The following is a 57,169-nucleotide window of genomic DNA, read 5'->3' as shown; positions in this document are numbered from 1 at the left end:
ATGCGCTCTCCGAAGCGGAGGAACTCGTCCTCCGAGAAGCGCTCCTTGTCCAAGTCTTGTCCCATCAGCTCTAACTGTCCCGCCCACCGGATTCCACACCTGTGACAGGGCAGGTGCTTGCGCAGGTCACGGCCGCTCACTCTAAGCTCATGAGATGCGAGCGGTTGCGTTTGACGTCTTCGGGGGCGAGCTCGACGTGCGCGAGCTGCCGGATCCGGCCCCCGCCCCGCACGGCGCGGTGATCAGGGTCCTGGCCACGGGGTTGTGCCGGTCCGACTGGCACGGCTGGCAGGGCCACGACCCCGACATCACGGCCCTGCCGCACGTTCCCGGTCACGAGTTCGCGGGCGTCGTCGAGGCCGTCGGCTCCGACGTACGGGGATGGCGGCCGGGCGCGCGCGTGACCGCGCCCTTCGTGTGCGCCTGCGGCACGTGCCCGTCCTGCGCGGCGGGCGAGCAGCAGGTGTGCGAGCGGCAGACGCAGCCGGGCTTCACCCACTGGGGCTCCTTCGCCGAGTACGTCGCGATCGACCACGCCGACGTCAACCTGGTCGCCGTCCCCGAGGACATGGCCTTCGTCACGGCGGCCGGGCTCGGCTGCCGTTTCGCCACCGCCTTCCGCGCCGTGGCCCAGGTGGGCGAGGTACGCCCGGGCGAGTGGGTCGCGGTGCACGGCTGCGGCGGCGTGGGGCTGTCCGCCGTCATGATCGCCACGGCCGCCGGCGCCCGCGTCGTGGCCGTGGACGTCAGCGGTGACGCGCTGCACCTGGCCGAGCTGGCCGGCGCCACGCACTTCGTCAACGCCTCGGCGGGCGACGCGGCGGCCCAGGTGCGCGAGCTGACCAGGGGCGGCGCGCACGTGTCGCTCGACGCGCTGGGCAGCCCGCAGACCTGCGCGGCCTCGGTCGAGAGCCTGCGCCGCCGCGGCCGGCACGTCCAGGTGGGCCTGCTGCCCGGCGGGCCGACCCCGGTGCCGATGGACCGCGTGATCGGCCAGGAGCTGCGGCTGCTCGGCAGCCACGGCATGGCCGCGCACGCCTACCCGCGGATGCTGGAGCTGATCAGGGCCGGGGTGCTCCACCCCGACCAGCTCGTCACCAGGACCATCGGGCTGGCCGACGCGGGCAAGGCCCTCGCCGCGATGGGCTCGGTGCCGGGCGTCACGGTGATCACTCCTCGATCGCCGCTCTGAACGTCGATCACTCCTCGATCGCCACTCTGAGCGTCCGCAGCACCAGCGCCAGCATCCGGTAGTGGGCGACCAGCATGATCAGCTCGATCCGGCCCTCCTCGTCGTAGCGGTCGCAGAGCGCGGCCCAGGTGGCGTCGGTCAGGTCGCCGCCGTAGTGCAGGTCGTCGGCCACCTGGAGGACGAGCCGGTCCTCGACCGGCCACAGCGCGTCGGGGTGGCGTACGGAGTCGATCTCCAGCTCCGTCAGGCCCGCCTCGCGGCCGAGGCGGGCGTGGTGGGCCCACTCGTAGGCGCTGCGGCTGTGGTAGGCCGTGCGCAGGATGGCCAGCTCGCGGTCGCGGGCCGGCAGCGTGCCGTCGAGCAGCGCGCCGCCGAAACCGAGCCAGGCCTGGTAGAGCTTCGGGTGGCGGGCGATGGTGGCGAAGACGTTGTAGGGATTGGCCCTGATGAAGCCGTCCCACTCCTCGGGAGGCAGGGGCCGCACGCGGGGTTCCATCCTCGCAGCATCCCCCGGATCGGGGAACAGGTCGACAGGGCGGAAACCCGTACGTTCCGCCCCCTAATGTGAGCGGTATGGATTACACGCGACTGGGTGACACGGGTTTGCAGGTCTCGCGGGTGTGCCTCGGCATGATGAGCTACGGCGACCCCGCCCGCCAGGACTGGGCGCTGCCGCAGGACGAGGCGGAGCCCATCATCCGCCGGGCGGCCGACGCCGGCGTCACGTTCTTCGACACGGCCGACGTCTACAGCCAGGGTGAGAGCGAGGTCGTGACCGGCAACGCGCTGCGCGCGATCTTCCCGCGCCGCGAGGACTACGTGCTGGCCACCAAGGTGTACTTCCCGATGAGCCGCAGGCCCAATGACGGCGGCCTGTCGCGCAAGCACATCATGGCCGGCATCGACGCCTCGCTGCGCCGGCTCGGCACCGACCACGTCGACCTCTACCAGATCCACCGCTGGGACCCCGAGACGCCCATCGAGGAGACGATGGAGGCGCTGCACGACGTGGTCAGGGCGGGTAAGGCGCGCTACCTCGGCGCGTCCAGCATGTGGGCGTGGCAGTTCGCCAAGGCCCAGCACGTGGCCGAGCTCAACGGGTGGACGAAGTTCGTCTCGATGCAGCCGCACTACAACCTGCTCTACAGGGAGGAGGAGCGGGAGATGCTGCCGCTCTGCCTCGACCAGGGCGTGGGCGTGATCCCGTGGAGCCCGCTCGCGCGCGGGGTGCTGGCCAGGGCGGGCGGGGCGGCCTCGACCGCCCGGGCCGGCTCCGACACCCGCATCGAGTCCCTGTACGACCCGGAGAACGACAAGGTCATCGTGGACCGCGTGGCGCGGGTGGCCGCCGACCGGGGGCTGCCGGCCGCGCAGGTCGCCCTGGCCTGGCTGCTGCACCAGCCCGCGGTCACCGCGCCGATCGTCGGGGCCACCAAGGACCGGCACGTGGACGACGCGGTGGCGGCGGTGGACGTACGGCTGTCGGAGGAGGAGCTGGCGTTCCTGGCGGAGCCGTACCGGCCGCGTGAGGTGCGGTTCTGACCTCCCCGGATTGTCGGTGCGGGCCTCTAGGGTTAGGGGCATGCGGGCAAATGAGGAGGCGGCGTCGGCGCTGCAGGAATACGCGGAGCTGTTCGCGCTCTGCGGCGGCGACGCCTTCCGGGTGCGGAGCTACCAGAAGGCGGCCAAGGCCATCGCCGGGTTCCCCGAGGACATCTCGGTGGTCGACGTGCGCTCGGTGCCCGGAGTGGGCGAGGCGATCGCCAAGAAGATGGAGGAGTTCCTCCAGCGGGGCAGCTTCCGGCAGCTCGACGACCTGCGGGGGCGGGTGCCCGAGGGCGTGCGGAGGCTGACGCGGGTGCCGAGCCTGGGCCCGAAGACGGCGATCATGCTGTTCGAGGACTACGGCATCGACTCGACCGACGCGCTGCGCGAGGCCATCGAGGGGGGCCGGCTCAAGGGCGTCAAGGGCCTCGGCCCGAAGACGCTGGCCAACCTGCTGAAGGGCGTCGAGCAGCTGGAGCAGTCCGGCAGGCGGGTGCACATCGGGGTCGCGATGTCGCTGGCCGAGCAGGTGATGGGGTCGCTGAGCGCCGAGCGCATCACCTACGCGGGGTCGCTGCGGCGGATGAAGGACACGATCGGCGACATCGACATCCTCGCGGTCGCGCCCGAGTCGATCATGGAGGAGTTCCGCGCGCAGCCCTACGTCGCGGAGGTCATCGCGGCCGGCGACAAGAAGACCTCGATCCGCACCACGTCCGGCGTCCAGGTCGACCTGCGGCGCATCCCGGCCGGCTCGTGGGGCGCGGCCCTCCAATACTTCACCGGCTCCAAGGAGCACAACGTGGCCATCAGGGAGATGGCGGTGAAGAAGGGGTGGAAGCTGTCGGAATACGGCCTGTTCGAGGGCGAGCGGGTGATCGCGGCCGAGTCGGAGGAGGAGATCTACCACGCGCTCGGCATGCAGTACGTCCCGCCGCCGATGCGCGAGGACGGCGGCGAGGTCAAGGCGGCGCTGCGGGGCGAGCTGCCGGCGCTGGTGGAGCTGGCCGACCTCAAGGGCGACCTGCACACGCACACCGACCTCACCGACGGCATCGCCTCGCTGGAGGACATGGTGGCCGCCGGGCACGCCCGCGGCTACGCCTACTACGCGGTGACCGACCACGCGCCCGACCTGTCGATGCAGCGGATGACGCTGGACAAGGCGCTGGAGCAGCGGGAGCGGCTGTCCCGGCTGCAGGAGAAATATCCGGACATGCGGCTGCTGCACGGCTCCGAGCTCAACATCGCCCCCGACGGGTCGGTCGACTGGCCGGGAGAGGTGCTGCGGGACTTCGACGTGTGCGTGGCGTCGGTCCACTCGCATTTCGGCATGTCACGGGACGAGATGACGCGCCGGTTCATCGCCGCCTGCGAGAACCCGTACGTCGACGTCATCGGCCACCCGACCACCCGCAAGATCGGCAAGCGCGAGCCGGTGGACGCCGACTGGGACGCCGTCTTCCGCGCGGCGGCGCGCACGGGCACCGCGATGGAGATCGACTCCTATCCCGACCGCTCCGACCTGCCGGCCGACCTGGTGCGGCTGGCCAAGCACCACGGGGTGAAGTTCTCGATCGACAGCGACTCGCACGCGATCCCGCACCTGGCGCACCAGCGCTTCGGCGTCGGGATCGCGCAACGGGCCTGGCTGACGCCGGACGACGTCATCAACACCTGGCCGCTCGAACGCCTCCTGGCTTTTCTGGGGCGTTCCCGGTGACAGGCGTGAAAGGGTAATAAGGGCCCGGGCGGGCGGGGAGCTCCCATGTGCGGTCCTCCTCTCCCCGCTTAGCCTGCTCCGGAAATTCGGACATAACACCATAAAGCTGGTGTCCATGACCCACTTTTGACCAGAATCGGACGGGCTCCACCCTCTCGGCCCCGCTTGGGAACGGCCGCAAAAGCGGATGAACAACGTCGGGGTCGGGTGAAAGGGTGGGCTCGTGAGCGAGACGCGAACCGTGGTCCTGGTCGAGGGCGCCAGCGACAAGGCGGCGTTCGAGGTGCTGGCCCGGCGCCATGAGCGGGATCTGGCGGCCGAGGGCATCTCCCTCGTGGCGATGGGCGGTGCCACGAACATCGGCACGTACGTCGCCCGATTCGGCCCCGCCGGGCTCGGCATGCGGCTGGCCGGCCTGTGCGACGCCGGGGAGGAGGACGACTACCGGCGCAGCCTCGAACGCGCCGGCCTCGGCTCCGGCCTCGACCGGGACGGCCTGGAGGCGCTGGGGTTCTTCACCTGCGTCGCCGACCTGGAGGACGAGCTGATCAGGGCGCTCGGCACCGACGCGGTCGAAGAGGTCATCGAGGCCGAGGGCGAGCTGGGGTCGTTCCGCACGCTCCAGCGGCAGCCGGCCTGGCGCGAGGGCTCCACGCACGACCAGTTGCGCCGATTCATGGGGGCGGGCAGCGGCCGGAAGATCCGCTACTCCGGCCTGCTCGTCGCGGCGCTCGAACTCGACCGCGTGCCACGGCCGCTGGACCTGCTGCTGGCCCACGTCCTGAGCGACAGGCCGAGCCCGCTCGCCGGGTGAGCCCCCGGCCGCGTCCGGGTAGGGCCAGAGCGTCACGGTAGAGCCGTCGCGCTCCCCCTGGGGAGTGCGACGCTGAGGGCTTGTTCCGGTAAAGGATCGCGACGGAAGCCGACGTGAGGAGATTAAATGGTTTACAGGTAGGGAATGCCGATTAACGAGGTGACAGCAGTCATGAGGAACGCCACGGCGAGCATCCTGAAGCCCCTGCCCGGCCACCTGTTCAGGGTGCGCGGCGAGAACGCCGAGATGCGGTGGGAGGCCATGTCGGGGCAGGGCTACCACACCCCGATCGACCGGTTCTTCGTCCGCAACCACACGGGCACGCCGCTCATCGACGCCGCGACCTGGCGGCTGCGCCTGCACGGCCCCGGCCTGCGATGTCCGCGCGCGTTCGGCTACGAGGAGCTGCGCGCCATGCCGTCGCGGACGTACGACGTGGCGATCGAGTGCGCCGGCAACGGACGCCGCTTCTACGGCCGCCAGCAGCACGACCCCGCGCCGGGCACCCAGTGGGGGCTGGGCGCGATCGGGGTGGCGCGCTGGCGCGGCGTGCCGCTGAAGCACCTGCTCAAGGAGGCCGGCGTGCGGCCCGAGGCGGTGGACGTGCTCCCGTCAGGACTGGACGAACCGTTCGAGGACTACGGGCACGTACGCCGCCCGCTGCCCATCGCCAAGGCCATGGACGACGTGCTCGTGGCGTACGAGATGAACGGCGAGCCCCTGCCCCCCGACCACGGATTCCCCGCCCGGCTGGTGGTGCCGGGATGGGTGGGAATCGCGTCCATCAAATGGCTCGGCGACATAGAGGTTTCCACGAGCACCCTGCTGAGTCCCTGGAACACCGTGTTCTACCCCGATGTCACCGTTCAGCCGGTGAAAAGCGCGTTCGAACTGCCGTGGAACGCGCGGCTGGCGATCAGCGGCGTCCCCCTGGTGCTGCACGGGCGGTCCTGGTCGGGGCAGGGCCGGATCACCCGGGTCGAGGTCAGCTTCGACGGCGGTGACACCTGGCGCGCGGCCGCGTTGCACGGAAGTCACCTGGTCAGCGCCTGGTCGCAGTGGCACGTCACCTGGGCGCCCCGGCGGCCGGGCCGCTATGTGCTCATGGCCAGGGCGACCGACGAGACGGGCGCCACGCAGCCGCTCGCCATCCCCCGGCACCCGTTCGGCTACCACTTCAATGCTGTGGTGCAACACCCTGTTGAGGTTGTTCTTGGCTAGATAAATGTCACGGATAGCTGCTGAGCTGGCCATTTTCTCACAGCTTGCGCGAAGCGGACCGATTCCTCTGAAACACTCTCCCGGAAACCTTGCGGAAATCCGCTCGTGTGATGCTGCTCGTACGACGGCAGAAAGGAGAGCAGATGCGCCAGCTCACCGCGCTCGACGCCCAGTTCCTCAACGTCGAGACCGCGACCACCGCCGCGCACGTGGCCGGACTGGCGATCCTGGACTCCGGCGAGGGCGCCGTCAACCGGGACGCGCTGGCGGACCTGCTGCTCGACCGCCTGCACCTGTCCCCCGCTCTGAGCCTCCGGCTGGCGGAGGTGCCTCTGGGGCTCGACCGCCCGTACTGGACGCGGGATCTCGACTTCGACATCGCCAACCATCTGTTCGAGCTGACGCTGCCGCAGCCGGGCAGCGACTGGCAGCTCGCCGAGGCGGTCGCGGAGCTGCACGCCCGCCGGTTGGACCGCTCCCATCCGCTGTGGGAGATGCACCTCATCCACGGGCTGCCGGAAGGGCGGGTGGCGGTCTACACGAAGGTGCACCACGCCGCCATCGACGGCGTCTCCGGCGCCGAGACCCTGGCCACCCTCCTCGACCTCACCCCCGACGGCCACCTCGTGAGGCGTCAGGAAGCCACACCCCCCACGAGCCCGTCCAAGTGCGGGGTGGGCCGCGAAGGCGGGGACGGGACGTCGCGGGAGGTCGCCGCGGGTCGCGGGCCCGGGGTGGTGGGCATGCTGGCGGGGGCGGCGGCGCGGTCGGTGACGCAGCCGGTGCGGACGGTGGGGTCGGCGGTCAGGATGGCCGGGGACATGGACGCCATCCCGCTGGCGTCGCGGCTGCCCGGCGCGAAGGCGATCGCGAGGGCCGCGCGGATCGTGTCCGGGCAGCGGCGGGACCGGCCCGAGCTGCCGAGCCTCGCGGCTCCGCGCACGCCGTTCAACGGGCCGATCAGCGCCCGGCGGCACGTCTCGTTCGGGTCGCTGTCGCTCAAGGACGTCAAGAACGTCGCCAAGGCCAACGCTCTCAGCGTCAACGACGTCGTCATGACCCTGTGCACGTCGGCCCTGCGCGCCTGGCTGTCCGAGCGCGGCGCGCTGCCGGAGGAGCCGCTGGTGGTGGCGGTGCCGGTCGCGGTGCGCAAGCACGGCGCCAAGGAAGCGGCGGGCAACCAGATCTCGGCCATGATCGCCCCGATGCCCACCGACGTGCCCGACGCGCGGGAGCGGCTGCGGCTGGTGGGGGCGACGATGCGGCGGGCGAAGCGCAGGTTCGCGCTGGCCCCGGCGACCTGGCTGCAGGAGCTGTGCTCGCTGCTGCCCGCCCCGGTGACGGCGCTGGCCACGCCGGCGGTGTTCCGGCTGACGGGCAGGCTGGCGGACATGGCGCTGCCGCCGGTCAACTTGATCATCAGCAATGTGCCGGGGCCGCAGTTCCCGTTGTACCTGTGCGGGGGCAGGGTGCTGTCCTACTACCCGATGTCCGTCCTGACGGACATGAGCGGCGGGCTGAGCATCACCTGCTTCTCCTACGACGGCATGCTGGACTTCGGCGTGGTCGCCTGCCCGGAGCGCGTGGACGACGTCTGGAGCCTGGTGCGGCACCTGCGCGAGGCGCTGGAGGAGCTGCTAGACGAGCGCGTGGGCGACGAGTTCCGCGACGGCGTCGGGGTCGATCTGGTGTCCTGTGAGCTGCCACAGGTTCTCCTGGTAGATGAGGACGGCGGCGAACATGGCCGCCGCGACCTCCAGCCGCGCAGCGTCACCGCGGGCCCCGGGTAGCGCCAGCTCCAGCGCGAACCGGGCACGCCGGACGAGCTCGCCGTTGAGGCGGCCGAGCCGCTCCTTGACCGAGCCGTGCGTGTCGGCCTCGCGGAACAGGATGCGCCGCATCGCCGGGGAGGCGCGCAGCGGCAGCGCGCGGGCGAGCCGGGCGAGGGTGCCCGCCGGGTCGCCCGGCACCGCGTCGACGTCGCGCCCCTCCTCGATGTGGGTGCGTTCGTCGATCAGCGCGACCAGTACGTCGATCTTGCGCGGGAAGTAGTCGGAGACGATCCCTCCGGGCACCTGGGCGAGCCTGGCGATGACAGCCGTCGGTGTGGCCTCGTAGCCGGATCCCGCGAACAGCTCCTCCGCCGCGTCAAGGATGCGCGTGCGCACGTCACCCGTCACCACAGCACGAAGATTAGCGGCACCGCCGCGCCGTCGTCACGCCCTCTCCGGCCCCTGTGAGCGGGCTCACCGCGCGCCGATCGCGGACACCAGCATCGGGTAGGCGCGGTGCAGCTCACGCTGCCAGTACGTGTGGTTGTGCCCGCCACGGTAGAAGTGCGTGCGGACCGTGATGCCGAGGTCGTCGAGGCGGGCGGCGAAGGAGCGGGCGGCGCGGTTGGCCAGGTCCTCCACCAGGTCGCCCTCGCCGGCGGCCACGTACAGCTCGACGCCCTTCAGCTTCTCCGCCAGGTCGTACGGGTTGTGCGCCCGCCACACCTGCCGCTGCTCCTCCGGGTCGCCCCAGACGCGCTTCCAGTCGGTGCCGAAGCAGCCGACCGTCGTGCCGGCCATCACGGCCTGGGGGACGCCGGGGGCGGTGATGTTGACGGCGCCGCTGAAGGAGGCGGCCGCCTTGAACAGGCCCTTGGCCGCGTACAGCATCGCGCCCTGGCCGCCCATCGAGTAGCCGGCGATCGCGCGGTCCCGGCCGGCCCGGTAGCGGGATTCGAGGAGGGGGAGCAGCTCGCGCAGGTGGTAGGTCTCCCAGCGGGGCGGGCCGCCGTGGCCGCCGTTCCACCAGTCGGAGTAGCTGCCGCACCTGCCGCCGTCCGGCATGACGACCATGACGCCGGTGTCGCGGGTGAGCGCGGCCACGTCGGTCCTGGCCGTCCAGGAGGTGTGGTCGTCGAGGCCGCCGTGCAGCAGCCAGAGCACGGGCCAGTCGCGGCGGGACTCCCAGCCGTCCGGGAGGAGCAGGCGCACTTTGGTGGTCTCGTCCCCGAGTGCCGGGGAGCGGATCGTGAGCTCCAGCCTGCGCTCGTCGAGGCGCCGCTCGTCGACGACCTCCGCCGCCGGCGACGGGCTGGGGGTTACGGACGCGGGAGCGGTGGTTTCCGGACCTGCCCTTTGCGCGCCGCGGGGCAGCAGCACGACCAGCCCGAGCAGGAACAGACCGCCGGCGACCACCGCGCCGACCAGGCATCCACGTAATCGGGGCGCCATCCGGGCCTCCTTGTCGGATCGTCGGATAATAGCGGGATGAGATCGATAGGCACCACGGACCTGTCCGTTTTCCCGATAGCACTCGGCACGAACGTCTTCGGCTGGACGGCCGACAAGGAGGCCTCGTTCGCCGTGCTCAACGCCTACGTCGAGGGCGGCGGCAACTTCATCGACACCGCCGACGTCTACCCGTCCTGGGTGACCGGCGAGTCGACGTCCGAGATGATCATCGGCGAGTGGCTGGCGGAGCGGCGCATCCGCGACTCCGTCGTCCTCGCCACCAAGGTCGGCATGCTGGAGGGGCTGCGCGGCCTGGCTCCGGCGACCATCCGCACGGCGGTCGAGGACTCGCTGCGGCGGCTCCGCACCGACTACATCGACCTCTACTGGGCGCACGTGGACGACCACGACACGCCGCTGATCGAGACCCTGTCCACGTTCGACGACCTGGTGCGCGAGGGCAAGGTGCGCTACGTCGGCGCGTCCAACCACACGGCGCGGCGGCTCGCCGAGGCGGTCGAGCTGTCCGACAAGGAAGGACTCGTCCGGTACGTCGCCCTGCAGCAGGAGTACAACCTGGTGGAGCGCGGGTACGAGGGCGAGCTGCGGGACGTCGTGGCGCGGGAAGGGCTGGCCAGCACCCCGTACTTCGGGCTCGCGCGCGGCTTCCTGACCGGCAAGTACGCGCCCGGCGTGACCGTGGAGAGCCCGCGGGCCGCGTCGGCGGCCGAATACCTCGCCACCGAGCACGGGCAGCGGACGCTGCGGGCGCTCGCCGAGGTGGCCGGCGCGCGGGGCATGCAGCAGGCGTCGGTCGCGCTGGCCTGGCTCGCGGCGCAGCCGACGGTGGTGGCGCCGATCTCCAGCGCGCGCGACGTCGCGCAGTTGGGCGCGCTGATGGCGGCGGCCGAGCTGGAGCTGAGCGGCGAGGAGCTCGCCCTCCTGGACGAGGCCTCCCGCCCGGCCGGCTGACCGTACCCGCCGGCCCGCCGGTGGTCAGTGGGTGCGGTTGACCAGGGACTCGCACAGGGCGCGCAGGTCCGCCGCCCCGGGAAGGTGCGCGTCCAGGAGATGGAGAGCCGCGGAGAGGTGGCGGGCGGCCAGCGTGCCGGCGGCGGCGCGCCCGCCCGCCTCCTCGACCAGCCGGGCCGCCGTCCGCACCGCGTCCTCGTCCTCCAGTCCCGCGGCCAGGACGGCCGACAGCTCGCGGGCGGCCGTCCCGCCCGCGGCGAGCGCGCACAGCACGGGGAGCGTCTTCTTCTCGCGCCGCAGGTCGCTGTGCACGGGTTTGCCGGTGACGGCGGGATCGCCCCAGATGCCGAGCACGTCGTCGGCGATCTGGAAGGCCACTCCCAGGTCGCGCCCCATCCGGCCCATCGCCTCGGCGGTCTCCCGCGACGCCCCGCCGAGCGTGACGCCGAGCGCCGCCGCGGCCCCGAGCAGGCTGCCGGTCTTGCCGGCCGCCATCTGCGTGTACTCCTCGACGGTGACCGCGTGGGGCCCGCGCCAGGGGCGGTTCTCGAAGGCCATGTCGGCGCTCTGCCCGTGGACGAGCTCCGTGAGGGCCGCCGACAGCAGCCGCATCGCCTCCGGGGCGGCGGCGAGCTGGGCGACGGCCAGGGCCAGCAGCGCGTCGCCGGTCAGCAGGGCGGGCCCTGGCCCGTACGCCTTCCAGAGGGTTTCGCGGTGCCTGCGCCGTTCGTCGTGGTCGATGATGTCGTCGTGCGCCAGGGAGAACGCGTGCACCAGCTCCACCGCCACCGCCCCGGGCAGCGCGGCGGCCGCGTCGGCGCCCACGGCCTCGGCGGCGAGCAGGACGATGGCCGGGCGCACGCCCTTGCCGCCGTCCCCGGTCTGGGGGCGGCCGTCCGCGTCGGACCAGCCGAGCGCGAACCCGGCCATCCGTGAGCTCCACGGGTGCAGGCCGGCGACGGCCTCGCGGAGCGCGGGTTCGAGCAGGCCGCGGCAGCGTTCCATGGCGGCGGTGGCGCCGGCGGCCGGGGGTCGGCTGACGTTCAACTGGTGCTCCTCCCCCGGTCCGATGCCCCTTCCAGGACCCTATGCCAAAAGTGACTAACGACGCGTAGCGGTCCTCACGTGGGCGGGGACAGGTACGCGTGCAGTTCGGCGGCGGCCGACAGCATGGCGCGGCCACGGGCCGAGAGGCGGTCGCGCCAGCCGTCCAGGGCGTCCCGCAGGGGCTCGACGCCGCCGGCGGCGCGTACCTGCTCGATGAGCGGGGCGATCTGCTCCAGCAGGTAGCCGCCGCGCCTGAGCTGGTGCGCGAGCCGGGCGTCGCGGACGTCGGCGGCCGAGTAGACGCGGTAGCCGGTCTGCGGGTCGCGGCGCGGGCGGACCAGCCCGGCCCGCTCCCACTTGCGCAACGTGGCGGGGCGCAGCCCGAGCCGGCGGGCCAGGGGGCCGATGAACGTCGCCTCCGGCCCGTGCTCCCCATCGGAGGAAGAGGTGAGGTCGGTCAGGGCGCGTTCCACCGCTTCCAGGGTGCGGCGGTCGTCCAGGAGCTGGGCGTGGCTCTCGTCGACGCGCCGCAGCGCCTCCTCGACCGCGCCCTCGTTGACCGCCCGCATGATCGCGGTGGCCGTCGCGTGCCCGTGGGCGGGCACCAGGGCGAGGAACGCCCGCAACGCCTGCGCGTGCCGGGGCGTGTAGGCGCGGTAGCCGGCGGCCGTTCGGTCCGCGGGCGGCAGGATGCCCGCCTCCTCGTAGTTGCGTACCGCCTGGGTGGACAGCCCGTGCGCGCGCGCCAGGTCGACCGGCCGCAGCCGACGCCCGTCTCGTGACACCGCCGCTCCTCGCCAGAATCCTGCATGAAAAGTCCGACGATACCGCCGGACGACGGCGGGTAGGCTGGCGGGATGATCTTCGTCACGACGCCCCTCACCCGGGAGATCCGCGAAGCCGTGGCTTCGGCCTGGGGTGTCACGGGAGAGGGTGAGCGGTTGCACGGCGGAGAGGAGTCCGCCGCCTACCGCCTCGACGGGCACGTCGTCCGCGTCGGCCCCGCGTGGCGGAGCGCCGCCGAGTCGGAGTGGTGCCACGCGATCGCCCGGCACGCCGCCGCCGGCCTCCCCGAGGCCGTCGCCCCGCTGCCGACCGCCGACGGCGCGACGGTCGTCGTGGTGGACGGCCGCCCGATCTCCTGCTGGCCGTACGTCGAGGGCGCCTGGCCGGACTCCGACCTCCCGGCCCAGCGCGCGGCCGGCGCCCGTCTGCTCGCCAGGCTGCACAGGTCCCTGGCCGGCTGCCGCCCCGCCCCGCGCCCGGTGCCCGCCTTCCAGGAGTCCGGCCTGTACGGCGACCCGCCCCAGGACGCCACCGAGCTGGACGACCCCGGCCTGGACCGCTGGCTGCGCGCCTTCCACGCCGCGCACCCCGTCCGCCATCCCCTGCACGGCGACTACTACACCGGCAACACCCTGGCCAGGGACGGCCGGATCGTGGCCGTTCTCGACTGGGACGAGAGCTTCGTCGGCGCCCCTGAGCTGGAGCTGGCCGCCGCCGCCCTGGAGTGGGGCGACGACGTGAAAGGGCCGAGCGCCGAGTTCGTGGCCGCCTACCACGAGGAGGGCGGCACGGCGGCCCGCCTGGACGAGGAGTCGATCGCCCAGCTCGTCAGGCACAAGCTGCGCAGGGAGCACGCCTACTTCCGCAAGGCCGCCCGCTCAGGGGTGGCGCACGACGAGGAGGACGTCGAGTACCACCGCGTCCGGGTGGAGCTGTTCCACCGGCTGCGCCCCTGACGGCGGCGGCACGCGAGAAGGGCCCGGCCTCGTCACCGAGACCGGGCCCTTCGGTGCGGAAGGCGCCCGGGCGGGGGTGGGCGCCTTCCGCGGAGAGGCGCCCTCAGGGCAGGAGGCGCCTCACGCTCGCGGTCAGTGCGGGTCGGCCTTCTCCGCGCCGACGCCGGTCAGGGAGCGGACCTCGATCTCGGCGTACTTGGCCTCGTTGTGCTCCTTGCTCAGGATCGTGCCGAGCCAGCCGCACAGGAAGCCGATCGGGATCGACACGATGCCCGGGTTGCTCAGCGGGAACCAGTGGAAGTCCACATCCTTGAACAACGCCGTCGGGGCGCCGGAGACCACCGGCGAGAAGATCACCAGCAGGAGGGCGGAGACCAGGCCGCCGTAGATGGCCGACACCGCGCCGGCCGTGTTGAAGCGCCGCCAGAACAGGCTGTAGAGGATGGCGGGCAGGTTGCCCGAGGCCGCGACCGCGAAGGCCAGGGCCACCAGGAACGCCACGTTCTGCTTCTGGGCGAGGATGCCGAGACCGATCGCGACGGCGCCGATGACGAAGGCCGAGACGCGGGCCACCATGACCTCCTGCCGCTCGCTGGCCTGGCCGCGCTTGAAGACGTGCGCGTACAGGTCGTGGGCGAAGCTGGAGGAGGAGGCCAGGGTGAGGCCGGCGACCACGGCCAGGATCGTGGCGAAGGCCACCGCGCCGATGAACGCGAGCAGGATCGTGCCGCCGACCGAGCCGAAGATCTCCTCGCCGATCTTCTGGGCCAGCATCGGCGCGGCCGTGTTGCCCGCCGCGTCGCCCTCGGTGATCGCCGTCTTGCCGACCAGGGCCGCCGCGCCGAAGCCGAGGACCAGGGTGAGCAGGTAGAAGACGCCGATGATGCCGATGCCCCACAGGACGGACTTGCGGGCGTCCTTGGCGGTGGGGACCGTGTAGAAGCGGATCAGGATGTGCGGCAGACCGGCCGTGCCCAGCACCAGGGCGAGGCCGAGGCTGATGAGGTCGATCTTGCCGGCCAGGCCCTGCGCCTCGGTGCCGTACTTCAGGCCGGGGCTGAGGAAGGACTCCGGGTTGGCCTTGGGGCCGCTCGTCGCGGCGGCCTGGCCGAGCAGCGCCGACAGGTTGAAGCCGAACTTGCCGAGCACCAGCAGCGTCACCAGCGCGGCGCCGCTCATGAGCAGCACGGCCTTGACGATCTGGACCCAGGTGGTGCCCTTCATGCCGCCGAAGACCACGTACACGATCATCAGGGCGCCCACGCCGACGATCGTCCACGCCTTGCCGGCGTCGCCGGTGATGCCGAGCAGCAGGCCGACCAGCGCGCCCGCGCCGACCATCTGGGCCAGCAGGTAGAAGATGCTGACCACGATGGTGGAGACGCCGGCGGCCGTGCGGACCGGGCGGGGGCTCATCCGGAAGGCCAGCACGTCGGCCATGGTGAACTTGCCGGAGTTGCGCATGAGCTCGGCGACCAGCAGCAGCGCGACCAGCCAGGCCACCAGGAACCCGATCGAGTACAGGAACCCGTCGTAGCCGGACAGCGCGATGATGCCCGCGATGCCGAGGAAGGAGGCGGCCGACATGTAGTCGCCGCCGATCGCCAGGCCGTTCTGCACGCCGCTGAACGAGCGGCCGCCCGCGTAGTAGTCGGCCGCCGTCTTGGTCTGGCGGCTCGCCCAGAAGGTGATCGCCAGCGTCGCGGCGACGAAGATGAGGAAGAGGATCATCCCCAGGGTGGTGGAGCTCACTTCGTCTTCTCCTCCACCTCGTGGCGCAGCTTGTCGGCGATGGGATCGAGCTTCTTCTCGGCGTGCCTGGAGTAGGCCCACGCGATCAGGAACGTGGACACGAACTGCAGCAACCCGAAGATCAAACCGACGTTGATGTCGCCGAGGACCTTGGTGGCCATGAACCCGCGCGCCCAGCCCGACATCACGACGTAGAGCAGGTACCACACGAGGAACGCCACGGTCATGGGGAACGTCCAGGCCCGGAAGCGGCGTTTCAGCTCCTGGAACTCACTGCTCTCCCGAACGCTTTCATAGACCGATGCGTCATGTTCTTGAGTCGTCACGAGACCTCCACTGTGATGCGGATCACGCTCAACGTAAGAGCGCAACGTACCCCGCGTGGAGGTCCCGGAAGGGGTTGTTCGCCGAGCCGCCGCCGAGCGGCGATTAGTTGGGGCGGACCTGCGGTGAAAGGTCCTTCTCGCGCGATGAGCGGTCGGTGATCCCGTTCACCCCCTTCAGCACCTTCAGCGCCTGGTCGAGATCGTTGATCAGGGTGTCGGCCGGTTCGAGGCCGACGGACAGGCGGACGAGGCCGGCCGGGATGCCCATCGTGGCGCGTACGCTCTCCTCGGTGGACAGGGCGGGGGCGTTGACCAGGCTCTCGAAACCGCCCCAGGAGACGCCGATCCTGAAGTGCCGGAGTTTGTCGAGAAAAATCGCGACCTGATCGGTGTCGTCCGTCGCCAGCTCGATGCTGAACAGGCTGGAGAACCCCGACATCTGCCGCAGCGCGACCGCGTGCCCCGGATGCGACGGCAGTCCCGGATGGTTGACCTCCCGCACGGCGGGATGGCCGGCCAGGAACCGCGCCACCGCGAGCCCCCGCTCCTGGTGGGCCGGCATGCGGACGGGAAGAGTGCGCAGCCCCTTGATCACCTTGGCCGCGTCGTGCGGCGACATGGCGGCGCCGTAGAGCTGGTACTCGGTCAGCGCGAGCGGCCTGATGAGCCGGGACGGGCCGATGACGACGCCGCCGACCAGGTCGCTGTGGCCGCCCACGTACTTCGACAGCGAGTGCACCACCAGGTCCACGCCCAGCGTGAGCGGCTTCTGGAACAGGGGCGTGGACCAGGTGTTGTCCATCACCGTCACCAGCCCGCGCCCCCGCGCCCAGGCCGCGACCTCGGCGATGTCCACGATCGCGTACGCCATGTAGGAGGGCGACTCGAAGTAGAGTAGGCGCGTCCGCTCCTTGATAGCGCTGTCACACTCCGCGAGGTCGCTCACGTGCGTATGCGTGACCCCGAACTTCTCCAGGTAGCGCAGGAACTGCGTGGTCGGCCCGTAGACCGCGCCCAGCACCAGCACGTGGTCACCGGCCGACACCAGCGACGAGATCGTCGCCGCGATGGCGCCCATCCCCGAGCCGAAACACTTGGCCCGCTCTCCCCGCTCCAGCGCCGCCAGCTTACGCTGGGCGAGATCGACCGTCGGGTTGGTCCCCCGCCAGTAGACGTAGCGCTCGTCCTCGTTCCTGATGGCCTCGCCCAGCTCCCCCGCCGTCGCGAACGTGAACAGCGAGTTCTCGAACACCGGCGGATTGACCGCGCCCAGCGTCCACGGCTCGTCCTCGCCCAACCGGCCACAGATCCATTCGTCATCCATGCATTCGTCATCCATGGGGGCAGAGTATGACAACGCGCAAGCCGACCATGGCCGACGTCGCCAGGCACGCGGGCGTGAGCCTCAAGACCGTCTCCCGGGTGGTCAACCAGGAGCCGCACGTACGGGCCTCGTTGCAGCAGCGGGTGCAGGCGGCCATCAGCGCGCTCGGCTACCGCCGCAACGAGGCCGCCGCCCGGCTGGCGCGGGGCGCGACCATGCTGACGCTCGGCCTGGTCATGGAGAACATCTCCAACGAGTTCTACGCGCGGCTCGCGGCCGCCGTGGAGGCCGCCGCGGCCGAGCACGAGGCGCTGGTCGTCTTCGGCTCGTACGAGGAGAGCCCCGACAAGGAGCGCATGCTCATCGAGTCGATGGCGGCGCGGGGCGTCGACTCGCTCATCGTCGTCCCGTCGGCGGCCGACCACGGGTGGCTGGCCGAGCACGCGAGCCTCAGGATGGTGTTCGTGGACCGGCTGCCGCCCGGCCTCGCGACGGCCGACGTGGTCGTGCTCGACGACGAACGCGGCGGGCGGGCCTCCACCGAGCACCTGCTGGCGCACGGGCACCGGCGGGTCGCGCTGATCTCCGACGACGACGGGCTGAGCTCCGTCCACGAGCGCGCCGCCGGCTACCGCGCCGCTCTCGCGGCGGCCGGGCTGCCGGTCGACGAGGGGCTGGTCGTGCACGGGGTGTTCGACCCCTGCCGGGTCGCGGAGGAGGTGGCGCGGCTGCTCGACCTGGCCGATCCGCCGACCGCGTTCTTCGCGGCCAACAACCGGGCCGCGATCGGGATCCTGCGGGCGCTGCGGGAGCGGCCGGAGCGGCCCGCGTACGTGGGGTTCGACGACTTCGCCCTCGCCGACGTCTTCAGCCCCGGGGTGACGGTCGTCCGCTACGACGTCCCGCTGCTCGCGCGCACGGCCGTGGACCTGCTGCTGCGTCCGGCGGAGGGGGCGGCCCGGCTGGTGAAGCTGCCCGTGGAGCTGGTCCCTCGCGGCTCCGGAGAGCTCCCGCCCTCCTGAGCGTCCCGGGGTGGGATTCGGCCGCGTTCTGTCGGCGGCCCTCGCTAGTCTCGTGCCGTGCCACGCACGAACGCCGAACTCACCACCCTCCTGGAGCACCGCCCGGAGCTGGCGGCGGCTCCCTCGCTCGACGTGGTCGAACGCCTGCTGGCCCGGCCCGAGCCGGCCATCCCCGTCCTGCTCGGCCTCGACGCCGACTGCCACGTGGTCAGCCAGGCCGTCCAGGCGGCGGGCGGGGCCACGACCCGCGAGCGCCTGGCGGCGGCCCTGCACGATCCCCGGGGCCGCCTGGGCGAGGTGCTCGGCACGCTCGCCGCCCACGGCCTGCTCACCCTCGACGGCCCTTCCGTACGCTCTCCGCACCGTGGCGGGCTGTGGGCGCACCCGTTCGGGCTGGGGAGGCCGCTGCGCGAGCTGGCCGGTGAGCTGAGCGCCGAGATGCTGGCGACGCTGGTGAGCGCGCACGGCGGCCGGGCCAGGGGCCGGCGGGCGGAGCTCGCGGCCGAGGCCGGGCGGCTGCTGGCCGACGGCGCGGCGGTCCGGGCCCGCGCCGCCCGCCTTCCCCGTCAGGCGGCGGGCCTGCTGCGCACGATGGCGGCCGGGCGGCCGGTGCTGGAGAGCGAGCAGGTCTATTTCGGGGCCGGGGTTCGTACGCATCCGGTGCAACGGCTGGTCGAGGCCGGGTTCGTGGTGCGCGACGGGTGGGCGTACGAGATGCCGCGCGAGATCGGTCTCGCGCTGCGCGGCGACGGCTGGCGACCGGCGCTGACCGGGCAGCCCGGCGTTCCCGTGCGTGAGGCAGGGCCGGCCGCCGACGGGGTGGGCGCCGCCCTGCGTGCGCTCGACCTGGTCGAGGCCCTGGTCGAGCTGGCCACCGACACGCCGCTCACCGAGCTGAAGGCGGGCGGCGTCGGCACGCGGGAGCTGCGGCGGGCGGCCAAGGCGCTGGGCGTCACGGAGCAGGAGGTGACGTTGTGGCTCGACGTCGCCCACGCCGCCGCGCTGATCGCCTCCGACGGCGGCGAGCGGCTGACCGGCACCACCCTGGCCGACGACTGGCTCGCCCGCTCCCCCGCCGCCCGCTGGCGGGTGCTCGCCGCCGCCTGGCACGGGCTGCCGCAGGCGGCGACCCACCGGGTGGTGGGGTGCTGCGAGGGGCATCTGGACCCGCTGCCGCCGCCCTACGTGTTCGAGTGCGGGGCGGGGGCGATCCGCCGGGCCGTCCTGGACACGCTCCGCACCCTGCCCGAGGGCGTGGGCGCGGAGGCGTCCGGGCTGATGACGGCCGTCCACTGGCGCACCCGCGCCGCCGCCGAGTCGCCGCCGGCCGCCGAGCCCTTCGTGACGGCCGCCCTCCGCGAGGGCGGCCTCCTCGGCCTCACCACCGACGGCGCCCTCACCCACCTGGGCCGCACCTACCTCGCAACCCCCGGCGCCTCCGGCGGGGAGCCGGAGGAGCTGGCGGCGCTGTTCCCCGTGCCCGCTCTCACCGTCACCCTGCAGAACGACCTGACCGCCATCGTCACCGGCCTTCCCGCGCCCGCCCTGGCCGCCTTCCTCGGCTCGTGTGCCGACCTGGAGTCGCGTGACCGGGCGAGCGTGTGGCGTTTCTCCGAGCGGAGCGTGCGGCGGGCCCTCGACGCGGGCGGCGACGCCGAGTCCCTGCTGGCGGGCCTGGCCCGGCACAGCGCGAAGGACGTTCCGCAGGCCCTGCGCTACCTCGTCGCCGACACGGCGCGCAAGCACGGCACGCTCAAGGTCGCCGCCGCCCCGTCGGTGGTGATCGCCGCCGACGCGGTCACGCTCACCGGGCTGTGCCGCGCGAAGTCGCTGCGCAAGCTCGCCCTCCAGCAGGTCGCGCCCACCGTCGCGCTGTCCGCCCGCCCGCCCGAGGAGACCCTGCGTCTTCTCCGCGAGGCCGGGCAGGCGCCCGTGGCCCTGGCGCCCGACGGGACGATCAGGGCCGAGCCGGCCCGCCGGCCCCGGCTCACCGTCGACGCCGAGCCCGCTCCCGACCCGGCCGCCACGGCCGCCGCCATGCTCAAGGGCACCGCCACGTCCGGCACCGCCGAGGCCCTGGCCCTGGCCGCGATGACCGGCGAGCTGGTCGTCATCGTCTCCCAGCGCCGCGAGCACTACATGGACGACCTCGCGATCGCCGGCGACGCGATCACCGGCTACTGCCACGACTGCGACCGCGGCCACACCTTCGACCGGGCTCGCGTCACCAGGGCGCACCTGCCTTAGGACGAGCGGGGCCGCCAGTCGCCGCGGTTGAGGTCCAGGTTCTCGGGGGTGTGCAGGCGGACCATGACGCGCGCCACGTTCGCCGGCACCCGGTGCGGGGTCAGGAACGACACCGCCACCATCACCACGAACGCGATCGGCACCGTCCACGCCGCGGGCTGGGCCAGCAGCGCCGTCGTGAAGCCGTCGTACGGCGCCCCCGTGATCGTGGCCAGCACCGCGCCACAGGCGAGGCCGCCGCCCACGAGCAGCCCCGCCAGCGCCCCCGTCGTCGTGAGGCGGCGCCACCAGATGCCGAGCACCAGCAGCGGGCAGAACGACGAGGCCGCCACCGCGAAGGCCAGCCCCACCACGTCCGCCACCGGGAGCTGGCGCGCCCACAGCGCCAGGCCCAGCGGCACCACCACGGCCATGAGGGTGGCGATCCTGAACGAGCGCACCCCGCCCTTGAGCAGGTCCTGCGCGATCACCCCTGCCACGGACACGGTCAGCCCGGACGAGGTGGACAGGAACGCCGCGAACGCCCCGGCGGTCAGCAGCGCCGTCAGCAGCTCGCCCAGGGTGCCGCCGATCATCCGGGCGGGCAGCGTCAGCACGACCGTGTCGGTGCGGGTCAGGTCGGGGGCGTAGAGGCGGCCGAGCCAGCCGTACATGGCGGGCAGCAGGTAGAAGGCGCCGAGCAGGGAGAGCACGACGAGCGTCGTACGGCGGGCGGCCCGGCCGTCGGGGTTGGTGTAGAAGCGCACGAGCACGTGCGGCAGCCCCATGGTCCCCAGGAACGTGGCCAGGATCAGCGAGTACGTCGAGTACAGCCCGTACTCCCTGCCCCCGCTGAGCGGCGTCTGCCAGGTGACGGCGTCCGCGACGCTCACCCCGGGCGCGCCGTCCGCGCGCCAGGCCATGAGCAGGAACACCAGCGGCACGGCCAGCGCCGTCAGTTTGAGCCAGTACTGGAACGCCTGCACGAACGTGATCGACCGCATGCCGCCGGACAGCACGTTCACCGCCACGACCAGGGCCACCAGCAGCCCGCCCGCCCACGGGGGCGCGCCGGTGATCTCGCGCAGCACCAGCCCGGCGCTCTGGAACTGCGGCATCAGGTAGAGCCAGCCGATGAGCACGACCAGCACGCTCGCCGTCCTGCGCACGGTCATGGACTCCAGCCGGGCCTCGGCGAAGTCGGGCAGCGTGTACGCCCCGGAGCGCCGCAGCGGCGCGGACACCAGCACCAGCAGCACCAGGTAGCCGCCGGTCCAGCCGACCGGCAGCCACAGCATGTCCACGCCGAACGCGAGGATGAGCCCGGCGACGCCGAGGAAGGAGGCGGCCGACAGGTACTCGCCGCCGATGGCGGAGGCGTTCCAGAGCGGGCTGACCGTGCGGGAGGCGACGTAGAAGTCGGACGTGGTGCGCGAGACGCGGATGCCGAAGGCTCCGATGAGCACGGCCGCCACCACCACGACCAGTACGGCGGTGAGGCTCATCGGCGCTCGACCAGCTCGGCGAAGTGGCGTTCGTTGCGCTCGGCCTGGCGGACGTACAGCCAGGCGCCGAGGACGAAGGCGGGGTAGATGAGCCCGGCGAGCACCGCCCACGGCAGCGGCACGCCGAGCAGCTCGACCTCGCGCAGCTCGGGGATGAGCAGGAACAGCAGCGGCAGGCCGCCGACCACGCAGGCGAGGACGGTGCAGACGAACAGCGCCAGCCGGAACTGGGTGCGCAGCAGGGAGCGCATGTAGACCTCGCCGAGGCCGGTCTGCTCGTCGATCTCGCGGGTGGCCGGATAGCGGGGGCGGCGCGCGGCGGCGGTGCGCGGGCTGGTCACGGCGGTCCGCCGCGCCCGCCGGCCGGGCCGCGGCTCCTCCGGCGGCGTCCCCGGCGTTTCCCCGAGTGTCATTCCGGGCGTCCCTTCCGTGCGCGCCGGACCAGCAGGTCGCGCAGCTCCCGCGTGTGCCTGCGGCTGACCGGGATCTCGGTGCCGGCCACCCGGACCGTGCACCTGCCCGAGTCGATGTGCAGCTCGTCGATGTGTTTGACGGCCACGAGGTGGCTGCGGTGCACCCGGAGGAACCCGGCCGGGGCCCACCGTTCCTCCAGCGTGGCCAGCGGGATGCGGACGAGATGGCTGCCGGCCGCGGTGTGCAGCCGGGCGTAGTCGCCCTGCGCCTCGACGTAGATGACGTCGGCGCTGGAGACGAAGCGGGTCACCCCGCCCAGTTCGACCGGGATCGTGTCGCTCTCGCCGCCGTCGGCGGCGGGCACGTCCGCCGAGACCGCGACGCGCCGGATGGCCTCCGACAGCCGCTCCGGCCGTACCGGCTTGAGCAGGTAGTCCTCGGCCTTGATCTCGAAGGCGTCCACGGCGTGCTCCTCGTACGCCGTCACGAACACCACCCGGGGCGGGTTGGCGAACTGCGACAGCAGCCGCCCGAGCACCACCCCGTCGAGCCCGCGCATGCGGATGTCGAGGAACACCGCGTCGATCGGCCGCCCGTCGGCGATGGCGCGGTCCAGCAGCCGCAGCGCCTGCGCGCCGTCCCGCGCGGTGGCGACCTCGCCGATGCGGGGGTCGGCGCGCAGCAGGTACGACAGGTCTTCGAGGGCGGGCAGCTCGTCGTCGACCGCGAGAACCCGGAGTTGTGCCATAGACAGTGATGAAACCGACAACAAAGATCAAGGTCAACGGGCAGAGACACCCGGGTGATATTTCGGCAACCTGATGTTGACCTTGGTGCCCGCCCCTTCGCCGGTCTCGACGACGAGGCCGTACTCGTCGCCGTAGACCTGGCGCAGCCGCTCGTCGACGTTGGCCAGCCCGACGCCGCCCGCCGGGACGATCTCCCCGGCGAGGATGAGCCGCAGCCGGTCGGGGTCCATGCCGAGGCCGTCGTCCTCGACGCTGATGCGGCACTCGGCCCCGGCGTCCTCGGCGACGATCGTGATCCGGCCGACGCCGTTGCGGCTCTCCAGCCCGTGGCGTACGGCGTTCTCGACCAGCGGCTGCAGGCACAGGAACGGCACGGCGACGGGCAGCACCTCGGGCGCGATGCGGAGGGTGACCTGGAGCTGGTCGCCGAACCTGGCCCGCTCCAGGATCAGGTAGCGGTCGATGGAGCGCAGTTCCTCGGCGAGGGTGGTGAACTCGCCGTGCCGGCGGAAGGAGTAGCGGGTGAAGTCGGCGAACTCCAGCAGCAGCTCCCTGGCCCGCTCCGGGTCGGTGCGGACGAAGGAGGCGATGGTGGTGAGCGAGTTGTAGATGAAGTGGGGGGAGATCTGCGCCCGCAGCGCGCGCACCTCGGCCTCCATGAGCCGGGTGCGCGAGCGGTCGAGCTCGGCCAGTTCGAGCTGGGAGTCCACCCAGCCGGCGACCTCCTGGGCGGCGCGGACCAGCCCGGCCGAGGCGCTCTGGCTGTAGGCGATGAGCGCGCCGACCACCCGGTCGTCGGTGGTGAGCGGCACCACGACGGCCTGCCTGATCGGGCATTCGAGCAGGTCGCAATCGAGGGTGAGCACCTGGATGCGGCCGTCCTCCAGGGTGGCGGTGGCGTGCTCGAAGGCGTGCTCGGCGTGGTGGTCGTCGCCCTCGCCGTCGTAGACGAGCAGCCGCTCGGCGTCGGCGATGGCCAGGGCGGGCGAGTTGAGCAGGGCGCGCAGGTGCCGGGAGGCGCGCTCGGCGCCGTCCTCGGTGAGCCCGGCGCGCAGCGGCGGCGCGGCCAGCGAGGCGGTGTGCAGGGTCTCGAACGTGGCCCGCTCGGCCGGGCTGGTGCCCAGCTCGCGGCGGCCCCGGAGCACGCGCCAGAGCACGATCGCGGGCACGCCCACGAGCACGGCGACCACGGCGCTGCCGACGACGTACTCCACGCGGCCGAAGCCTAGCCGAGGCCGGAGCCCGAACACACAGGGCCCACGCTCACCGGACGGTCCGGCGGCTCAGAGCGCCGCCGCGACGCGGGCGGCGTACGACTCGGCCTCCTCGGCGGAGTCGTATTTGGTGCGGGGCCAGAAGAAGCCGCGCAGACCGTCCTTGCGGTGCCGGGGCACCACGTGCACGTGCAGGTGGGGGACGCTCTGGCTGATGCGGTTGTTCATGGCGACGAACGTGCCCCCGGCCTCCAGCCCCTCCTCCACGGCCCGCGCCAGGGCCTGCACCCGGGTGAAGAACGGCCCGACGTCGCCGAGGTCGGCCAGCGTCTCGGCGTGGACGCGCGGCACGACCAGCACGTGGCCCTTGAAGACCGGCCGGGCGTCGAGGAAGGCGACCGCCACGTCGTCGGCGTGCACGAGGTGAGCGGGCCGCTCGCCCGCGATGATCTCGCAGAACAGGTCTGTGCTCACGGTCCGACCCTATCGGCTCGACATTTGGCGACAGGTCGTTGCTATCTTAGGGACATGGTGTCGCTAAACGAGCGGACCCGGCAGAGCTGGCTCCCCCTCTTCGTGCTCGGCGTCGGCATGTCGATGATCATCATCGACGCGACGATCGTGAACGTGGCCGTCCCCGCGATCATGGCCGACCTGTCCTTGTCGGCGACCGACGTCGAGTGGGTCAACTCGATCTACTCGCTCACCTTCGCCGCCCTGCTGGTCCCGCTCAGCCGCACCGGCGACGCGCACGGCCGCCGGCGCATGTTCGCCTCGGGCCTGGTCGTGTTCCTGGTGGCCAGCGTGCTCGCGGCCCTGGCGGGCAGCGGCGCGCTGCTCATCGGCGCCCGCGTGCTCCAGGGCGTCGGCGCGTCGATGGTGGTGCCGATGACGCTGGCCGTCATCAACGCCCTCTACGTCGGGCCGCGCCGCACGATCGCCTTCGCCGTCTGGGGCTCGGTCATCGGCGGCATGGCCGCGCTCGGCCCGCTGCTCGGCGGCTGGCTGGTGACCGGCCACGGCTGGCGCTGGGCGTTCTGGGTGAACCTGCCCATCGGCCTGCTCGTGCTGCTCGGCACGCTCAAGGTGCCGGAGTCCAAGGACCCGGACGCCCGTGGCTGGGACGTGCCCGGCGTGCTGCTGTCCGTCATCGGCACCTCGGCGCTGGTGTTCGGGCTCATCGAGGGCCAGCGCTACGGCTGGTTCGCCCCGGCCGAGGGGCACCCGATCTCGCCCATCCCGTTCGCGTTCGCGCTGGCGGCGCTGGCGCTCACGGCGTTCACGCTGGTCGAGCGGGCGCGGGCGCGGGCCGGCCGGCCGGTGATCCTGGACCTGTCGCTGCTCGCCATCCCCTCCTTCCGTTACGGCTGCCTCACCGCGATGATCGTCACGCTCGGCGAGTTCGGCATGATCCTGGTGCTGCCGCTGTTCCTGCAGTCGGCGATGGCGTTCACCGCGTTCGAGGCCGGCCTGGTCATCGCCTCGCTGGCGCTCGGGACGTTCCTGGCCGGCGGCGTGGTGCCGAAGCTCCGGCTGACCCCGCGCCTCATCGTCCGGCTCGGCCTGGCCCTGGAGGCCGTCGGCGCGATCGCGGTCGGCCTGTCGGTCTCCCCGTCGCTCGGCCACTGGACGCTGGTGCCCTGGCTCGTCCTCTACGGCGTCGGCGTCGGCTTCGCCTCGGCCCAGCTCCCGAACCTCACGCTGGCCCAGGTGCCGCCCCGGCAGTCCGGCGTCGCCTCCGGCCTGCAGAGCGCGATCCGCCAGCTCGGCGCCGCGATCGGCATCGCCGTGCTCGGCTCGGTGCTGGTGACCGGCCTCGGCTCGGCCATGGCCGACCGCCTGCCCGCCGACCCGGCGCTCGGCAAGGCCGTGCGCGACAGCGCGGGCGCCGCCGTCGCAATGATCAAGGACCCGGCCAGGCACGCCGCCGCGGTCGCCGCGGCCGCCGACGCCACCCGCCGGGTGACCGTCTTCACCGGGCTCGTGCTGTTCGGCGGGGTCGGGGTGACGCTGCTGCTGCCCGATACTGGGGTGGGACGACGCGAGGAGGAGTGAGACAGCGGTGCCGAGGATCAGCGCGGCCACGGTGGCCGACCATCGGGCGGGCCGGCACGCCGCGCTGCTGGCGGCGGCGATGGAGATCCTGGCCGCCGAGGGCGCGGCCGGGCTCACCCCGGCCGCCGTCGGGGCCCGGGTCGGGCTGGCCCGCTCCAGCGTCTACCGCTACTTCTCCTCAACCGCCGACATCCTCGCCCAGCTCGTCGAGGACGCGATCCCGCGCTGGGCCGGCCGGCTGGCGAGCGCGGCGGCGACCGGCGACGACCTGGAGACCCGGGTGCGCGCCTACGGCACGGTGACGCTGTCGTTCGCCGCGCATCCCGACTACGCGCTGCTGCGCGCCCTGAGCGCCGTGGACCTGCCGCCCGACTGCCGCGACCGGCTCGACCAGCTCCACGAGACGATGATCGGCCCGCTGCGCGAGGTCCTGGCCGAGGCCGGGCACGACGACCCCGGCCTCGTGGCCCACCTGGGCTGGAACGTGCTCGGCGAGGGCCTGCGCCGGCTCGCCGCCGGCCCGGCCGACCCCGCCGCCGTCACCCGGACGGTGCTGGAGGTGCTGGTCCGCGGGATGTCGCCGGGCCCTCCTTCGTCACCGTGAGCGTGAAGACGGCCTCGCCCGACTCGCTGCGGCTCTGCTCGCTCTCCGGCGTCCCGCCGGTGCCGCAGCGCCAGCAGTCGTACAGCCTGACCTCGGTGGTGCCCGGCTGCTTGGCGTTGAACACGAAGTAGGTGGTGCCGCCCCCGCCGACCTGGTCGCCGTCGCCCTCGTGCTCCTGGCTGATGAACGACACCACCTTCGTGTCCGGCAGGGCCTTCAGCGACCAGCTGTCGCCCACCGACGCGTTGCCGGTCACCGCCAGCGAGAAGCGCTGCCCGCTGCGCAGCTCCACCGGCACGGTGGCGCCCTTGGCGCCCTTGACCACCGTGCCGAGGTCGCTCACCGCCGAGCCGGCCCCGCAACCGCCGCAGGCGGCGAGCAGCAGCAGGCCGAGCCCGGCGGCGGCCGTTCGAAGTGTCATTCCGGCAGGCTATCGGCCTTCGGCTCGTCGCGTGGCACGGCGTACGGCTCCCGCTCGGCCGGGCGGCCCCCGGCGATCGCGCGCTGCCGGATCAGCTCGGCGTCGAACTCCGCGCCGAGCAGCAGCGCCATGTTCGACAGCCACAGCCAGACCAGGAACACCACGATCCCGGCCAGCGCGCCGTACGTCTTGCTGTAGGACGCGAAGTTGGCGACGTACAGGGCGAACCCGCCGGAGACGATCACCCACAGCACGATCGCGAGGATGCTGCCCGGCGAGATCCAGCGCAGGCCGGGCTGGCGCACGTTCGGCGCGGCCCAGTACAGCAGCATGATCAGCCCGGCGGCGACCAGCACCATGAGCGGCCATTTGAGGATGTCCCAGGCGAGCACGGCCGCCTCGCCGAGACCGAGCGCGCGGCCGAGCGCCGCCGCGAGGTCGCCGGTGAGGGTGACGGCGATCGCGCCGACCGCCAGCAGCACGGTGGCCAGCAGGGTGAGGCCGATCCGCAGCGGGGTCGTCTTCCAGAACGGGCGGCCCTCGTCGATGTCGTAGATCGTGTTGCCGGCCCGGATGAAGGCCGCGATGTAGCCGGAGGCCGACCACAGGGCGACCACCAGGCCGACGATCGCCACGGCGCTCGCGGCGCCCGCGCCGTTCTGCGCCGCCTGGATGCTCGTCACCATCAGGTCGCGCACCTCGGCGGGCACCAGCACCATGACGCCGGAGAGCTGGGCCGCGGCGTCGCCCCGCCCCAGCAGCCCGAACACCGACACCAGCACGATCAGCGCGGGGAAGATCGACAGGACCGCGTAGTAGGTGAGCCCGGCGGCGAGGTCCTGAAGACGGTCGTTCTTGAACTCGATGATCGTCCGCTTCAGCACCGTCCACCAGGCCCGGCGGGGGAATTCGCCCGGGCCGTCGGGCACTCCGGCGGCCCGTTCCGAGGCGTCTCTGGAAACCGTCACCTACCTGCTCCCGAGTCCCATCAGGCGACGGCGCGCGGGACGACCCGTCAGGCGTCCCTTGACGACGGCGCCCTTGATGACGCCGCCCCTCGTCACGCGGCCGCTCGTCAGGCGGGCCTTCACGCGGCCCGCCGCGTCGCCCCGCACCACGCGCTCCACGAACGTGCGGCGCGCGGTCATGCGGCGCCGCGCCATCCGCCGTACGACGAGGACGGCCACGGCCCCGGCGGCCACGGCGACGAGCAGCGCGGGACGCCGCCTCGCCTCCACGGCGACGGCCTTCATCTGCTCGGGCGTGTGCTCGCCGACCTGACCGGCCATCTCGGAGGTCCTGTCCTTGATCACGACGGCGGCCTCGGAGGCGCGGGCCCTGACCGTTCCCGCGGCCTCGGACGCCCGCTCCTTCGCCACGCCCGCGGTCTCGGCCGCCCGCTCCCTCGCGACCGCGGCAGCCACTCCGGCGCGGTCCCTGGCCACCCCCGCGGCCTCGGCGGCGCGGGCCCTGAACGCCCCGGCGGCCTCGGCCGCCCGGCCCTTGGCCACCTCGGCGGCGTGGCTCGCCCTGGACTTCACGTCGGCCTTGTCCGCCAGCGCGCTGACCGTGCGGCCCAGCTGCTCGCGGGTCTCCTCGATGTCCCTGCGCACGGCGGCTCTTCCGTCGTCCTCGTCCTCGTCGGCGGCGCGCCTCCGGGTGCCGTGGGCGCGTTCGGCCCGGTGCACCTCGCGCATGGAACGTTCCTCCGTGCGCAGGCTCTCGACGGCCTCGGCCCGCTCGTCCCTGATGGGCCCTTCCGGGACGAAGGTCTCGTGGCCCTCCCGCGCGGCCTCCGCCCGCCTGGCGTTCTCCGTCGCGCCCGGCCTGGTGGGAGGCACGTTGACGGACTCAGGCTCGGTGGGGGCGCCCACGGTGGCCCGGTGCGCGCCCACGTCGCCGGCGTGCTGCTCGCTGTATCCGGGATCCGTCTCGCTCATCGATGTGCCCTCTCCTTGACCATGTCGATGTCGGCCTTGACGCTCGCGATGGTCTCCTCGGGGACCGGCGGCGTGGCCCGTTGCACCTGGTTCTTGCCGACCAGGCCCAGGACGGCGGCGACGACGAGCAGGACGACGCCCACGACGGCGGCCGCGACCCACGCGGGCATGGCCAGGGCGAGGAGCAGGATGACGGCGGCCACCAGCGCGGCGGCGCCGAAGAAGGCGGCCGTTCCGGCCGCCCCGAACAGGCCCGCGCCGAAGCCGGCGCGCTTGCCCTTCGCGGTGAGTTCCATCCTGGCCAGGCGGAGTTCGTCCTTGACCAGCCGGGAGACCTGTTCGGAAAGGTCACTGACCAGTTTCTGGGTGTCGCTCACGATCGTTCGCCTCCTCCGTCCGAGTGAGGCGACTACCCAGGCACTTGGCCTTCTATCACGCGCTATTTCCGCCTGGCGGACTTCAGCACGAGGTCAAGGACCTTCAGCACGGGATCCTTGGGCGTGTCACACCAGTTGTCGGGCTGCTTCGGCTTGCTCCACGGAGACGGCAGCTCGCACGACGGAGCCTGCGGCTTGGGTCGTTCACACCACGATCCGGGATTACTGGTCATATTTCCACTTTACGCTTTCAGGGGCCGCTTATATAAGCGCGAACGATTTCCCTGACGGGCGACGGTAATCTGCCCTGGTGCTGGTCGTACACGGGGTCTGGACGGAGGACGGGCTCGCCTTCTGGGCGGAGGACGTTGAGGGCGGCGGGCCGGCGGCACGGGCGGGCCGCGGCCCCCGCCCCCATCCCTTCGCCGCCCCGGCCGCCGCCGTCGCCGCCGCGCTCGGCCTGGACGAGCCCGCCGAGCGGACGCTGGAGCTGCTGCTCCCCGGCTCGGCCGCGGAGCCGTCGCCGTCGCCGGAGACCGGGCGGCTGGCCGAGGCCACCCGGCCCCGGCTGCGGCCGTGGCGGGTGCCGGCCGTCGTCCCGCCCGCCGCCACGGCGCTGCGCCTGCTCGCCGGACGGCCGGAGACGGCGACCCTGCGCCACTGGGCGGCGGTCGCCGACCTCGCCCGCGACCTCGTACGGCGAGGCCGCGTCCTGCCCCAGCTCGCCCTGGAGCCGGGCGGGGCGCGGGCCGTGTGGCGGCCGGTGGTCAACGGGGCCGACGGCGGCTACTTCCGCGAGCTGGCCCTCGCCATGCCGCCCGCCTGCCGGACCGCCGCCGCCGAGCGGCCGTCCGCCGGCGTGCTGCGCGCCGCCCTGGAGACGTTCGCGGACGCACTGGTCCGGCAGGCGCTCACCGAGCCGCTGGTCGCCCGCCCCGCCACCCCCCGTGACCGCTGGCTGGCGGCGCTGACCGGCCCCGACCCGTCCTGCCCCGACGTCCCCGAGCTGCGCGCCGAGCTGACCGCCTGGCACGACGCCGCCGCGACAGCCGAGGGCGCGGCCCGCGTGTGCTTCCGCCTCATGGAGCCCGCAGCGGACCCCGCGGGCGACGGGGCGGACGCCTGGCGGGTCGAGCTGGCCTTGCAGGCCGCCGACGACCCCAGCCTGTACGTCCCCGCCGCCGCCCTCTGGGCCGGAGAGCGCGCCCCCGGTCTGCCCCCGGCCCCCGAACGCGAGCTGCTGACCGGCCTCGGCCGCGCCGTCCGGCTCTACCCCGAGCTGGAGCGCGCCCTGCGGGTGCCGGAGCCGGCCGAGCTGGCCCTGGACACCGCGGGCGCGTTCGGGTTCCTGCGCCAGGCCGCGCCGCTGCTCCAGGCGGCCGGGTTCGGCGTGCAGCTCCCCCGCTGGGCGGGCCGCGCGAGGCTCGGGCTCAAGCTGACGACCAGGACCAAGACGCAGACCGCGGCCGTGAGCCAGGGGTTCGGCATGCGGGAGCTGGTCGACTTCCGCGTCGACCTGGCGGTGGGCGACGAGACGATCAGCGAGGAGGAGCTGGCCGAGCTGGCCCGGCTGAAGGTGCCGCTGGTCCGCGTACGCGGCCAGTGGGTGGAGCTGGACGACCGGCAGCTCAAGGCGGCCCTCCGCGCCGTGGAGGGCGCCCGCGCGGGCGAGGCGGCGGCGGGCGAGATCCTGGAGCTGGTGGCCCGGCACGACGGCGAGCTGCCGCTGCTGGAGGTGGACGCCGACGGCGCGCTCGGCGACCTGCTGTCCGGCCAGGCCGAGCGGCGGCTGCGGCCGATCGCCACGCCTCCGGGCCTGGACGCGGTGCTGCGCCCCTACCAGGAGCGCGGCCTCGCGTGGCTGAGCTTCCTGTCGGAGCTGGGCCTCGGCGGGGTGCTGGCCGACGACATGGGGCTGGGCAAGACCGTCACCACGCTCGCGCTGCTGGTCCACGAGGGCCGCGAACGAAAGGGGCCGCCGACGCTGCTGGTGTGCCCGATGTCGCTGATCGGCAACTGGCAGCGCGAGGCGGCCAGGTTCGCGCCGGGCCTGCGCGTCTACGTCCACCACGGGTCCGCCCGCGACGCCGCGCTCGTCGGGGACGCCGACCTGGTGATCACCACGTACGGCACCGCCCACCGCGACCTGGAGACGCTGAAGCGGCACGAGTGGCGCCGGGTGGTGTGCGACGAGGCCCAGGCCATCAAGAACAGCGGCACCCTGCAGGCCCGGGCCGTCCGCGCGATCCCGGCCGCCACCCGCCTGGCCCTCACGGGCACGCCGGTCGAGAACCACCTGGCCGAGCTCTGGTCGATCATGGAGTTCGCCAACCCGGGGCTGCTGGGGCCGCGCTCGCGGTTCCGTACGCGCTTCCAGGAGCCCATCGAGGCCCGGCAGGACGAGGAGGCCGCGCACGCGCTGCGGCGGGCGACCGGCCCGTTCATCCTGCGCCGGCTGAAGACCGACCGGTCCATCATCACCGACCTGCCGGAGAAGATGGAGGTCAAGGAGTGGTGCCCGCTCACGACCGAGCAGGCGAGCCTCTACCAGGCGGTCGTGGACGACATGCTGGCGAAGATCGACGACAGCGAGGGCATCGAGCGGCGCGGCCTGGTCCTCGCCACCATGGCCAAGCTCAAGCAGGTCTGCAACCATCCGGCCCACCTGCTGAAGGACGGCTCCCGCCTGGCGGGCCGCTCGGGCAAGCTGGCCCGGCTGGAGCAGCTCGGCGAGGAGATCCTGGCCGAGGGCGAGAAGGCGCTGGTGTTCACCCAGTACGCCGAGTTCGGCGGCCTGCTCCAGCCCTACCTGGAGCGGCGGCTGGAACGCCCGGTGCTGCTGCTGCACGGCGGCCTGCCGAAGAAGACCCGCGACCGCCTGGTGGACCGGTTCCAGAACGACCCCGAGCCGATGTTGTTCGTGCTGTCGCTCAAGGCGGCCGGCGTCGGGCTCAACCTGACGGCGGCCAACCACGTCGTGCACGTGGACCGCTGGTGGAACCCGGCCGTCGAGGACCAGGCCACCGACCGGGCCTTCCGCATCGGGCAGCGCAAGAACGTACAGGTGCGCAAGCTGATCTGCGCGGGCACCCTGGAGGAGCGCGTGGACGAGATGATCGAGCGCAAGAAGGCCCTGGCCGAGCGGGTGGTGGGCACCGGCGAGGAGTGGCTGACCGACCTGTCCACCAGCGAGCTGCGCGAGGTGTTCAGCCTCACGGGCGGCGCGGCGGAGGCGAGCTGAGATGGCCTGGTTCGACGACCACGACCACCGCGGCCCGATCCGGGTCGAGGGCGGGCTGCGGGCCCGCTCGAAGCGCGGCTCCATCGGCTCCACCTGGTGGTCGCGGCGCTTCATCGACATCCTGGAGCGCGTCTGTGACAAGGGCCGGCTGACCCGCGGCCGGGCCTACGCCCGCCAGGGCCAGGTCCTGTCGATCGACCTGGCCGCCGGGGAGGTCAGGGCGGCCGTGCAGGGCTCGCGGCCCGAGCCGTACGACGTGGTGATCAGGATCGAGGCGTTCGGCGAGCGCCGGTGGGCCGAGCTGGAGGAGGCCATCGCGGCGCAGGCCGTGCACCGGGCCCGGCTGCTGGCCGGGGAGATGCCGCCGGAGATCGAGGAGCTGTTCGCGGCGGCGGGGGCCGACCTGTTCCCGCGCGACCTGGACATGGACTGCTCGTGCCCCGACTGGGGTTTCCCGTGCAAGCACCTGTCGGCGGTGCTCTATCTGCTGGCCGAGGCGTTCGACGACGACCCGTTCCTGGTGCTGGCCTGGCGCGGGCGCACCCGCGAGCAGCTGCTGGGGTCGCTGGCCGCCGACGAGGGCTCCGGCGTGCCCGAGGTCGTGGACGTGCCGTTCGCCGAGCGGCTGGCCGACTTCTACGCCCCCGGAGCCACCGCCCATCCGCCCGAGCGCCGGCCGGCCGCCTCCCCGGCCCTGCTGCTGCGGGTCTTCCCGCCGCCCGGCGACCTGGGCCGCGTGCTCGCCCCCGCCTACGAGCGGCTGGGTAAGCGGCTGGGCGAACGGCTGGGTGACGGCCCGGCCTGACGCCCGGCGCGGGCGGTCAGCGGTCCTCGAAGGAGTCGGGCACCATCACGCGCACCCCGTTGGGCACCACGCGCAGCCTGATCGGGGTGCGCAGCCGCACCTCGCCGTCCACGTCGGCGGCCATCGGCGGATCGGTCTCCAGCAGCATCTCCCGGCCGACCACGAACGGCCCGCCCGCGAGGCTGCGCCAGCGGCCGGTGGTGGCCCGCAGCAGGGTCTCGCCGAGCAAGCGGAGCTTCTTGCCCGAGCCGAGCTGGTAGGCCACCAGCGTGCCGTTGTCGATGCTGATGTCCCTGGCCACCTGCCAGCCGCCGTGGAAGCGGCCGTTGGCGATGTTGAGCTGGTGGGTGAGCAGCTCGTGGCGCTGGCCCTCGACGGTGATGAAGGCGCGGAAGGGCCGGTGGCCGGGCAGGATCGTCAGCGCCGTCAGCGGGTAGGCGGGCCGGCCGAGCAGGCGCTTGAGCCACGGCTTGACCGTGCCCGCGACCTCCACCGACACGCCGAAGCTGGCCAGGTTGGCGAACGGCCGGTCGTCGGCCATGCCGAGGTCGATGTCGGCCACCTTGCCGGTGGCGAAGACCCGGATCGCCCCGGCCAGGTCGAGCGGCAGGCCGAGGCTGCGGGCGAAGTTGTTGGTGGTGCCGAGCGGCAGCACGCCGAGCGCCACGTCGCGGTGCGCCACGTGGCGCACGGCCGAGGAGAGGGTGCCGTCGCCGCCGCCCACGATGAGCAGGTCGGGGTCGGTCGCGAGCGCGGTGTCGAGCAGCTCGCGCAGGCGCTTGGGGTTGTAGACCGACAGCTCGACCAGGGGCTCGAAGCCCGACTCGTGGAGCTGCTCGATGACCTCGAAGTAGTGGCGGCGGCCCCGGCGCGAGCGAGTGTTGACCACCACGGCCACCCGGCGATCCCGCTGGATCGCCGCGGTGTGCTCGGCTTTGGTGCGCAAGTCGCTCATGGTCACTTATGGTAGGGCCGCCGGGAGGCCCCGGCGGCCCGCGAATTACTTCTTCGATCTACTTCTTCGGCGGGACAACCTGGACGATCGCGCCCAGGTTGCCCGGCAGCGGGCTGATCAGCTTGAACTGCACGCCGAGCGCCTTGCCCTCGTCACCGGGGTTGCCGGTGCCGAGCACCGAGCCGGCGACCGCCTGGCCGTACAGCTCGGGGGCGGGGGTGCCGTCCGCGTGCACCGCGCGGGTGCTGTAGGACTGGTCGCCCTTCGACGGCACGACCACCGAGGCGTCGAAGTCGCGGTAGGCGAGGGCGCCGTTGAGCAGCTCGATGCCCGGGTACCACGTCTTGGCGTCGGTGAAGGCGGTCACGCCCTTCTGCGCGGGGAAGTCCGTGCAGTAGGTGCTGAACGGCTCGTTCGCCGCCTCGATGCACTCCTTGAAGGGGTACGTCTTGCCGAACCCGAACGCCGCGTTCGACGTCTGCACGCGCCCCTGCAGGTTCTTGTTGGCCGTCGGGTCCTTCTCAGCCGCGACCCCGGTGCGGCGCAGCGGCTCGAAGTGGGAGTCCACGACCAGCAGGCTGCCCTTGGGGCCGAGGCTCGGCGGGAGGCGCAGGTTGTTGCCGACGGAGTTGTTGGTGTAGGTCGAGTCGCGGTACCACACCAGCAGGCCGGGCGCGTTGTACTTCACCTTCTGCACCTTCCACGACCCGTCGCGGCTGTAGTCGGTGTCGTAGGTGTAGGCCAGGCCGTTGTCGAAGCCGTCGAAGTTGCGCCACTCGGCGAGGTAGAAGCGCTGCACCTCGCGCTCGCCGTTGTTGCGGGTCCAGCCCTGGCCGCTCGTGTTGGTGAAGGTGCCGCCGGTGGCCTTCCAGCCGTTGTCGCCGCCCTCGACGTCGTCGCTCCAGACGGTCTCGCCGCCGTTGGTGAGCGCGAAGTCGTCGACGTGCCAGCCGCGCGGGGTGAAGGCCGCGTCGGTGTTGTACGTCAGGCGGAACTTGACGGTCTGCCCGGCGAACGCCGTCAGGTCGACGTAGTCGTGCCGCCACTGCTCGCCGGTGTCACCGGTGATGCCGTACTTCTTGCCGCCGAACGTCTTGAGGTTCTTGTTCGGGTCCGGGTAGCCGTCGGGCGTGGTGACCTCGTTGCCGGCCTCGTCGTACATCTTCTGCTGCGCCCAGGTCTGACCGCCGTCGGTCGAGACCTCGACGAAGCCGAAGTCCCAGTCCTGCTCGATCTCGTAGTTGTTCCACATCCACAGCCGGACGTCGGAGCCGGACGGGACGGGCAGGTCACGGGTGAGGGTGACGTTGGCCCACTCCTGGTCGAGGTTGGTCCACCAGGCGTTGGAGCCGCTGTGCGGGGTGACCATCTCCAGCGGCTCCGAGGCCAGGTTGACCCGGACGCCGTCGGCGGTCAGCTTGGGCGTGCGCGAGGACTGGCCGACGGTGACGAGCTTGGCCGCGTCGCCGGGGTCGAACGTCTTCGGGTTCGCCCAGCCGAGCACCCACTTGTCCCAGAGGCCCATGTGCGCCGGCATCGACTGGAAGATCGGGCCGGAGTGCGAGCCGCTGGACATCAGGTCCCAGAAGTCGACCGCGGAGCTGGCCGAGCCCGAGGTGTCGTACAGGTCGGGCAGGCCGAGGTCGTGGCCGTACTCGTGGGCGAAGACGCCGACGCCGGAGTCCTCGGGCTGCACGATGTAGTTGGAGATCTTCTTGTTGGTGCCGGGGACGGTGTAGCCGCCGGCGACCGCGCTGGAGTGGGCCCAGATGGCGTAGGTGCCCTCGGCGCCGCCGTCGGAGGACTTGTCCTTGCCGGCGTGCACGAGCACCAGGTGGTCGATGACGCCGTCCGGCTCCTGGAAGTTGCCGTCGCCGTCGGCGTCGGAGATGTCCTCGACGTCGTAGTCGGCCCACGGGAAGTCCGGCTGGGCCTGGGCGAGGGCGTTGACCGAGTCGATGGCGAGCTGCTGCGCGCCGACCTCGTTGCTCGGGTGGCCGGACATGTCCTGGGGCGCGCCGCCGCAGGCCGCGGCGCCGTAGTACGCCTCGGAGTGCGGGACCTTGATCCAGCCGACCGCGGAGCCGGTCACCGAGTAGGCGCCCTTGGACATCTCCTCGTACATCTTCTTCATCGTGAAGCCGGAGATGTCGATGCCGGGCTTGCCGTCGCGCGGGTCCTTGAGGTCCTTGCGCACGCGCTCGGTGATGCCCTTGTCGCTGTAGAGCATCTTGTTGAAGTGCTCGGTGCTGAAGTCCTTGACCCAGAAGGAGTTGTTGTCCAGGTGGGGCAGGGTGGCCGGGTCGGGGATGTTGTTGTGCAGCGGGCCGTTCTTCAGGGTGCCCGGCGGCTCGACGACGCAGTCGTCCGGGGCGCTGTTGACGGTCCGCAGCCGGTTGAAGCCGGAGAAGTCGTCGTTGGCCTGCTCGTTGAACTCGACGAGGACGGTCAGGAGCTTGGCCGTGCGGGTCTGCTTGCTGTTCTTGAAGATCCACTCGGCCGGGTTGCGGCCGGTTCGCAGTGCCTCCCGCTCCCGTGCGGCGAGAATGCGCCCGGCGGCCGGGTTACCGCTGCTGAACTTCCGGTCGTACTTCTGCGCCGGGGTCAGCGAGCGGGCCTTCTGGTCGGCGAGGCCCGGCTCCCGCGGCTCCCTCTCGACGGCAGGCGGGGCGTAGTTGATGTAGTGGTCCGCGGCCGTGGGCTCGTAGTGGGCGACCGAGGCCGCCTGAGCGGTGGGCACGGACAGGGCGGCGCCAAGCAGGGCGACCGCCGGAAAAGCTGCCAATAAGCGCTTAGTGCTGGGCACCAGGAACCCTTTCTGCCCGGGATCTCCGGGCGAATGGCCATAGGGCATGCAATGCCGGACGCTAGAGCTTTAATCAACGAATCGTAAAGTGCGTTGTTGAAACGTGACCAAAACACCACAATCGGAACATCAACGCTGTGGTGATCAGGTGGGAACGGGGGTTCTGCGGGGTCAGCCCTCTGTGTCCTCGCCCGGCTCCCGCTTCTCCCCCTCACGGGGGTAGTGCAGGTCGAACGCGGGCCGTTCGGAGCGGATGGGCGGGATCGCGGTGAAGTTGTGCCGGGGCGGCGGGCAGGAGGTGGCCCACTCCAGGGAGTTGGCGTACCCCCAGGGGTCGTCGAGCGTGACCTTGGGCGCCCTGCGTGCCGTCCTCCACACGTTCCAGAGGAACGGCAGCGTGGAGACGCCCAGCAGGAACGCCCCCACGGACGAGACCTCGTTGAGCGCGGTGAACCCGTCGCCGGGGCTGTAGTCGGCGTAGCGGCGGGGCATGCCGATCTGCCCCAGCCAGTGCTGCACCAGGAACGTGGTGTGGAAGCCGACGAACAGCAGCCAGAAGTGCAGCCGCCCGAGCCGGTCGTCCAGCATCCGCCCGGTCATCTTCGGCCACCAGAAGTAGAATCCGGCGAACATCGCGAACACCACCGTGCCGAAGACCACGTAGTGGAAGTGCGCCACCACGAAGTAGGTGTCGCTGATGTGGAAGTCGAGCGGCGGCGAGGCCAGGATGACGCCGGTGAGCCCGCCGAGCAGGAACGTCACGAGGAAGCCCACCGCGAACAGCATCGGCGACTCGAAGCTCAGATGACCCCGCCACATCGTGCCGATCCAGTTGAAGAACTTCACACCCGTCGGCACCGCGATGAGGAACGTCATGAACGAGAAGAACGGCAGCAACACCTGCCCGGTCGGGAACATGTGGTGCGCCCACACGGTCATCGACAGCCCGGCGATCGCGATCGTCGCCCCGACCAGCCCCATGTAGCCGAAGATGGGCTTGCGGCTGAAGACCGGGAGCACCTCGGTGATGATCCCGAAGAACGGCAGCGCGATGATGTAGACCTCGGGATGGCCGAAGAACCAGAACAGGTGCTGCCAGAGCAGCGGGCCGCCGTTGTCGGCCACGAAGACCTGGGTGCCGAGCTTGCGGTCCGACTCCAGCACCAGCAGCGCGGCGGCCAGCACCGGGAACGCCATGAGCACGAGCATGCTGGTCAGTAGCACGTTCCAGGTGAAGATCGGCATCCGGAACATCGTCATGCCGGGCGCCCGCATGCCGATGATCGTGGAGATGAAGTTCACCGCGCCGAGGATCGTGCCGAGGCCGGACAGCGCCAGCCCCATGATCCACAGGTCGCCGCCCACCTGCGGCGAGAACGTGGCCGACGCCAGCGGCGTGTACGCGAACCACCCGAAGTCGGCCGCCCCGCCGGGCGCGAAGAACCCGGCCACCGCGATGATCCCGCCGAACAGGAACAGCCAGTACGCCACCGCGTTCAGCCGGGGGAAGGCCACGTCGGGCGCGCCGATCTGCAGCGGCATCACCACGTTCGCGAAGCCCGCGAACAGCGGCGTGGCGAACAGCAGCAGCATGATCGTGCCGTGCATGGTGAACAGCTGGTTGTAGAACTGCTGGTTCACCAGCTGCATGCCGGGCTGGGCCAGCTCGGCCCGCATCACCATGGCCATGACCCCGGCCACGAGGAAGAACGCGAACGAGGTGATCAGGTAGAGATAGCCGATGACCTTGTGGTCCGTCGTCGACAGCCACGACGCGATCACCGTGCCGGTGCGGCGGCGCCTGACCTGCTCGATCGAGGTCTCGCGGACGGTCGTCATCGGCTGCTCCCTCCGGTGTGGAGTGGGGATGCCCCCGATCCCCCCATTGCACGCCATGGACGGCCGCTCGTGAAGCCGTTGGCCGACATTCGCCCCCGGCGACTTCGCACGCCGCCGATTCTTCTATCCTTGGGCGGGCACCGATCCGATCCGGAGGAGAGACTTCTCGTGACCGCACAGCGTGACTACGACGCCCTCGTCCAGCGTGGGCTCTCGCTCGACCTCACCCGGGGCAAGCCGTCACCGCGCCAGCTCGACCTCTCCGACGATCTGCTCAAACTGCCCACGAGCTACCGCGCGGCCGACGGCACCGACGGCCGCAACTACGGCAACCTCCAGGGTCTCGCCGAGCTGCGCGAGCTGTTCGCGCCGCTGCTGCAGGTGCCGGCCGGGCAGCTCGTCGTGGGCGGCAACGCCAGCCTCGCGCTCATGCACGACACCGTGGTGCACGCGCTGCTCAGCCCGGTGCCCGGCGCGGCCCGGCGGTGGGTGGAGGAGCCCGAGATCACGTTCCTGTGCCCGGTGCCCGGCTACGACCGGCACTTCACGATCTGCGAGCGCCTCGGCATCAAGATGGTGCCGGTGCCGATGACCGCCGACGGCCCCGACATGGACGTGGTCGAGCGCCTGGTCGCCGCCGACGCGAGCGTCAAGGGCATGTGGTGCGTGCCGAAGTACAGCAACCCGACCGGCGTCGTCTACAGCGACGAGACCGTCAGGCGCCTCGCCGCGATGCCCGCTGCGGCGCCCGACTTCCGCATCTTCTGGGACAACGCCTACGCGGTGCACCACCTCACCGACACCCCGGTCGAGCTGGCCGACCTGCTCGCGCTGGCCGCCGAGGCGGGCAACCCCGACCGGGTGTTCGTCTACGCCTCCACGTCCAAGGTGACGCTGGCCGGCGCGGGCGTGTCGTTCTTCGGCTCCTCGCCGGCGAACGTCGAGTGGTTCCTGCGCAACACCGCCAAGCAGTCCATCGGGCCCGACAAGATCAACCAGCTCCGGCACGTGGAGTTCCTGCGCGACCCGGCGGGCGTCGAGGCGCACATGCGCAAGCACGCCGCGCTGATCGGGCCGAAGTTCGAGCTGGTGGACAAGGTGCTCTCCGAGCGGCTCGGCGGCCTGGCGAGCTGGACCAGCCCCAAGGGCGGCTACTTCATCAGCCTGGAGGTGCCGCACGCGGCCGAGGTCGTCGCCAAGGCCAAGGCGGCGGGCATCGCGCTCACGCCGGCCGGGGCCACCCACCCCTACGGCAAGGACCCCGACGACCGGACGATCCGCATCGCGCCGACCTACCCGGACCTGGACGAGCTGGAGCAGGCCATCGAGGGCCTGACCGTCTGCGTCAGGCTGGTGGCCGAGGAGCACGGGCTCGCCTGAGCCCCGGGCTCAGCGGCTCGGGCATCAACGGCCGGGGCGGAAGCCGAAGATGTACTCGCGCGTCTCGCTCGGATGGAACGAGACGCCCACCCCGGGCTCGTAGACGACATTGTCGCGCGCGCAGTAGTAAAGGCGCTCCCACACGGCCAGGGCCTGCTCCCTGGCCGGCGCCTCCTGCGCGTCGCGCCTGCGCGCCCCGCGCGCGCCGAGCACGTTGAGCAGCCCGAACCCCCAGAACAGGCCCGTCAGGCAGAACGGCGCGAGCAGCACCTCGCCCCACTGCGGGTCCTGCCCCATCGCGATCACCAGCGAGACGACCAGATGCACCAGGGCCGCGCCGAGGAGCAGCAGATAGCCCTGGTTCCTGGTCCAGGCCGTGTAGTGGCGGCTGGGGAACGACAGCCACACCGCGAGCTGGGTGCGGCTCATCACGTGCTTGGACGCGCCGAGCACGGCGGCGGTGGGCAGGTCGGCGACCTCCCTGGCCCCGGGGAGACGGGCCCGCCCGATCTTGTACGTGGTCCCGGCGGCGACCGCTCCGGGGACCGCGACGACCTGGTCGGTCTCCGAACACACCGGGCACCTGACTTCCACCCGGGCAGTTTGTCCTTAAGGGCCGCCTTGCGCAAACCGTAGGCTGCTCCGCGTGAGACCGATTGATGCCCTGGCGCACTCCCTGTCCGAAGCCCGGGTCGTGACCGACCCCGACGTGATCGACTCCTACGCCCGGGACCGGACGTTCCTGGAGCCCGGCAGGCCGCTCGCCGTCGTCCTCGCCGCCTCCCGCGACGACGTGGTGACCACGCTGCGGTGGGCGAGCGAGCACCGGGTGCCGGTGGTGCCGCGCGGCGCGGGCACCGGCCTCGCGGGCGGGGCCGTCGCCGGGGACGGGACGATCGTGCTGTCGCTGGCCCGGATGACCGCCATCAGGGAGCTGTCACCGGCCGACGAGATCGCCGTCGCCGAGCCGGGCGTCATCACCGCCGACCTGGACCGGGCGGCCAGGGAGCACGGCCTCATGTACGCGCCGGACCCGTCGTCGTACGAGATCTCCACGATCGGCGGCAACCTGGCGACCAACGCGGGCGGGCTGCGGTGCGTCAAGTACGGCGTGACCAGGGACTCCGTGCTCGGCCTTGAGGTCGTGCTGGCCGACGGCCGGGTGCTGGAGACCGGCCGGCGCACGATGAAGGGCGTCACCGGCTACGACCTGACCGGGCTGTTCGTCGGCTCGGAGGGCACGCTCGGCGTGATCACGGCGGCCACGCTGCGGCTGCGGCCCGCGCCGGCCGGGCCGCCCGCGACGTTCGCGGCCGAGTTCGGCTCGCTGCGGGACGCGGGCGCGGCGGTGTCGGCGATCATCGCGGCGGGCTGCGCGCCGTCGCTCATGGAACTGCTCGACCGGGCCACGCTGGAGGCCATCGACGACTGGCGTCACATCGGGCTGGAGCCCGGCACGCAGGCCATGCTCATCGGCCAGTCGGACGCGGGCGACGGGCAGGCGGCGGCCCGCCGGATGGAGCGGATCTGCGCCGAGCACGGGGCCTCGTTCGTGGCGGTGTCCGCCGGCCCGGCCGAGACCGAGGAGCTGGTGGGGTTGCGGCGGCTGGCGTACCCGGCCACCGAGCGCCTCGGCGCCTGCCTGGTGGAGGACGTGTGCGTGCCACGCTCGGCGCTGCCCGACATGATCACCGCCATCGAGGCGGCCGCCGCCCGGCACGGGGTGCGCATCTGCACCGTCGCGCACGCCGGGGACGGCAACCTGCATCCCGTCTTCGTCTTCGAGCACGGCGCCGCCGAGCCGCCCCCCGAGGTGTGGGCCGCGGCGGACGAGGTGTTCACGCGGGCGCTGGAGCTGGGCGGCACGCTGACCGGGGAGCACGGGGTGGGGCTGCTCAAGCAGCGGTGGCTGGCGCTGGAGTCGGGGCCGGTGGCCGCCGACGTGCAGCGGGGCATCAAGGCCGTCTTCGACCCCCTCGGCCTGCTCAACCCGGGCAAGGCGATCCAGCAGCCGCCGCACGTCTAGAGTTTGCCAAGCCGTGACCTTGGGTTTCCGGGTGCACACGACCTGCGGTGGGAGCTGACTGGCCGGGTCAGGATGCGGAAACTTCTGTCCGGACCGGCAGACGCCCCGCTTATCACGCTGGTAGCGTTTTGCCCCATCTGTTGGGGTTGTTATGGGGGTCCGACGTGAATCAGTTCCAGCCGTTGGCGGCGGACGATCCGCGGCGGCTGGGGGCGTATGACATCGTCGCCCGGCTCGGCGAGGGTGGCCAGGGCGTCGTCTATCTCGGCAAGAGCGACACCGGGGAGCAGGTCGCGGTCAAGCTGCTGCACCACGCCCTGGTGGCCGACGCGGACGCGCGCACCCGGTTCCTGCGCGAGGTGGCGGTGGCGCAGCGGGTCGCGCGGTTCTGCACCGCGCCCGTGCTCCACGCCGACCTGGACGGCAGCCGGCCGTACATCGTGAGCGAGTACGTCCCCGGGCCGTCGTTGCGCGAGCTCGTGCTCACCGAGGGGCCGCGGCGGGGCGCGGCGCTGGAACGGCTGGCCATCAGCACGGCCACCGCGCTCGCCGCCATCCACCGGGCCGGGATCCTGCACCGCGACTTCAAGCCGGCCAACGTCCTCATGGGGCCCGAGGGGCCCGTCGTGATCGACTTCGGCATCGCGCGTGCCCTCGACTCGCCCGGCGCGACGGCCACGGGCATGGCGATGGGGACGCCGTCGTACCTGGCGCCTGAGCAGCTCAGCGGGGCCGCGGTGTCGGAGGCGGCGGACGTGTTCGCCTGGGGCGTCACCATGGTCTTCGCCGCCACCGGCAAGCCCGCCTTCGGGGCCGACTCGATCCCCGTCGTCATGAACCGGATCCTCAACGAGGAGCCGGAGCTGGGCGGGATGGAGGGCGAGCTGGGGGAGCTGGTCGCCGCCTGCCTGTCCAAGGACCCGGCGCAGCGGCCCACGGCCGACGGCCTCATCCTCAGGCTCACCGGCCAGCCCGCGCCGAAGGCCGCCATCGAGCCGGTCACCGGCCAGCACCTCACCGGCGCCCCCGGCCCGGGACAGCCCGGCCACCCGGGACAGGACGCCGGCCCCTGGGCTCAGGGCGGCGGCCCGCAGCCCATGTACCCGCCCCAGCAGGGCGGCCCCTTCCCCCACCTCGCCGCCGCCATCCAGAACGGCCCCGGCCAGCCCTCCGGCGCCCCGGGCGGCCCGGCAGCGGGGCACGGGAGCGTGGGCGGGGTTCAGCCCGGCGGTCCGAGCGGGCCCCAGGCCGGAGCGCCCGGTGGTCCTGCGCAGGCGGGCATGCCCGGTCAGGCCGGGCCTGGTGTCCCGCCGCAGGCACCCGGTCAGGCGGGGCCCGGCGTCCCGCCGCAGGCCGGTGCGCCCGGCCAGGGCGGAGGCCCTGGTGTTCCGCCGCAGGCGGGGAGGCCCGGTCAGGGGGGCCATGGGCCGTACAACGGGCCCCGTTCGCAGTCTCCCGGTGGACAGGGTGACGGGGCGCCGGCCAAGCAGCGGCGGACCATGACGCTCGCCCTCTCCGGCGCCGCCGCGGCGGCCCTGCTGGTGGTCGCCGGCGCCGTCGTGGTGCAGGCGAACAGCAAGGAGGTGCCGGTCGTGGCCGTCGGCGACGCCTCGCAGCGCACCGAGGACGGCGGTTCGGCCGCGGGCAAGCCCGTCGAGCCTCCGTCCACGCAGCCGACCGCCGACCCGGTGCTGCCCACGGACAGCCCCGTCCCGGTGGGCACCCTGGACATCGAGGAGCCGGAGAAGAGCGACAAGAAGAAGCGCTCCGAGCAGCCGGTCGCCCAGATCCCGACCCAGCCGAGTACGGCGCAGCCGCGCCCGCAAACGAAAAACACCCAGCGCCCGCAGACCACTCCGACGCCGACGCGGACCAAGAAGAAGTCGACCACCTCGGTAGACCCCGAGCAGGAGCCGACCAGCACCGCATCGGCCGATCCCAGCATTCCCCCAGTGCCACCGACCAAGAAGCCCACCACCAAGCCGACGGTCGCCCCGAAGCCGAACCCGTACAATCCGGTCGCCGTGTGCGGCTCGGGCTACAAGGTCGTCGACTCGCACATGCTCGCTGGGGACCGGGTCTACCTGCTGTACAACGCGAGCGCGGGCAAGAACTGCGTCGTCATGATGTCGGCGTTCGTCTATCCCGGCAAGGTGAAGATGAACGCCATCCTCCAGGTCAAGGGCGGAGCGAGCGCGAGCAACCCGGGCATGTTCAGCGCCTACGCGGGCCCGGTGCGTCTGCCCGCGAAGGGCAAGTGCGTGATCTGGGGCGGCTCCATCGGCGCGGCGAGCTGGAAGTCGGGCTGGAGCCACTGCGGCTGACGTCCGGGGGCGCGGTCTGGGCCGTTGCCCGCGCGCCCCTGCGGCGGTTACCGTACTTGGCGTGATCATCAGGTCTCCGGCGGGACAGCCGTGATCAGAAGCAGGCTCGATCCCGGGGGCGAGGACTACCTGGCGCGCCGTGAGGCCATGCTGGCCAAGCTGCGCGAGCTGGACGCCGAGCACGCCAAGGCGGTGGCGGGCGGCGGCGAGAAGTACGTCGAGCGGCACCGGCGGCGCGGCAAGCTGCTCGCCCGCGAACGGGTGGAGCTGCTCGTGGACGCCGACTCGCCGTTCCTGGAGCTGTCGCCGCTGGCGGCGTGGGGCAGCGACTACCCGGTCGGGGCGAGCGTGGTGACCGGCATCGGGGTGATCGAGGGCGTCGAGTGCGTGATCACCGCGAACGACCCGACGGTGCGCGGCGGCGCGACCAACCCGTGGACCCTCCGCAAGACGCTGCGCGCGGCCGACATCGCGCTGCGCAACCGGCTCCCGTACGTGAACCTGGTGGAGAGCGGCGGCGCGGACCTGCCGACGCAGAAGGAGATCTTCATCCCGGGCGGCCAGGTCTTCCGCGACCTGACGCGGCTGTCGGCGGCCGGCGTGCCGACAGTGGCGCTGGTGTTCGGCAACTCGACGGCGGGCGGCGCGTACGTCCCCGGCATGAGCGACCACGTGGTGATGGTCCGCGACCGCGCCAAGGTGTTCCTGGGCGGCCCGCCGCTGGTGCGGATGGCGACCGGCGAGGAGTCCGACGACGAGTCGCTGGGCGGCGCGGAGATGCACGCCCGGGTGAGCGGCCTGGCCGACTACCTGGCGGAGGACGAGTACGACGCGCTCCGCATCGGCCGCCGCGTGGTGCGCTCGCTGAACTGGCGCAAGCGGGGCGTCACGCCACTGCCCGCCGAGGAGCCGCGCTATCCGGCGGAGGAGCTGCTGGGCATCGTCCCCGAGGACCTGAAGGTGCCGTTCGACCCGCGCGAGGTGATCGCGAGAGTGGTGGACGCGAGCGCGTTCGATGAGTTCAAGCCGCTGTACGGCACCTCGCTGGTGACCGGGTGGGCGCGCGTGCACGGCTATCCGGTGGGGGTGCTGGCGAACGCGCGGGGCGTGCTGTTCAGCGAGGAGGCGCAGAAGGCGACGCAGTTCATCCAGCTCGCCAACCAGTCGAGGACCCCGCTCGTCTTCCTGCAGAACACGACCGGCTACATGGTCGGCAAGGACTACGAGCAGCGCGGGATCATCAAGCACGGCGCGATGATGATCAACGCGGTGTCCAACTCGACGGTCCCGCATCTGACGATCGTCATGGGGGCGTCCTACGGCGCCGGCAACTACGGCATGTGCGGCCGGGCCTACGAGCCCCGGTTCCTGTTCGCCTGGCCGAGCGCCAAGTCGGCGGTGATGGGGCCCGCGCAGCTCGCCGGGGTGCTGTCCATCGTCGGGCGGGCGGCGGCCGAGGCCAGGGGGCAGGCGTACGACGAGGAGGCGGACGCGGCGATGCGCGCCCTGGTGGAGGCACAGATCGAGGCCGAGTCGCTGCCGTTCTTCCTGTCCGGGCGGCTGTACGACGACGGGGTGATCGATCCGCGCGACACCCGTACCGTGCTGGGCATGTGCCTGTCGGCGATCAACAGCGCGCCGGTGCCGGAGCCGGCCGGGTTCGGGGTGTTCCGGCCGTGATCAGCCGTCTGCTCGTCGCGAACCGGGGTGAGATCGCCCGGCGCGTCTTCCGTACCTGCCGGGCGCTCGGGATCGAGACGGTCGCGGTCTTCGCCGACCCCGACGCCGACGCGCCGCACGTGGCCGAGGCCGATCTCGCGGTACGCCTGCCGGGCGACCGTCCGTCCGGGACCTACCTGGACGCCGGCCGCCTCGTGGCCGCCTGCCGCGCCGCCGGAGCGGACGCCGTGCACCCGGGTTACGGGTTCCTGTCCGAGAACGCGGAGTTCGCGCGGGCGGTGCTGGCGGCCGGGCTGGTGTGGGTGGGCCCGCCGCCGGAGGCGATCGCCGCGATGGGGTCCAAGATCGAGGCCAAGCGGCTCATGGCGGCGGCCGGGGTGCCCGTGCTGCCCTCGCTCGACCTCGCGGCGCCCGATGAGTTCCCGCTGCTGGTCAAGGCGTCGGCCGGGGGCGGCGGGCGGGGCATGCGGATCGTCCGCGGGCCGGAGGAGCTGGCGCGCGAGGTCGACTCGGCGCGGCGGGAGGCGGAGGCGTCCTTCGGTGATCCCGCCGTGTTCGCCGAGCCGCTGTGGGAGCGGGCCAGGCACGTCGAGGTGCAGGTGCTGGCCGACGCGTACGGCACCGTGTGGACGCTGGGCGAGCGCGAGTGCAGCGTGCAGCGGCGGCACCAGAAGGTCGTCGAGGAGTGCCCCTCCCCCGGCATCGCGGCGGAGGTGCGCGAGCGGCTGTGCGAGGCGGCGAGGCGCGCGGCGGCCGCGATCGGCTACGTCGGGGCCGGGACCGTCGAGTTCCTGGTGCGCGGCGACCAGGTGGCGTTCCTGGAGATGAACACCCGGCTCCAGGTCGAGCACCCGGTCACCGAGCTGGTGCACGGGGTGGATCTCGTACGGCTGCAGCTGGAGGTGGCCGAGGGCGGCGCGCTGCCCGCGGAGCCGCCCCGGCCGTCCGGGCACGCCGTGGAGGTGCGGCTCTACGCGGAGGACGAGCACTACCTGCCGCAGTCGGGGGTGCTGCGGCACTTCGAGGTGCGCGGGGACGTCCGGGTGGACTCCGGGGTGGAGTCCGGGTCGGTGGTGTCGCCGTACTACGACGCGATGCTGGCGAAGGTGATCGCGCACGGGGCGTCGCGGGCGGAGGCGGTCAGGAAGCTGGTGACGGCGCTGCGGCGGGCGCGGCTGCACGGCCTCACCACGAACCGCGACCTGCTGCTGCGGATCCTCACCCATCCGGACTTCGCGGCCGGGGACACCCACACCGGTTTCCTCGACCCCGACGGGCCTCTCGCGACATCCCCGCCCGAGCCCACAGCCCCGCCCGAGCCCACAGCCCCGCCCGAGCCCACAGGGCCGGGCGAGCTGGCCGGGCTGGCCGCCGCGCTCGCGCTGGCCGCCGACAACCGCCGCCGCGCCCCCGTGCTCGGCGGCCTGCCGAGCGGGTGGCGCAACGTCCGCTCCCAGCCCCGCCGCACCACCTTCACCACGGGCGACGGCGGCACGATCGACGTCGTCTACGACCCGCTGCCCGCCGGCGTCACCGCCGTCAGCTCCGCGCCCGGCCGGGTGGTCCTGGAACGCGACGGCGTCCGCCACGCCTTCGCCGTCGCCCGCTACGAGGCCGGCGGCCCGGTGTACGTGGACCACGCGGGCGGTCACGCCGAGCTGACCCCGCTCCCCCGCCTGCCGGAGCCCGTCGAGCACGTCGTCCCCGGCTCCCTGCTGGCCCCGATGCCGGGCAGCGTGCTCCGGGTGGAGGTGGCGCCCGGCGACCGGGTCGTCAAGGGCCAGGCGGTGCTGGTGCTGGAGGCGATGAAGATGGAGCATCGGATCACCGCTCCGGCCGACGGCGTGGTCTCCGGGCTGCACGTCGAGCAGGGCCGGCAGGTCGAGGCGGGGGCCGTGCTCGCGATCATCCACGAGGGGGACCTATGACGAGCCTGGTGCACGCAAGCCTGGCGGACGGTGTCGCGACCGTCACGCTCGACTCGCCGCACAACCGCAACGCGCTGTCGAGCCGCCTGCTGGCCGACCTGAAGGAGCGGCTGACCTGGGCGCTGGCCGAGCCCGGGTGCCGGGTGATCGTGCTGACCGCCACCGGCACGGTGTTCTGCTCAGGGGCCGACCTGAAGGAGCAGCGCGCCGCCGAGGGGAAGCCCGGCGCGCCGGTGACCGCGTCCCTGCCGGAGATCTTCACGCTGCTGTGGGAGAGCCCGAAGCCGGTCGTGTGCCGGCTCAACGGCACCGCGCGGGCGGGCGGCCTCGGGCTGGTGGCCTCGTGCGACTTCGCGGTGGCGCCGCTGACGGCGTCGTTCGCGTTCACCGAGGTGCGGCTGGGCGTGGTGCCGGCGATGATCTCCGTACCGGTGCTGCGGCGGCTCGATCCGCGGGCCGCTGCCGAGTACTTCCTGACCGGCGAGGTCTTCGACGCCACGCGGGCGGCCGAGATCGGGCTGGTGTCACGGGCGGTGCCGGAGCAGGAGCTGGACGCCGCGGTCGCGCACTACACGGAGCTGCTGGTCAAGGGCGGTCCCGAGGCGCTGGCGATCACCAAGCGGCTGGTGCGGGAGGTGCCGGCACTGCCGTTCGAGGAGGGGCTGCGGCGGATGACGGAGCTGTCGGCGGAGCGGTTCACCTCGGAGGAGGGGCAGGAGGGCATCGCGGCGTTCTGGGAGAAGCGGCCGCCCAAGTGGGTCTCGGGATGAGCCTGCGGATCGCCAACTGCAGCGGGTTCTACGGCGACCGGCTCTCTGCGGCGCGCGAGATGGTCGAGGGCGGCCCGATCGACGTGCTGACCGGCGACTGGCTGGCCGAGCTGACGATGTTCATCCTGGCCGGCAACCGGCTGAAGGGCCGGCCCGGCTACGCGCCGACGTTCCTGACGCAGCTTGAGCACGTCCTCGGCACGTGCCTCGACCGGGGCATCAGGATCGTCTCGAACGCGGGCGGCCTCGACCCGGCCGGCTGCGCCGAGGCGGTGCGCGAGCTGGCCGCCCGCCTGGGGTTGTCCGCGAGGGTCGCGCACGTGACGGGCGACGACCTCATCGGACGCGACCTCGACCTGGTCAACGCCGACACCGGCGAGCGCCTGGCCGAGACGCCCCTGACCGCGAACGCCTACCTCGGCGGCCGGCCCATCGCCCAGGCATTGGCGGCGGGGGCGGACGTGGTGGTGACCGGCCGGGTGACGGACGCCGCGCTGGTGACGGGCCCCGGCATCTGGCGCTACGGCTGGGGTCCTGACGACCTGGACCCGCTGGCCGGGTCCGTGGTGGCCGGGCACGTGATCGAGTGCGGCTGCCAGGCGACGGGCGGCAACTACGCCTTCTTCCAGGACGTGCCGGACCTGGCGCACTGCGGCTTCCCGCTCGCCGAGCTGCGCGCCGACGGCTCCGCCGTCATCACCAAGCATCCGGGGACGGGCGGGCTGGTGTCGGTGGGGACGGTGACGGCGCAGCTCGTGTACGAGCTCGGCGGCCCCCGCTATCTCGGTCCTGACGTGGTCGCCAGGTTCGACACGATCACCCTCACCGACGACGGGCCGGACCGGGTGCTGATCTCGGGCGTGCGCGGCGAGCCGCCGCCGGACACCCTCAAGGTCGCGGTCAACTACCTCGGCGGCTACCGCAACTCGATGACGCTGGTGCTGACCGGGCTGGACGTCGAGGCCAAGGCGCGGGCGGCCGAGGAGGCGATCTGGGCGCGGATCCCGAAGGAGTCCTTCGACGCCGTGGACGTGACGCTCACCGGCTCGGGACTGCTGCGGATCACGGTCATGGACGCCGACCGCCGCATGGCCGGGCGCGCCTTCTCCTCGGCGGTGGTGGAGACGGGGCTGGCGAGCTATCCGGGCTTCCACGCGCTCTCGCCGCCGGGCGACGCCTCGCCGTACGGGGTCTACTGGCCGGTGCTCGTCCCGGCCGCCGAGGTGCGCCCGCGGGTCTGGCTCGACGGCGAGGAGCTGCCGTACACGCCCGCCGCAACCTCGGCGGAGCCGATTCCCGTGCGCCCGGTGGAGAGGCGGGCCGCCGTCCCGTCGGGGCCGTGCGTGCGGCTGCCGCTCGGCCGGGTCGCGGGGGCGCGCTCCGGCGACAAGGGCGGCGACGCCAACCTCGGCGTCTGGGTGGACACCGACGAGCGGTACGCCTGGCTGGAGGCGTACCTGACGGCCGGACGGCTGGCCGCGCTCCTGCCCGAGCTGGCCGCCTACCGGATCGAGCGCCACGAACTGCCCAATCTCAGGGCGCTCAACTTCGTCGTCCACGGCCTGCTCGGCAGGGGCGTGGCCGCGAGCACCCGCATGGACCCGCAGGCCAAGGCGCTGGGCGAGGAGCTGCGGGCGCAGGTGGTGGACGTCCCCTCGGCCCTGGCGCGACAGCCGGGTTGACCGAGGGGTAGGGCTCTCGTAGGGTCCCCGCTAGAACATCATTCTGTCGAGAGGTGATCATGACCTCCACGCACATCGACGTCGGCGCGATCGACTTCGGCGCGCTCGGCGCGTGGATGGACGCCCAGGGACTCCCCGGCGGCCCGATCACCGGCGCGGCCCCGGTGATCGGCGGCACCCAGAACGTCATGGTCCGCCTGGAGCGCGGCGGCCGGTCGTACGTCCTGCGCCGCCCGCCCCTGCACGCCCGCAGCAGGAGCAACGAGGTGCTGCGCCGCGAGGCGCGGGTGCTGGCGGCGCTGCGCGGCACGCGGGTGCCGGCGCCGGTGCTGGTGGCCGCCCAGACCGAGCGGGAGCCGGTCTTCTACCTCATGGAGCCCGTGGACGGGTTCAACCCCTCCACGGGGCTCCCCGAGCCGCACGCCTCCGATCCCGCGATCCGGCACCGGATGGGGCTGGAGGCCGCCGCCGCGCTGGCCGAGCTGGGCCGGGTCGATCCCGGCGTGCTGCCGGGGTTCGGGCGTCCCGAGGGCTTCCTGGAGCGGCAGGTGCCGCGCTGGCTCAAGGAGCTCGACTCCTACGGCGACCTCGACGGCTATCCCGGCCCCGACATCCCGGGCCTGCGCGAGACCGCCGACTGGCTGAGCCGGCGGCTGCCCCGGTCGTACACGCCGGGGATCATGCACGGCGACTACCACTTCGCCAACCTCATGTTCGCCTGGGACGGCCCGCGGGTGGCGGCCATCGTGGACTGGGAGATGTGCACGGTCGGCGATCCGCTGCTCGACCTGGGCTGGCTGCTGGCGACCTGGCCGAGCGGCAACGGCTACGTGCCGGGCCTCCCCTCGCCCCAGGAGCTGGTGTCGTACTACGCGGCGCTGTCCGAGCGCGACCTGTCGGCCGTCGGCTGGTACGCGGTGATGGCCTGCTTCAAGCTCGGCATCGTGCTGGAGGGCACGCACGCGCGGGCGTTCGCCGGCAAGGCGCCGAAGGAGACCGGCGACCTGCTGCACGCGATGACGCTGGGCCTTTTCGAGCGGGCCGGGGAGTTCATGGAGGGCGCCCTGGACTGAGCGTCACTACCCAAAAAGGACAATTTCCGGAAAAACGATCACAAAGCACGCCCCGGGTCGTACAATTGCGCGCAATTGCACTTTGCATCGGGGAAGGATCGTCATGCGCATGAGATTCCTCGGCTCCACCTCGGAGGCCGGCGCCTGTCCCACCCTGTACGAGACCGACCGCGGCACCATCGTGGTCCAGGGCCTCGAGGTCACCGACGCCGAGGCGCTCGCGGACCTCCGCGACGTCCTCGCCGGCGAGACCGCGGTCGAGGTCCCCCGCGAGCTCATCACCGAGATCGCCCGCCGGGTCCTTCCCGACGGCGCAGCAACCGCTTTCCCGACCAGCGGAGGAACACCCTCGGCTACCGGTTGATCACAATTGCGGCGGGCCCTGGCATGATCCGAGCAACCAGGGCTAGCCTCTTGCCGCGTGACGTCGTTTCAGCAGGCGCGCATCGACCTCGGCGGTCAGCTGCGCCAGCTTCGGGAAGCCGCCGGCCTGTCGGGCAAGGAGCTGGCCGAGCGGGTGCACTGGCAGCCGTCCAAGGTCTCCCGGCTGGAGAACGCCAGGCAGACCCCCACGGAGGACGACGTGGTCACGTGGGCGCAGGCGGTGGGCGCCGCCGCCGACACGACGGACGACCTGATCAGCCAGGCCCTCGCGCTGCAGGAGCGGCACGACAGCTGGAAGCAGCGCTACCGCAGCGGCCTGGCCGCGATCCAGGAGGACATGCGCGACCTGGAGGCGCGCACCAGGCTGTTCCGCGCCTTCGAGCCGGGCATCATCATGGGCCTGCTCCAGACCTCCGAGTACGCCCGGCACGTCTTCCGCAAGGTCAAGCGCCTCTACAGCGCCGCCGACCAGATCGACGCGGCCGTACGGGTGCGCATGCAGCGCCAGGAGATCCTCTACGACCGCGGCCGCACGTTCCGTTTCGTGGTGCCGGAGGCCGCGCTGCGCACGATGCTGGCCCCGGCCGACGTGATGCGCGGCCAGATCGACCGGTTGCTCGCGGTCAGCACGCTGCCCAACGTGGAGTTCGGCGTGATCCCGGCCGAGACCGAGCTGCCGGCCGCGCCGATCAACGGCTTCTGGATCTACAACGACGCCATGGTGGGCGTGGCCACCATGACGAAGGACCTCGTCCTGCGCGAGCCCGACGACCTCGCCTTCTACGTGCAGGCGTTCGACGATTTCGCGAAGGTCGCCGAGTTCGACGAGAGCGGGCGGGAGGTGATGATTCGCATTCTGCACGCGTACCGGAAACAAACTCCACATTAACCGCAGCAATTGCTTGCCTCCCGCCACAAGATCGTGCAATTCTGTCGCGAGACGTTGCGGAGGTGACGCATGATGCTTGATACGGCGCTCAGCCTCGAGCGGTTCGCCTGGCACGCGGGTCGTCACGCCGACCTGTCCGTGCAGAGTCTCGCTCTGGCCAGCGACCCTGCCTACGTGTCGGTACGCAACCGCTTCTCCGCCACGCTCGCGGAGACGGTCACCTGCTCCGACGAGGGCGCGTTCGTCACCTCGTGGGGCTACCGGCTCGGCACGACGGACGACGTCGAGTCCGCCGCCGCCCGTCTCGCCTTCCTCCTCGCCGCCCTGCCCGCCTGAGCCTGGTCAGGCCGCGCAGTCGCGCAGGCCGTCCTGGCCGTCCACGGCGGCGCAGTTCTCCTGCACCCAGCTCGACACCTCGCCGCCGCTCCGGCCGGGGCCGCCGCCGGTCATGACGTACCTGAGCCGGCCCGAGGAGACCAGCTCGCGCAGCCGGTCCACGGTCATGGCCGGGTCTCCGCCGGTGAAACCTCCCATCGCGATCACAGGCTTGCCGGTGGCGAGGATCAGGCCCGACGCCTGCTGGGCGCTGTTCACCGCGACCAGCCAGGTGGCCTTGCCCTGGTGGGCGACGAGGTACGCGGCCATGGCATCGCTGACACCGCCGCCGGACCCGCCCCGGCCGCCTCCGGGATTGCCGGGACCGCCGTCGGGCCCGCCTTCGGGCTCGCCCCGCAGCGAACCGCCCGGCCTGCCGCCATCCGGCCGGCCCGGTTGTCCCATCCCGCCTCCGGAGGATGGCCCCGCGGTCGGGTTGGTGCCGTTCACCGGGGACGCGAGCGGCGTCACCGCGTACGCGGCCGGCCCGCCCAGCGTGGCGACCACCGTCGCCGCCAGCGCGAACGCCGCCACCTTCGCCGTCACCCGCGCCCGCGCCAGGACCAGCGCCGCCACGGCCGCCAGGGTCGCCCCGAGCACGACCCAGGCCAGCCACGGCGTCCAGTCCGGCGTCCGGCGCAGCACCGTGAACGCCCACGCCCCGGTCGCGGCCACCGCGACCGGCAGGAGCCACGCCCAGGCCCGCGAGTTCCGGTACGCCCGCCACATCACGACCGCGCCCATGCCGGTGAGCGCGGCGACGGCGGGAGCCATCGCGGTCGTGTAGTACGGATGGAACGTGCCACTGGAGAAGCTGAACACCACGTAGTGCACGACCAGCCAGCCGCCCCACACCAGCCAGGCCGCCCCCGAGGGGGCCTCGCCGACGGGGAGCCGCCGCGTCCGCAGCAGCACCGCGACGGCCAGCGCCGCCACGCAGAACGGCAGCAGCCAGGAGATCTGCCCGGCCAGGACGTCGTTGAACAGCCGCCCGGCCCCCGGATCGCCGCCCCAGCGGGCCCCGCCGCCGCCGAAGCCACCGCCCTGGCTCTGGCCGAAGATCCGCCCGAGCCCGTTGTAGCCGATGACGAGGTCCCGGACGGTGTTGTCGGTCGAGCCGCCGATGTAGGGCCGCGAGTCCGCCGGCCACAGGTCGACGATCACCATCCACCACGCGCTGGACACCGCCAGCACCGCCCCCGCCGCGAGCAGCCGCCCCAGCCGCTTCGGCCAGGAGATCCCGGCGCACGCCAGGTACGCCACCGCGAACGCGGGCACCACCAGGTACGCCTGGAGCATCTTGGCGTTGAAGGCCAGCCCCACGAAGAGCGCGGCGAGCAGCAGCGGGCGCAGCCGCCCGGTCCGCAGCGACTCCAGGCAGAACCAGCCCGCCAGCGTCAGCAGCAGCACGAGCACCGTGTCGGGGTTGTTGTCCCGGTTGATCGCGACGGTGATCGGCGTCAGCGTCATGACGACGGCCGCGACCAGCGCGGCGGCGTGCGCGTCGCGGCCGGGCGGGAAGGACCGGCGCACGGCGGAGTGCACGAGCGCCACGGCGGCCACGCCGGCCAGGGCCTGCGGCAGGAGCATGCTGTACGTGCCGTAGCCGAAGATCCGGGCCGACAGCCCCATCACCCACAGCGCGAGCGGCGGTTTGTCCACGGTGATGAAGGACCCGGCGTCGATGGCCCCGAAGAAGAACGCCTTCCAGCTGCCGGTGCCCGACAGGACGGCGGCGGCGTAGTACTCGTTGGCGTCGCCGCTGAGCGCCCAGGCGTACAGGAAGAAGGCCGCCGCGAGCACCGCCCACAGGGCGGGGCGCGACCAGCGCGGCGCGGGCAGGGCATGGCTGCCGGCGGCCCGGTGCGCGGGCCGCGGGAGGGTGAGGTTCATCGTGCGGTCCTCCGCCGGGGGTTGAACACCCACACGCGCAGGAGCAGGAAGCGGACGAGCGTGGCGGCGGCGTTGGCGGCGATGACCGCGGCCAGCTCGACGCCGTGCGGAACCTGCGCGGGCAGCAGCGCGAGGGTTCCCGAGGTGAGCGACAGCCCGACGAGGAAGGCGATCAGCCCCTCGAACTGGTGCCGCAGCGCGCCCGCCGAGCCGGTGACGCCGAAGGTGAAGCGCCGGTTGGCGGCGGTGTTGGCCACGGCGGTGACCAGCAGCGCGAGGGCGTTGGCGGCGAGCGGCGGGATGACCGGCCGCAGCAGCGAGTACAACGCCAGGTACGCCAGGGTGCTGACCACCCCGACGACCGCGAAGCGGGGAAGCTGGCGGGCCATGCCGCGCGGCAGCTCGGCCCGCTGGATCCGGGGCGGGACGGGGATGCCGGCGGCGCCGGAGAGCGTCTTGCGCGCCACCCTGACCATGCCGCGCAGGTCGTCCAGGGCGGTGCGGACGATGTCGACGCGGCTGTCCGGGTCGTCCACCCAGTCGACGGGGACCTCGTGGATGCGCAGGCCGTACCGTTCGGCCAGCAGCAGCAGCTCGGTGTCGAAGAACCACTGCTCGTCCTCGACGCCGGGCAGCAGCGCCCGGGCGACCTCGGTGCGCACGGCCTTGAAGCCGCACTGGGCGTCGGAGAACCGGGCGCCCATCAGCGACCGGAGCAGCAGGTTGTAGGAGCGGGAGATGAACTCCCGCTTGGGTCCGCGCTCGACCCGCGAGTCCCGCGCCAGCCGGGTGCCGATGGCGAGGTCGCTGTGCCCCGACAGCAGCGGCGCGACCAGCGGCAGGAACGCGTCCAGGTCGGTGGAGAGATCGACGTCCATGTAGCTGACGACGTCGGCCTCGCTGCGCGACCAGACCTGGCGCAGCGCCCGTCCGCGGCCCTTCTCGTCCAGGTGCACGGCGCGGACGTGCGGCAGCTCTCGCTCCAGTTCGGTGGCGATCTGCCAGGTGTCGTCGGTGCTGGCGTTGTCGGCGATGGTGATCCGGAATCCGTAGGGGAAGTTCCTGGTGAGGTATCCGTGGAGGCGGGTGACGCTCGCGCGGAGCGCCCGCTGCTCGTCGTACACGGGGACGACCACCTCGACCAGGCGGGTCCGCACTGCTGTCGTGTCCATGCACCCAGCTCACGATTCGGATCTTTAACCGGACTTATCCGATTCTGAGCCACGAATGAGAGTTCCGGGAAGGTCCATTGTTGCGACCGCGCCGCCACCGGGCGCGTTCGCCAGGCTCACCTGACCGCCCGCCTCGGCCACGGCCTGGGCCACGATGGCCAGGCCGAGCCCGGATCCGGGCAGGCCGCGCGCGGACGGCGAGCGCCAGAACCGCTCGAAGACGTGCGGCAGCTCCTCCTCGGGCAGCCCCGGGCCGTGGTCGCGGACGGTCAGCCGCCCGTCCCGCAGCGACACCTCGACCCCGTTGTCGGAGCTGAACTTGGCCGCGTTGTCGAGGAGGTTGATCACCGCGCGCTCCAGGGAGGCGGCGTTGCCGACGACGTACCAGGGTCGGAGGTCGGTGACGACCTGCGCGCCGCGCAGCCGGGCACGCTCCACCGCCGCCGTCACGACCTCGTGGAAGGCCAGCTCGACGTGCGGCTCGTGGTCCTGGTCGCCGCGGGCGAGCTGGAGCAGGTCGGCCACCAGCGTGGTCAGC

Annotated in this window: 49 protein-coding genes and 1 pseudogene (2 of these 50 cut by a window edge); 25 read left to right on the top strand and 25 right to left on the bottom strand. The window is 72.6% G+C overall.

Annotation, left to right across the window (positions count from 1 at the left end):
* Positions 1-65, bottom strand: the beginning of a protein-coding gene (locus tag AC27IY_RS38610) for a glutamate-cysteine ligase family protein (RefSeq protein WP_487181025.1). It extends 1,333 nt beyond the left edge of the window; 65 of the gene's 1,398 nt are visible here — the first part of the coding sequence; its start codon is at positions 63-65; its stop codon lies off the left edge, out of view.
* A gap of 89 nt (positions 66-154) precedes the next feature.
* On the opposite strand from AC27IY_RS38610, the gene AC27IY_RS38605 reads away from it, so the two are divergent.
* Positions 155-1,192: a zinc-dependent alcohol dehydrogenase family protein gene (locus AC27IY_RS38605; protein WP_364444740.1), complete on the top strand. Its 1,038-nt coding sequence runs from the start codon at positions 155-157 to the stop codon at positions 1,190-1,192.
* Positions 1,193-1,199: 7 nt separating this feature from the next.
* On the opposite strand, the gene AC27IY_RS38600 is transcribed toward AC27IY_RS38605, so the two are convergent.
* Positions 1,200-1,688, bottom strand: coding sequence for a carboxymuconolactone decarboxylase family protein (locus AC27IY_RS38600; protein WP_487181024.1), 489 nt, complete (start codon positions 1,686-1,688; stop codon positions 1,200-1,202).
* Positions 1,689-1,765: 77 nt separating this feature from the next.
* Here AC27IY_RS38600 and AC27IY_RS38595 point away from each other — a divergent pair, with 77 nt between their 5' ends.
* From AC27IY_RS38595 to AC27IY_RS38575, 5 genes are all read left to right on the top strand, one after another.
* Entirely contained in the window at positions 1,766-2,734 is a 969-nt protein-coding gene (locus AC27IY_RS38595) for an aldo/keto reductase (RefSeq protein WP_423476553.1), read from the top strand.
* A 40-nt stretch (positions 2,735-2,774) separates the two neighbouring features.
* Positions 2,775-4,460: a DNA polymerase/3'-5' exonuclease PolX gene (gene polX, locus AC27IY_RS38590; RefSeq protein WP_344211809.1), complete on the top strand. Its 1,686-nt coding sequence runs from the start codon at positions 2,775-2,777 to the stop codon at positions 4,458-4,460.
* 223 nt (positions 4,461-4,683) lie between these two features.
* A complete protein-coding gene (locus tag AC27IY_RS38585; RefSeq protein ID WP_487181023.1) occupies positions 4,684-5,274 on the top strand; it encodes a TOPRIM nucleotidyl transferase/hydrolase domain-containing protein in 591 nt (196 codons plus the stop codon).
* Positions 5,275-5,445: 171 nt separating this feature from the next.
* A complete protein-coding gene (locus AC27IY_RS38580) occupies positions 5,446-6,495 on the top strand; it encodes a sulfite oxidase (RefSeq protein ID WP_344211813.1) in 1,050 nt (349 codons plus the stop codon).
* Between the two features lie 143 nt (positions 6,496-6,638).
* Entirely contained in the window at positions 6,639-8,285 is a 1,647-nt protein-coding gene (locus AC27IY_RS38575; RefSeq protein WP_487181021.1) for a wax ester/triacylglycerol synthase family O-acyltransferase, read from the top strand.
* Between the two features lie 240 nt (positions 8,286-8,525).
* Here the strand turns inward: AC27IY_RS38575 and AC27IY_RS38570 are convergent.
* Both AC27IY_RS38570 and AC27IY_RS38565 read right to left on the bottom strand, forming a co-directional pair.
* A pseudogene (locus AC27IY_RS38570) lies at positions 8,526-8,663 on the bottom strand (helix-turn-helix domain-containing protein); the annotation flags it as partial.
* A gap of 78 nt (positions 8,664-8,741) precedes the next feature.
* A complete protein-coding gene (locus AC27IY_RS38565) occupies positions 8,742-9,719 on the bottom strand; it encodes an alpha/beta hydrolase (protein ID WP_487181020.1) in 978 nt (325 codons plus the stop codon).
* Between the two features lie 36 nt (positions 9,720-9,755).
* Here AC27IY_RS38565 and AC27IY_RS38560 point away from each other — a divergent pair, with 36 nt between their 5' ends.
* Complete coding sequence (locus AC27IY_RS38560; protein WP_487181019.1) at positions 9,756-10,691, top strand: aldo/keto reductase; 936 nt, start codon at positions 9,756-9,758, stop codon at positions 10,689-10,691.
* Positions 10,692-10,715: 24 nt separating this feature from the next.
* Here AC27IY_RS38560 and AC27IY_RS38555 read toward each other — a convergent pair whose 3' ends face one another.
* Both AC27IY_RS38555 and AC27IY_RS38550 read right to left on the bottom strand, forming a co-directional pair.
* Positions 10,716-11,738 carry a polyprenyl synthetase family protein gene (locus tag AC27IY_RS38555; protein WP_487181018.1) on the bottom strand — a complete coding sequence of 341 codons (1,023 nt, stop codon included), beginning with the start codon at positions 11,736-11,738 and terminating at the stop codon, positions 10,716-10,718.
* A gap of 74 nt (positions 11,739-11,812) precedes the next feature.
* Positions 11,813-12,523 carry a TioE family transcriptional regulator gene (locus tag AC27IY_RS38550; RefSeq protein ID WP_423476559.1) on the bottom strand — a complete coding sequence of 237 codons (711 nt, stop codon included), beginning with the start codon at positions 12,521-12,523 and terminating at the stop codon, positions 11,813-11,815.
* Between the two features lie 72 nt (positions 12,524-12,595).
* On the opposite strand from AC27IY_RS38550, the gene AC27IY_RS38545 reads away from it, so the two are divergent.
* Positions 12,596-13,480 (top strand): phosphotransferase enzyme family protein, encoded by an 885-nt coding sequence (locus tag AC27IY_RS38545; RefSeq protein ID WP_487181017.1) that lies wholly within the window; start codon positions 12,596-12,598, stop codon positions 13,478-13,480.
* 132 nt (positions 13,481-13,612) lie between these two features.
* Here the strand turns inward: AC27IY_RS38545 and AC27IY_RS38540 are convergent, their stop codons facing one another.
* The 3 genes from AC27IY_RS38540 to AC27IY_RS38530 form a co-directional block, all read right to left on the bottom strand.
* Positions 13,613-15,211 (bottom strand): solute symporter family protein, encoded by a 1,599-nt coding sequence (locus AC27IY_RS38540; protein WP_344212801.1) that lies wholly within the window; start codon positions 15,209-15,211, stop codon positions 13,613-13,615.
* A gap of 17 nt (positions 15,212-15,228) precedes the next feature.
* On the bottom strand, positions 15,229-15,558 hold the full coding sequence (locus tag AC27IY_RS38535) for a DUF485 domain-containing protein (RefSeq protein WP_423450664.1): 330 nt from the start codon (positions 15,556-15,558) through the stop codon (positions 15,229-15,231).
* Between the two features lie 103 nt (positions 15,559-15,661).
* Positions 15,662-16,882 (bottom strand): trans-sulfuration enzyme family protein, encoded by a 1,221-nt coding sequence (locus AC27IY_RS38530; protein ID WP_487181016.1) that lies wholly within the window; start codon positions 16,880-16,882, stop codon positions 15,662-15,664.
* A gap of 26 nt (positions 16,883-16,908) precedes the next feature.
* Here AC27IY_RS38530 and AC27IY_RS38525 point away from each other — a divergent pair, with 26 nt between their 5' ends.
* Both AC27IY_RS38525 and AC27IY_RS38520 read left to right on the top strand, forming a co-directional pair.
* Positions 16,909-17,904: a LacI family DNA-binding transcriptional regulator gene (locus tag AC27IY_RS38525; protein ID WP_487181015.1), complete on the top strand. Its 996-nt coding sequence runs from the start codon at positions 16,909-16,911 to the stop codon at positions 17,902-17,904.
* Between the two features lie 57 nt (positions 17,905-17,961).
* A complete protein-coding gene (locus tag AC27IY_RS38520; protein ID WP_487181014.1) occupies positions 17,962-20,151 on the top strand; it encodes a helicase-associated domain-containing protein in 2,190 nt (729 codons plus the stop codon).
* Here the strand turns inward: AC27IY_RS38520 and AC27IY_RS38515 are convergent.
* From AC27IY_RS38515 to AC27IY_RS38495, 5 genes are all read right to left on the bottom strand, one after another.
* Positions 20,148-21,635 (bottom strand): sodium/solute symporter, encoded by a 1,488-nt coding sequence (locus tag AC27IY_RS38515; protein WP_423450668.1) that lies wholly within the window; start codon positions 21,633-21,635, stop codon positions 20,148-20,150. The two genes, AC27IY_RS38520 and AC27IY_RS38515, sit on opposite strands and share 4 nt — an antisense overlap.
* On the bottom strand, positions 21,632-22,048 hold the full coding sequence (locus AC27IY_RS38510; protein ID WP_344211836.1) for a hypothetical protein: 417 nt from the start codon (positions 22,046-22,048) through the stop codon (positions 21,632-21,634). The genes AC27IY_RS38515 and AC27IY_RS38510 overlap by 4 nt, the downstream gene beginning before the upstream one ends.
* Entirely contained in the window at positions 22,045-22,797 is a 753-nt protein-coding gene (locus AC27IY_RS38505) for a LytR/AlgR family response regulator transcription factor (protein WP_344211838.1), read from the bottom strand. The genes AC27IY_RS38510 and AC27IY_RS38505 overlap by 4 nt, the downstream gene beginning before the upstream one ends.
* A gap of 33 nt (positions 22,798-22,830) precedes the next feature.
* Positions 22,831-24,012 carry a sensor histidine kinase gene (locus AC27IY_RS38500; RefSeq protein ID WP_487181013.1) on the bottom strand — a complete coding sequence of 394 codons (1,182 nt, stop codon included), beginning with the start codon at positions 24,010-24,012 and terminating at the stop codon, positions 22,831-22,833.
* A 69-nt stretch (positions 24,013-24,081) separates the two neighbouring features.
* Positions 24,082-24,486 carry an HIT family protein gene (locus tag AC27IY_RS38495; protein WP_364444716.1) on the bottom strand — a complete coding sequence of 135 codons (405 nt, stop codon included), beginning with the start codon at positions 24,484-24,486 and terminating at the stop codon, positions 24,082-24,084.
* A 54-nt stretch (positions 24,487-24,540) separates the two neighbouring features.
* Here AC27IY_RS38495 and AC27IY_RS38490 point away from each other — a divergent pair, with 54 nt between their 5' ends.
* Together AC27IY_RS38490 and AC27IY_RS38485 are read left to right on the top strand one after the other, a co-directional pair.
* Positions 24,541-26,067, top strand: coding sequence for an MFS transporter (locus tag AC27IY_RS38490; RefSeq protein WP_487181012.1), 1,527 nt, complete (start codon positions 24,541-24,543; stop codon positions 26,065-26,067).
* Between the two features lie 7 nt (positions 26,068-26,074).
* Complete coding sequence (locus AC27IY_RS38485; RefSeq protein ID WP_487181011.1) at positions 26,075-26,671, top strand: TetR/AcrR family transcriptional regulator; 597 nt, start codon at positions 26,075-26,077, stop codon at positions 26,669-26,671.
* On the opposite strand, the gene AC27IY_RS38480 is transcribed toward AC27IY_RS38485, so the two are convergent.
* From AC27IY_RS38480 to AC27IY_RS38465, 4 genes are read right to left on the bottom strand one after another with little or no spacing between them, the layout of a single operon-like run.
* Entirely contained in the window at positions 26,607-27,092 is a 486-nt protein-coding gene (locus tag AC27IY_RS38480; protein ID WP_344211847.1) for a protease inhibitor I42 family protein, read from the bottom strand. The genes AC27IY_RS38485 and AC27IY_RS38480 overlap by 65 nt on opposite strands.
* Complete coding sequence (locus tag AC27IY_RS38475; protein WP_487181010.1) at positions 27,089-28,060, bottom strand: YihY/virulence factor BrkB family protein; 972 nt, start codon at positions 28,058-28,060, stop codon at positions 27,089-27,091. The genes AC27IY_RS38480 and AC27IY_RS38475 overlap by 4 nt, the downstream gene beginning before the upstream one ends.
* A complete protein-coding gene (locus AC27IY_RS38470; protein ID WP_423450671.1) occupies positions 28,061-29,032 on the bottom strand; it encodes a DUF3618 domain-containing protein in 972 nt (323 codons plus the stop codon).
* Positions 29,029-29,409: a phage holin family protein gene (locus tag AC27IY_RS38465; protein WP_344211853.1), complete on the bottom strand. Its 381-nt coding sequence runs from the start codon at positions 29,407-29,409 to the stop codon at positions 29,029-29,031. Before AC27IY_RS38465 ends, AC27IY_RS38470 begins: the two co-directional genes overlap by 4 nt.
* 310 nt (positions 29,410-29,719) lie before the next feature.
* Between AC27IY_RS38465 and AC27IY_RS38460 the strand changes: the two genes are divergently transcribed.
* Together AC27IY_RS38460 and AC27IY_RS38455 are read left to right on the top strand one after the other, a co-directional pair.
* Entirely contained in the window at positions 29,720-32,650 is a 2,931-nt protein-coding gene (locus AC27IY_RS38460; RefSeq protein WP_487181009.1) for a DEAD/DEAH box helicase, read from the top strand.
* A 1-nt stretch (position 32,651) separates the two neighbouring features.
* A complete protein-coding gene (locus AC27IY_RS38455; RefSeq protein ID WP_487181008.1) occupies positions 32,652-33,455 on the top strand; it encodes an SWIM zinc finger family protein in 804 nt (267 codons plus the stop codon).
* A 16-nt stretch (positions 33,456-33,471) separates the two neighbouring features.
* Here AC27IY_RS38455 and AC27IY_RS38450 read toward each other — a convergent pair whose 3' ends face one another.
* From AC27IY_RS38450 to ctaD, 3 genes are all read right to left on the bottom strand, one after another.
* Positions 33,472-34,410, bottom strand: a complete 939-nt coding sequence (locus tag AC27IY_RS38450; protein WP_344211859.1) for a diacylglycerol/lipid kinase family protein — start codon at positions 34,408-34,410, stop codon at positions 33,472-33,474.
* Between the two features lie 58 nt (positions 34,411-34,468).
* The gene (locus AC27IY_RS38445) at positions 34,469-37,216 is read right to left on the bottom strand and encodes an immune inhibitor A domain-containing protein (RefSeq protein ID WP_487181007.1); all 2,748 of its coding nucleotides are present in this window, start codon (positions 37,214-37,216) and stop codon (positions 34,469-34,471) included.
* 171 nt (positions 37,217-37,387) lie between these two features.
* Positions 37,388-39,055, bottom strand: a complete 1,668-nt coding sequence (gene ctaD, locus AC27IY_RS38440) for an aa3-type cytochrome oxidase subunit I (protein ID WP_371249525.1) — start codon at positions 39,053-39,055, stop codon at positions 37,388-37,390.
* A gap of 168 nt (positions 39,056-39,223) precedes the next feature.
* Between ctaD and AC27IY_RS38435 the strand changes: the two genes are divergently transcribed.
* Entirely contained in the window at positions 39,224-40,435 is a 1,212-nt protein-coding gene (locus tag AC27IY_RS38435) for an aspartate aminotransferase type Ic (RefSeq protein ID WP_364444702.1), read from the top strand.
* A 24-nt stretch (positions 40,436-40,459) separates the two neighbouring features.
* Here the strand turns inward: AC27IY_RS38435 and AC27IY_RS38430 are convergent, their stop codons facing one another.
* A complete protein-coding gene (locus AC27IY_RS38430; RefSeq protein WP_143082318.1) occupies positions 40,460-41,029 on the bottom strand; it encodes a hypothetical protein in 570 nt (189 codons plus the stop codon).
* A gap of 52 nt (positions 41,030-41,081) precedes the next feature.
* On the opposite strand from AC27IY_RS38430, the gene AC27IY_RS38425 reads away from it, so the two are divergent.
* From AC27IY_RS38425 to AC27IY_RS38380, 10 genes are all read left to right on the top strand, one after another.
* Positions 41,082-42,461: an FAD-binding oxidoreductase gene (locus AC27IY_RS38425; protein ID WP_487181006.1), complete on the top strand. Its 1,380-nt coding sequence runs from the start codon at positions 41,082-41,084 to the stop codon at positions 42,459-42,461.
* Positions 42,462-42,625: 164 nt separating this feature from the next.
* Complete coding sequence (locus AC27IY_RS38420; protein ID WP_487181005.1) at positions 42,626-44,785, top strand: serine/threonine protein kinase; 2,160 nt, start codon at positions 42,626-42,628, stop codon at positions 44,783-44,785.
* A 147-nt stretch (positions 44,786-44,932) separates the two neighbouring features.
* Positions 44,933-46,465 (top strand): acyl-CoA carboxylase subunit beta, encoded by a 1,533-nt coding sequence (locus AC27IY_RS38415; RefSeq protein ID WP_364445157.1) that lies wholly within the window; start codon positions 44,933-44,935, stop codon positions 46,463-46,465.
* Positions 46,462-48,393, top strand: coding sequence for an acetyl/propionyl/methylcrotonyl-CoA carboxylase subunit alpha (locus AC27IY_RS38410; RefSeq protein WP_487181004.1), 1,932 nt, complete (start codon positions 46,462-46,464; stop codon positions 48,391-48,393). Before AC27IY_RS38415 ends, AC27IY_RS38410 begins: the two co-directional genes overlap by 4 nt.
* Positions 48,390-49,163: an enoyl-CoA hydratase-related protein gene (locus AC27IY_RS38405; protein ID WP_487181003.1), complete on the top strand. Its 774-nt coding sequence runs from the start codon at positions 48,390-48,392 to the stop codon at positions 49,161-49,163. The genes AC27IY_RS38410 and AC27IY_RS38405 overlap by 4 nt, the downstream gene beginning before the upstream one ends.
* The gene (locus AC27IY_RS38400) at positions 49,160-50,845 is read left to right on the top strand and encodes an acyclic terpene utilization AtuA family protein (RefSeq protein WP_487181002.1); all 1,686 of its coding nucleotides are present in this window, start codon (positions 49,160-49,162) and stop codon (positions 50,843-50,845) included. The genes AC27IY_RS38405 and AC27IY_RS38400 overlap by 4 nt, the downstream gene beginning before the upstream one ends.
* Before the next feature lie 59 nt (positions 50,846-50,904).
* Positions 50,905-51,918 carry a phosphotransferase family protein gene (locus AC27IY_RS38395; RefSeq protein ID WP_423450680.1) on the top strand — a complete coding sequence of 338 codons (1,014 nt, stop codon included), beginning with the start codon at positions 50,905-50,907 and terminating at the stop codon, positions 51,916-51,918.
* A gap of 103 nt (positions 51,919-52,021) precedes the next feature.
* Entirely contained in the window at positions 52,022-52,282 is a 261-nt protein-coding gene (locus tag AC27IY_RS38390; RefSeq protein ID WP_423450681.1) for a hypothetical protein, read from the top strand.
* A gap of 57 nt (positions 52,283-52,339) precedes the next feature.
* Positions 52,340-53,191, top strand: a complete 852-nt coding sequence (locus tag AC27IY_RS38385) for a helix-turn-helix domain-containing protein (RefSeq protein WP_423476579.1) — start codon at positions 52,340-52,342, stop codon at positions 53,189-53,191.
* A 69-nt stretch (positions 53,192-53,260) separates the two neighbouring features.
* Positions 53,261-53,527 carry a hypothetical protein gene (locus tag AC27IY_RS38380; RefSeq protein ID WP_329574290.1) on the top strand — a complete coding sequence of 89 codons (267 nt, stop codon included), beginning with the start codon at positions 53,261-53,263 and terminating at the stop codon, positions 53,525-53,527.
* Positions 53,528-53,533: 6 nt separating this feature from the next.
* Here AC27IY_RS38380 and AC27IY_RS38375 read toward each other — a convergent pair whose 3' ends face one another.
* The 3 genes in view from AC27IY_RS38375 to AC27IY_RS38365 are tightly spaced (at most 24 nt apart) and all read right to left on the bottom strand, a layout consistent with a single transcriptional unit that may run on beyond the window.
* Positions 53,534-55,459, bottom strand: coding sequence for an ArnT family glycosyltransferase (locus AC27IY_RS38375; RefSeq protein WP_487181001.1), 1,926 nt, complete (start codon positions 55,457-55,459; stop codon positions 53,534-53,536).
* The gene (locus AC27IY_RS38370; protein WP_423450683.1) at positions 55,456-56,631 is read right to left on the bottom strand and encodes a bifunctional glycosyltransferase family 2/GtrA family protein; all 1,176 of its coding nucleotides are present in this window, start codon (positions 56,629-56,631) and stop codon (positions 55,456-55,458) included. The genes AC27IY_RS38375 and AC27IY_RS38370 overlap by 4 nt, the downstream gene beginning before the upstream one ends.
* A gap of 24 nt (positions 56,632-56,655) precedes the next feature.
* On the bottom strand, positions 56,656-57,169 hold the 3' portion of the coding sequence (locus AC27IY_RS38365; protein WP_487181000.1) for a HAMP domain-containing sensor histidine kinase. The gene runs 797 nt beyond the window's last position; the window shows 514 of its 1,311 coding nt (coding positions 798-1,311); its start codon lies off the right edge, out of view; the stop codon is at positions 56,656-56,658.

The organism is Nonomuraea sp. B208, assembly GCF_057536035.1.
Note: the sequence above shows the minus strand (reverse complement) of the source record. Positions and strands in the feature narration are given on the sequence as shown.

What these genes read in the sequence shown, in the direction of transcription:
- AC27IY_RS38605 (WP_364444740.1), top strand. Translation starts at nt 155, where the DNA reads ATGCGAGCGGTTGCGTTTGACGTCTTCGGGGGCGAGCTCGACGTGCGC.
- AC27IY_RS38600 (WP_487181024.1), bottom strand. Translation starts at nt 1,688, where the DNA reads ATGGAACCCCGCGTGCGGCCCCTGCCTCCCGAGGAGTGGGACGGCTTC.
- AC27IY_RS38595 (WP_423476553.1), top strand. Translation starts at nt 1,766, where the DNA reads ATGGATTACACGCGACTGGGTGACACGGGTTTGCAGGTCTCGCGGGTG.
- polX (WP_344211809.1), top strand. Translation starts at nt 2,775, where the DNA reads ATGCGGGCAAATGAGGAGGCGGCGTCGGCGCTGCAGGAATACGCGGAG.
- AC27IY_RS38580 (WP_344211813.1), top strand. Translation starts at nt 5,446, where the DNA reads ATGAGGAACGCCACGGCGAGCATCCTGAAGCCCCTGCCCGGCCACCTG.
- AC27IY_RS38575 (WP_487181021.1), top strand. Translation starts at nt 6,639, where the DNA reads ATGCGCCAGCTCACCGCGCTCGACGCCCAGTTCCTCAACGTCGAGACC.
- AC27IY_RS38565 (WP_487181020.1), bottom strand. Translation starts at nt 9,719, where the DNA reads ATGGCGCCCCGATTACGTGGATGCCTGGTCGGCGCGGTGGTCGCCGGC.
- AC27IY_RS38560 (WP_487181019.1), top strand. Translation starts at nt 9,756, where the DNA reads ATGAGATCGATAGGCACCACGGACCTGTCCGTTTTCCCGATAGCACTC.
- AC27IY_RS38545 (WP_487181017.1), top strand. Translation starts at nt 12,596, where the DNA reads ATGATCTTCGTCACGACGCCCCTCACCCGGGAGATCCGCGAAGCCGTG.
- AC27IY_RS38540 (WP_344212801.1), bottom strand. Translation starts at nt 15,211, where the DNA reads ATGATCCTCTTCCTCATCTTCGTCGCCGCGACGCTGGCGATCACCTTC.
- AC27IY_RS38530 (WP_487181016.1), bottom strand. Translation starts at nt 16,882, where the DNA reads ATGGATGACGAATGGATCTGTGGCCGGTTGGGCGAGGACGAGCCGTGG.
- AC27IY_RS38525 (WP_487181015.1), top strand. Translation starts at nt 16,909, where the DNA reads ATGACAACGCGCAAGCCGACCATGGCCGACGTCGCCAGGCACGCGGGC.
- AC27IY_RS38515 (WP_423450668.1), bottom strand. Translation starts at nt 21,635, where the DNA reads ATGAGCCTCACCGCCGTACTGGTCGTGGTGGTGGCGGCCGTGCTCATC.
- AC27IY_RS38510 (WP_344211836.1), bottom strand. Translation starts at nt 22,048, where the DNA reads ATGACACTCGGGGAAACGCCGGGGACGCCGCCGGAGGAGCCGCGGCCC.
- AC27IY_RS38505 (WP_344211838.1), bottom strand. Translation starts at nt 22,797, where the DNA reads ATGGCACAACTCCGGGTTCTCGCGGTCGACGACGAGCTGCCCGCCCTC.
- AC27IY_RS38490 (WP_487181012.1), top strand. Translation starts at nt 24,541, where the DNA reads ATGGTGTCGCTAAACGAGCGGACCCGGCAGAGCTGGCTCCCCCTCTTC.
- AC27IY_RS38480 (WP_344211847.1), bottom strand. Translation starts at nt 27,092, where the DNA reads ATGACACTTCGAACGGCCGCCGCCGGGCTCGGCCTGCTGCTGCTCGCC.
- AC27IY_RS38470 (WP_423450671.1), bottom strand. Translation starts at nt 29,032, where the DNA reads ATGAGCGAGACGGATCCCGGATACAGCGAGCAGCACGCCGGCGACGTG.
- AC27IY_RS38455 (WP_487181008.1), top strand. Translation starts at nt 32,652, where the DNA reads ATGGCCTGGTTCGACGACCACGACCACCGCGGCCCGATCCGGGTCGAG.
- AC27IY_RS38450 (WP_344211859.1), bottom strand. Translation starts at nt 34,410, where the DNA reads ATGAGCGACTTGCGCACCAAAGCCGAGCACACCGCGGCGATCCAGCGG.
- ctaD (WP_371249525.1), bottom strand. Translation starts at nt 39,055, where the DNA reads ATGACGACCGTCCGCGAGACCTCGATCGAGCAGGTCAGGCGCCGCCGC.
- AC27IY_RS38415 (WP_364445157.1), top strand. Translation starts at nt 44,933, where the DNA reads ATGCTGGCCAAGCTGCGCGAGCTGGACGCCGAGCACGCCAAGGCGGTG.
- AC27IY_RS38405 (WP_487181003.1), top strand. Translation starts at nt 48,390, where the DNA reads ATGACGAGCCTGGTGCACGCAAGCCTGGCGGACGGTGTCGCGACCGTC.
- AC27IY_RS38400 (WP_487181002.1), top strand. Translation starts at nt 49,160, where the DNA reads ATGAGCCTGCGGATCGCCAACTGCAGCGGGTTCTACGGCGACCGGCTC.
- AC27IY_RS38395 (WP_423450680.1), top strand. Translation starts at nt 50,905, where the DNA reads ATGACCTCCACGCACATCGACGTCGGCGCGATCGACTTCGGCGCGCTC.
- AC27IY_RS38390 (WP_423450681.1), top strand. Translation starts at nt 52,022, where the DNA reads ATGCGCATGAGATTCCTCGGCTCCACCTCGGAGGCCGGCGCCTGTCCC.
- AC27IY_RS38380 (WP_329574290.1), top strand. Translation starts at nt 53,261, where the DNA reads ATGATGCTTGATACGGCGCTCAGCCTCGAGCGGTTCGCCTGGCACGCG.
- AC27IY_RS38375 (WP_487181001.1), bottom strand. Translation starts at nt 55,459, where the DNA reads ATGAACCTCACCCTCCCGCGGCCCGCGCACCGGGCCGCCGGCAGCCAT.
- AC27IY_RS38370 (WP_423450683.1), bottom strand. Translation starts at nt 56,631, where the DNA reads ATGGACACGACAGCAGTGCGGACCCGCCTGGTCGAGGTGGTCGTCCCC.